This is a genomic window from Psychrobacillus sp. FSL W7-1457 (assembly GCF_038593405.1).
In the GTDB taxonomy this organism is placed as follows: Bacteria; Bacillota; Bacilli; order Bacillales_A; family Planococcaceae; genus Psychrobacillus.
In genome coordinates, this window is the sequence record NZ_CP151993.1 from 288,357 (window position 1) to 346,027 (window position 57,671).

General features: G+C 37.5%; 52 protein-coding genes and 5 tRNA genes. 41 read left to right on the forward strand and 16 right to left on the reverse strand.

Going from position 1 to position 57,671, the window contains the following annotated elements:
- Window positions 1-129: 129 nt before the first annotated feature.
- The 3 genes from NSQ95_RS01510 (at window position 130) to NSQ95_RS01520 (ending at window position 3,230) form a co-directional block, all read left to right on the forward strand.
- A complete protein-coding gene (locus NSQ95_RS01510) occupies window positions 130-1,422 on the forward strand; it encodes an extracellular solute-binding protein (protein WP_340886629.1) in 1,293 nt (430 codons plus the stop codon).
- Between the two features lie 94 nt (window positions 1,423-1,516).
- Window positions 1,517-2,395 carry a sugar ABC transporter permease gene (locus NSQ95_RS01515; RefSeq protein WP_340886633.1) on the forward strand — a complete coding sequence of 293 codons (879 nt, stop codon included), beginning with the start codon at window positions 1,517-1,519 and terminating at the stop codon, window positions 2,393-2,395.
- 13 nt (window positions 2,396-2,408) lie between these two features.
- Window positions 2,409-3,230: a carbohydrate ABC transporter permease gene (locus tag NSQ95_RS01520; RefSeq protein WP_251556428.1), complete on the forward strand. Its 822-nt coding sequence runs from the start codon at window positions 2,409-2,411 to the stop codon at window positions 3,228-3,230.
- Window positions 3,231-3,257: 27 nt separating this feature from the next.
- On the opposite strand, the gene NSQ95_RS01525 is transcribed toward NSQ95_RS01520, so the two are convergent.
- Window positions 3,258-3,890 carry a YesL family protein gene (locus NSQ95_RS01525; protein WP_340886636.1) on the reverse strand — a complete coding sequence of 211 codons (633 nt, stop codon included), beginning with the start codon at window positions 3,888-3,890 and terminating at the stop codon, window positions 3,258-3,260.
- Between the two features lie 152 nt (window positions 3,891-4,042).
- Here NSQ95_RS01525 and xylA point away from each other — a divergent pair, with 152 nt between their 5' ends.
- The 3 genes from xylA to NSQ95_RS01540 all read left to right on the forward strand — a co-directional run bounded on the left by xylA (window position 4,043) and on the right by NSQ95_RS01540 (window position 8,016).
- On the forward strand, window positions 4,043-5,362 hold the full coding sequence (gene xylA, locus NSQ95_RS01530) for a xylose isomerase (RefSeq protein ID WP_340886639.1): 1,320 nt from the start codon (window positions 4,043-4,045) through the stop codon (window positions 5,360-5,362).
- Window positions 5,363-5,393: 31 nt separating this feature from the next.
- Entirely contained in the window at window positions 5,394-6,893 is a 1,500-nt protein-coding gene (gene xylB / locus NSQ95_RS01535) for a xylulokinase (RefSeq protein ID WP_340886641.1), read from the forward strand.
- Between the two features lie 73 nt (window positions 6,894-6,966).
- Window positions 6,967-8,016, forward strand: coding sequence for an aldose epimerase family protein (locus NSQ95_RS01540; RefSeq protein ID WP_340886643.1), 1,050 nt, complete (start codon window positions 6,967-6,969; stop codon window positions 8,014-8,016).
- Between the two features lie 91 nt (window positions 8,017-8,107).
- Here NSQ95_RS01540 and NSQ95_RS01545 read toward each other — a convergent pair whose 3' ends face one another.
- The 6 genes from NSQ95_RS01545 to NSQ95_RS01570 all read right to left on the reverse strand — a co-directional run bounded on the left by NSQ95_RS01545 (window position 8,108) and on the right by NSQ95_RS01570 (window position 9,639).
- The gene (locus NSQ95_RS01545; RefSeq protein WP_340886646.1) at window positions 8,108-8,788 is read right to left on the reverse strand and encodes a hypothetical protein; all 681 of its coding nucleotides are present in this window, start codon (window positions 8,786-8,788) and stop codon (window positions 8,108-8,110) included.
- 137 nt (window positions 8,789-8,925) lie between these two features.
- Window positions 8,926-8,996 (reverse strand) — tRNA-Gly (locus tag NSQ95_RS01550).
- Between the two features lie 13 nt (window positions 8,997-9,009).
- Window positions 9,010-9,085: transfer RNA gene (locus NSQ95_RS01555), tRNA-Phe, on the reverse strand.
- Between the two features lie 110 nt (window positions 9,086-9,195).
- A tRNA-Asp gene (locus NSQ95_RS01560) sits at window positions 9,196-9,271 on the reverse strand.
- A 3-nt stretch (window positions 9,272-9,274) separates the two neighbouring features.
- A tRNA-Met gene (locus NSQ95_RS01565) sits at window positions 9,275-9,351 on the reverse strand.
- A 195-nt stretch (window positions 9,352-9,546) separates the two neighbouring features.
- A tRNA-Ser gene (locus NSQ95_RS01570) sits at window positions 9,547-9,639 on the reverse strand.
- A 176-nt stretch (window positions 9,640-9,815) separates the two neighbouring features.
- Between NSQ95_RS01570 and NSQ95_RS01575 the strand changes: the two genes are divergently transcribed.
- The 4 genes from NSQ95_RS01575 to NSQ95_RS01590 all read left to right on the forward strand — a co-directional run bounded on the left by NSQ95_RS01575 (window position 9,816) and on the right by NSQ95_RS01590 (window position 15,394).
- Window positions 9,816-11,246: a VWA domain-containing protein gene (locus tag NSQ95_RS01575; RefSeq protein ID WP_340886647.1), complete on the forward strand. Its 1,431-nt coding sequence runs from the start codon at window positions 9,816-9,818 to the stop codon at window positions 11,244-11,246.
- A gap of 15 nt (window positions 11,247-11,261) precedes the next feature.
- The gene (locus NSQ95_RS01580; protein ID WP_340886650.1) at window positions 11,262-12,944 is read left to right on the forward strand and encodes a hypothetical protein; all 1,683 of its coding nucleotides are present in this window, start codon (window positions 11,262-11,264) and stop codon (window positions 12,942-12,944) included.
- Between the two features lie 111 nt (window positions 12,945-13,055).
- Complete coding sequence (locus tag NSQ95_RS01585) at window positions 13,056-14,588, forward strand: SNF2-related protein (RefSeq protein ID WP_340886653.1); 1,533 nt, start codon at window positions 13,056-13,058, stop codon at window positions 14,586-14,588.
- Window positions 14,589-14,617: 29 nt separating this feature from the next.
- A complete protein-coding gene (locus NSQ95_RS01590; RefSeq protein WP_340886655.1) occupies window positions 14,618-15,394 on the forward strand; it encodes a YqhG family protein in 777 nt (258 codons plus the stop codon).
- Window positions 15,395-15,437: 43 nt separating this feature from the next.
- Here NSQ95_RS01590 and NSQ95_RS01595 read toward each other — a convergent pair whose 3' ends face one another.
- Window positions 15,438-16,556, reverse strand: coding sequence for an NADH-dependent flavin oxidoreductase (locus NSQ95_RS01595; RefSeq protein WP_340886657.1), 1,119 nt, complete (start codon window positions 16,554-16,556; stop codon window positions 15,438-15,440).
- A gap of 161 nt (window positions 16,557-16,717) precedes the next feature.
- On the opposite strand from NSQ95_RS01595, the gene NSQ95_RS01600 reads away from it, so the two are divergent.
- From NSQ95_RS01600 to NSQ95_RS01615, 4 genes are all read left to right on the forward strand, one after another.
- Complete coding sequence (locus NSQ95_RS01600) at window positions 16,718-17,407, forward strand: HAD family hydrolase (protein WP_340886658.1); 690 nt, start codon at window positions 16,718-16,720, stop codon at window positions 17,405-17,407.
- Entirely contained in the window at window positions 17,400-18,152 is a 753-nt protein-coding gene (locus NSQ95_RS01605; RefSeq protein ID WP_340886662.1) for a DUF2071 domain-containing protein, read from the forward strand. Before NSQ95_RS01600 ends, NSQ95_RS01605 begins: the two co-directional genes overlap by 8 nt.
- 21 nt (window positions 18,153-18,173) lie before the next feature.
- Window positions 18,174-19,124 (forward strand): MBL fold metallo-hydrolase, encoded by a 951-nt coding sequence (locus NSQ95_RS01610; protein WP_298472166.1) that lies wholly within the window; start codon window positions 18,174-18,176, stop codon window positions 19,122-19,124.
- A gap of 627 nt (window positions 19,125-19,751) precedes the next feature.
- Window positions 19,752-20,351: a hypothetical protein gene (locus tag NSQ95_RS01615; protein WP_340886666.1), complete on the forward strand. Its 600-nt coding sequence runs from the start codon at window positions 19,752-19,754 to the stop codon at window positions 20,349-20,351.
- Window positions 20,352-20,669: 318 nt separating this feature from the next.
- On the opposite strand, the gene NSQ95_RS01620 is transcribed toward NSQ95_RS01615, so the two are convergent.
- Complete coding sequence (locus NSQ95_RS01620; RefSeq protein WP_298472169.1) at window positions 20,670-21,047, reverse strand: SLAP domain-containing protein; 378 nt, start codon at window positions 21,045-21,047, stop codon at window positions 20,670-20,672.
- A gap of 120 nt (window positions 21,048-21,167) precedes the next feature.
- Between NSQ95_RS01620 and NSQ95_RS01625 the strand changes: the two genes are divergently transcribed.
- A complete protein-coding gene (locus NSQ95_RS01625) occupies window positions 21,168-22,142 on the forward strand; it encodes a macro domain-containing protein (RefSeq protein ID WP_298472171.1) in 975 nt (324 codons plus the stop codon).
- A 48-nt stretch (window positions 22,143-22,190) separates the two neighbouring features.
- Here the strand turns inward: NSQ95_RS01625 and NSQ95_RS01630 are convergent, their stop codons facing one another.
- Both NSQ95_RS01630 and NSQ95_RS01635 read right to left on the reverse strand, forming a co-directional pair.
- Window positions 22,191-22,415, reverse strand: a complete 225-nt coding sequence (locus tag NSQ95_RS01630) for a sulfurtransferase TusA family protein (protein WP_169360055.1) — start codon at window positions 22,413-22,415, stop codon at window positions 22,191-22,193.
- 18 nt (window positions 22,416-22,433) lie between these two features.
- Window positions 22,434-23,489 (reverse strand): YeeE/YedE family protein, encoded by a 1,056-nt coding sequence (locus NSQ95_RS01635; RefSeq protein WP_340886967.1) that lies wholly within the window; start codon window positions 23,487-23,489, stop codon window positions 22,434-22,436.
- 250 nt (window positions 23,490-23,739) lie between these two features.
- Between NSQ95_RS01635 and NSQ95_RS01640 the strand changes: the two genes are divergently transcribed.
- The 8 genes from NSQ95_RS01640 (at window position 23,740) to NSQ95_RS01675 (ending at window position 31,304) form a co-directional block, all read left to right on the forward strand.
- On the forward strand, window positions 23,740-24,387 hold the full coding sequence (locus tag NSQ95_RS01640) for a vWA domain-containing protein (RefSeq protein WP_340886670.1): 648 nt from the start codon (window positions 23,740-23,742) through the stop codon (window positions 24,385-24,387).
- An 89-nt stretch (window positions 24,388-24,476) separates the two neighbouring features.
- Window positions 24,477-25,391: a ferrochelatase gene (locus tag NSQ95_RS01645; RefSeq protein ID WP_340886673.1), complete on the forward strand. Its 915-nt coding sequence runs from the start codon at window positions 24,477-24,479 to the stop codon at window positions 25,389-25,391.
- A 322-nt stretch (window positions 25,392-25,713) separates the two neighbouring features.
- Window positions 25,714-26,388, forward strand: a complete 675-nt coding sequence (locus NSQ95_RS01650; RefSeq protein WP_340886676.1) for a GntR family transcriptional regulator — start codon at window positions 25,714-25,716, stop codon at window positions 26,386-26,388.
- 3 nt (window positions 26,389-26,391) lie between these two features.
- Window positions 26,392-27,591, forward strand: coding sequence for a CoA transferase (locus NSQ95_RS01655; protein WP_342560147.1), 1,200 nt, complete (start codon window positions 26,392-26,394; stop codon window positions 27,589-27,591).
- 1 nt (window position 27,592) lies between these two features.
- Window positions 27,593-28,501 carry a hydroxymethylglutaryl-CoA lyase gene (locus tag NSQ95_RS01660; protein ID WP_340886681.1) on the forward strand — a complete coding sequence of 303 codons (909 nt, stop codon included), beginning with the start codon at window positions 27,593-27,595 and terminating at the stop codon, window positions 28,499-28,501.
- Window positions 28,498-29,523, forward strand: coding sequence for a DctP family TRAP transporter solute-binding subunit (locus tag NSQ95_RS01665; protein ID WP_340886684.1), 1,026 nt, complete (start codon window positions 28,498-28,500; stop codon window positions 29,521-29,523). The genes NSQ95_RS01660 and NSQ95_RS01665 overlap by 4 nt, the downstream gene beginning before the upstream one ends.
- Before the next feature lie 12 nt (window positions 29,524-29,535).
- Window positions 29,536-30,033, forward strand: a complete 498-nt coding sequence (locus tag NSQ95_RS01670; RefSeq protein WP_298472185.1) for a TRAP transporter small permease — start codon at window positions 29,536-29,538, stop codon at window positions 30,031-30,033.
- Window positions 30,030-31,304 (forward strand): TRAP transporter large permease, encoded by a 1,275-nt coding sequence (locus tag NSQ95_RS01675; protein WP_298472187.1) that lies wholly within the window; start codon window positions 30,030-30,032, stop codon window positions 31,302-31,304. Before NSQ95_RS01670 ends, NSQ95_RS01675 begins: the two co-directional genes overlap by 4 nt.
- Window positions 31,305-31,382: 78 nt before the next feature.
- Here NSQ95_RS01675 and NSQ95_RS01680 read toward each other — a convergent pair whose 3' ends face one another.
- Entirely contained in the window at window positions 31,383-31,748 is a 366-nt protein-coding gene (locus NSQ95_RS01680) for a hypothetical protein (protein ID WP_342560148.1), read from the reverse strand.
- 166 nt (window positions 31,749-31,914) lie between these two features.
- Here NSQ95_RS01680 and NSQ95_RS01685 point away from each other — a divergent pair, with 166 nt between their 5' ends.
- The 13 genes from NSQ95_RS01685 to NSQ95_RS01745 all read left to right on the forward strand — a co-directional run bounded on the left by NSQ95_RS01685 (window position 31,915) and on the right by NSQ95_RS01745 (window position 48,674).
- Window positions 31,915-32,535, forward strand: coding sequence for a histidine phosphatase family protein (locus NSQ95_RS01685; protein WP_340886690.1), 621 nt, complete (start codon window positions 31,915-31,917; stop codon window positions 32,533-32,535).
- A complete protein-coding gene (locus NSQ95_RS01690; protein ID WP_342560149.1) occupies window positions 32,532-33,245 on the forward strand; it encodes an alpha/beta hydrolase in 714 nt (237 codons plus the stop codon). The genes NSQ95_RS01685 and NSQ95_RS01690 overlap by 4 nt, the downstream gene beginning before the upstream one ends.
- 72 nt (window positions 33,246-33,317) lie before the next feature.
- Entirely contained in the window at window positions 33,318-33,965 is a 648-nt protein-coding gene (locus NSQ95_RS01695; RefSeq protein WP_340886694.1) for an SIMPL domain-containing protein, read from the forward strand.
- 95 nt (window positions 33,966-34,060) lie between these two features.
- On the forward strand, window positions 34,061-35,263 hold the full coding sequence (locus NSQ95_RS01700) for an EAL-associated domain-containing protein (protein WP_342560150.1): 1,203 nt from the start codon (window positions 34,061-34,063) through the stop codon (window positions 35,261-35,263).
- A 216-nt stretch (window positions 35,264-35,479) separates the two neighbouring features.
- Window positions 35,480-36,691 carry a NupC/NupG family nucleoside CNT transporter gene (locus NSQ95_RS01705; protein WP_340886698.1) on the forward strand — a complete coding sequence of 404 codons (1,212 nt, stop codon included), beginning with the start codon at window positions 35,480-35,482 and terminating at the stop codon, window positions 36,689-36,691.
- A gap of 357 nt (window positions 36,692-37,048) precedes the next feature.
- Window positions 37,049-37,822: an ABC transporter ATP-binding protein gene (locus tag NSQ95_RS01710; protein ID WP_340886700.1), complete on the forward strand. Its 774-nt coding sequence runs from the start codon at window positions 37,049-37,051 to the stop codon at window positions 37,820-37,822.
- A 15-nt stretch (window positions 37,823-37,837) separates the two neighbouring features.
- Entirely contained in the window at window positions 37,838-39,715 is a 1,878-nt protein-coding gene (locus NSQ95_RS01715) for an AMP-binding protein (protein ID WP_342560151.1), read from the forward strand.
- Window positions 39,712-40,596 (forward strand): branched-chain amino acid ABC transporter permease, encoded by an 885-nt coding sequence (locus tag NSQ95_RS01720; protein ID WP_169360040.1) that lies wholly within the window; start codon window positions 39,712-39,714, stop codon window positions 40,594-40,596. Before NSQ95_RS01715 ends, NSQ95_RS01720 begins: the two co-directional genes overlap by 4 nt.
- A gap of 4 nt (window positions 40,597-40,600) precedes the next feature.
- Window positions 40,601-41,662 (forward strand): branched-chain amino acid ABC transporter permease, encoded by a 1,062-nt coding sequence (locus tag NSQ95_RS01725; protein WP_298472206.1) that lies wholly within the window; start codon window positions 40,601-40,603, stop codon window positions 41,660-41,662.
- Window positions 41,663-41,700: 38 nt separating this feature from the next.
- The gene (locus NSQ95_RS01730) at window positions 41,701-42,915 is read left to right on the forward strand and encodes an ABC transporter substrate-binding protein (protein WP_342560152.1); all 1,215 of its coding nucleotides are present in this window, start codon (window positions 41,701-41,703) and stop codon (window positions 42,913-42,915) included.
- Between the two features lie 20 nt (window positions 42,916-42,935).
- The gene (locus tag NSQ95_RS01735) at window positions 42,936-43,721 is read left to right on the forward strand and encodes an ABC transporter ATP-binding protein (RefSeq protein WP_342560153.1); all 786 of its coding nucleotides are present in this window, start codon (window positions 42,936-42,938) and stop codon (window positions 43,719-43,721) included.
- A gap of 562 nt (window positions 43,722-44,283) precedes the next feature.
- Window positions 44,284-47,025, forward strand: a complete 2,742-nt coding sequence (locus NSQ95_RS01740) for an EAL domain-containing protein (RefSeq protein WP_342560778.1) — start codon at window positions 44,284-44,286, stop codon at window positions 47,023-47,025.
- A gap of 14 nt (window positions 47,026-47,039) precedes the next feature.
- Window positions 47,040-48,674, forward strand: a complete 1,635-nt coding sequence (locus NSQ95_RS01745; RefSeq protein WP_342560154.1) for a thiamine pyrophosphate-binding protein — start codon at window positions 47,040-47,042, stop codon at window positions 48,672-48,674.
- An 83-nt stretch (window positions 48,675-48,757) separates the two neighbouring features.
- Here NSQ95_RS01745 and NSQ95_RS01750 read toward each other — a convergent pair whose 3' ends face one another.
- Window positions 48,758-49,462 (reverse strand): hypothetical protein, encoded by a 705-nt coding sequence (locus NSQ95_RS01750; RefSeq protein WP_342560155.1) that lies wholly within the window; start codon window positions 49,460-49,462, stop codon window positions 48,758-48,760.
- A 273-nt stretch (window positions 49,463-49,735) separates the two neighbouring features.
- On the opposite strand from NSQ95_RS01750, the gene nagA reads away from it, so the two are divergent.
- Window positions 49,736-50,908, forward strand: coding sequence for an N-acetylglucosamine-6-phosphate deacetylase (gene nagA / locus NSQ95_RS01755; RefSeq protein ID WP_342560156.1), 1,173 nt, complete (start codon window positions 49,736-49,738; stop codon window positions 50,906-50,908).
- 1 nt (window position 50,909) lies between these two features.
- A complete protein-coding gene (nagB, locus tag NSQ95_RS01760) occupies window positions 50,910-51,617 on the forward strand; it encodes a glucosamine-6-phosphate deaminase (RefSeq protein ID WP_342560779.1) in 708 nt (235 codons plus the stop codon).
- A 123-nt stretch (window positions 51,618-51,740) separates the two neighbouring features.
- Here nagB and NSQ95_RS01765 read toward each other — a convergent pair whose 3' ends face one another.
- Window positions 51,741-52,370 (reverse strand): dienelactone hydrolase family protein, encoded by a 630-nt coding sequence (locus NSQ95_RS01765; protein ID WP_342560157.1) that lies wholly within the window; start codon window positions 52,368-52,370, stop codon window positions 51,741-51,743.
- Between the two features lie 442 nt (window positions 52,371-52,812).
- On the opposite strand from NSQ95_RS01765, the gene NSQ95_RS01770 reads away from it, so the two are divergent.
- The gene (locus NSQ95_RS01770) at window positions 52,813-54,072 is read left to right on the forward strand and encodes a cytochrome P450 (protein WP_342560158.1); all 1,260 of its coding nucleotides are present in this window, start codon (window positions 52,813-52,815) and stop codon (window positions 54,070-54,072) included.
- Between the two features lie 10 nt (window positions 54,073-54,082).
- On the forward strand, window positions 54,083-54,313 hold the full coding sequence (locus NSQ95_RS01775) for a hypothetical protein (protein ID WP_340886725.1): 231 nt from the start codon (window positions 54,083-54,085) through the stop codon (window positions 54,311-54,313).
- Between the two features lie 26 nt (window positions 54,314-54,339).
- Here NSQ95_RS01775 and NSQ95_RS01780 read toward each other — a convergent pair whose 3' ends face one another.
- Window positions 54,340-55,257 (reverse strand): DMT family transporter, encoded by a 918-nt coding sequence (locus NSQ95_RS01780; RefSeq protein ID WP_342560159.1) that lies wholly within the window; start codon window positions 55,255-55,257, stop codon window positions 54,340-54,342.
- Between the two features lie 329 nt (window positions 55,258-55,586).
- Here NSQ95_RS01780 and NSQ95_RS01785 point away from each other — a divergent pair, with 329 nt between their 5' ends.
- Window positions 55,587-56,816, forward strand: coding sequence for a sugar ABC transporter substrate-binding protein (locus NSQ95_RS01785; protein ID WP_342560160.1), 1,230 nt, complete (start codon window positions 55,587-55,589; stop codon window positions 56,814-56,816).
- A 45-nt stretch (window positions 56,817-56,861) separates the two neighbouring features.
- Here the strand turns inward: NSQ95_RS01785 and NSQ95_RS01790 are convergent, their stop codons facing one another.
- Window positions 56,862-57,530, reverse strand: a complete 669-nt coding sequence (locus NSQ95_RS01790; protein WP_340886735.1) for a DUF624 domain-containing protein — start codon at window positions 57,528-57,530, stop codon at window positions 56,862-56,864.
- Window positions 57,531-57,671: the final 141 nt, after the last annotated feature.

The following is a 57,671-nucleotide window of genomic DNA, read 5'->3' on the forward strand; positions in this document are numbered from 1 at the left end:
CTAACATAAAACTGAAAAATAAAAAAACTTTGTTTATCCACTAGACTAACATAGTGTTATTTGCTACAATGAAAACGCATACAATATTCAGAATATTGTTGTAAAAACTTTGGGGTGGGGGAAATAAGAATGAAAATCAACAAAATGATTAAAATTCTATTATTTGCTTCTTTATTTTATTTATTAGCCGGTTGTTCAGACGCAGATGAAACATCTTCAAGTAAAAATGGGGACAAAGAAATTAAGTTTATGCATTTATGGCCAGAAGGAAGTTCCAAGCAACATTATGATGTTGTAAATGAAATTATTGCAGATTATGAAAAAGAGAATGATGGTGTCAAAGTGGATTTGGAAGTGTTAAGTAATGAACAATACAAAGATAAGTTAAGAGTATTATCCACCTCTAAAGAGCTTCCAGATGTAGGAATGACTTGGGCTGCAGGCTTCTTAGAGCCTTATGTTGGCGGAAATATGTTCGCTCCATTAGATGATGTTATTAAAGACCAGCTAAGTGATAGCTTTGTTCCGGGAACTGCAGAGGCATATGCCCTAGACGGGAAAACATATGGCTTACCGCTAGAGCTTAATATTGTCACACTATACTATAACAGTGCAATGTTTGAGGAATATAACTTAGAAGCACCAAAGACTTTTGAAGAATTAGAGAATGTGATAAAAGTATTTAAAGAAAATGGAATAGATCCAATTGCCTTAGGAAATAAGGATGCTTGGACAGGGTCACTTTGGTATATGTATTTAGCTGATCGTCTTGGAGGAGCAGAGGTTCTTAACAAGGCAATCGATCGTTCTGGTTCTTTTGAAGATCCTGCATTAGTGGAGGCAGCTCAAAAGGTTCAAGATCTTGTTGATATGGGTGCATTCGTCAAAGGATTTAATGGACTGGCGGATGAGGAAGCAAAAAGTATGTTCATGAGTGAGCAAGCTCCGATGTATTTAATCGCTACTTGGGATTTACCGAACTATACAACAAATGAAACGGTACCACAGGAATTTAGAGATTCAGTTCAATATTTGAAATTCCCAACTGTTAATGGAAACGGGGATATGGATAGCTTTGTTGGAGGACCGGGAGTTGGATTATTCGTAGCAGAGGACTCTGATGTAAAAGAAGAAGCGAAGGACTTTGCTGCTTACTTTGTTAAAGCATGGGGAGAAAAAGCTGTTACAAAAGCAGGGGTAATCCCAGCTACCAAAGTAGATGCAGGCTCGTTGGATCTTCCAGAGATGTATATTGATATTTTAAATGAGTTAAACGAGGCAAGTAATATTACGCTATTTGCAGATGTTCAGATGAGCCCTGATGTTGCACAAGTACATTTAGATTCGATTCAAGCGCTATTTGGAAAGGAAATGACTCCAGAAGAGTTTGGAAAAGCACATGAGGATGCTCTTTCCAAATAATAGATAATTAGCTAGAGGATTTGTCGATGGATGTAAGGGTTATTCCTATTACTGGGGTAACCCTTGTCTATCTGATAGGGAAGGAGTTACTTGTATGAACAAGGTAATGTCTAACAAACTGCTAATAGCATTGTATATTTCACCTGCACTTTTATTAGTCCTAGTGTTAATATTCATTCCGCTAATGTTGTCTGGATATTATGGCTTAATGCAATGGGATGGTATAGGAGAAAAAACGTTCATTGGCTTAGAGAATTATATAAAAGGTCTTCAGGATATGAAATTTTGGAGTAGTGCCTATCATTCCTTTTTGTTGGCAATATTCTCTACCTTGAGCTTAGCCATTTACTTAACCATCTCCTTTATATTGGCGTCCAAGATAAAAGGATCTGATTTATTAAGAAAAATATATTTGATACCGATGTTATTGTCCTCTGTAGCTATAGCCCAGCTTTGGATTAAAGTATATAATCCTTCGAATGGTATTTTAAATGTGTTTCTTAAGCAAATAGGAGTGGAAAATCCTCCAGCTTGGCTTGCAGAGCCATCAATTGTGTTGTTTGCAATTTTTATACCGATTTTGTGGCAGTATGCAGGGTTTTATATTTTGATTTACTATGCTGCGTTGAAGAATATTCCAGAGTCATTAATCGAAGCAGCAAGAATGGATGGGGCCTCTGCCTTCCAAATTGCTACAAAGATTAAGCTTCCGTTGATTAAAGAAGTGGTGAGTGTAACGATTGTATTAGCAATCATTGGATCGTTAAAGTATTTTGACTTAATCTATGTCATGACTTCTGGTGGACCGAATGGAGCGAGTGAAGTAATGGCTTCATACATGTATAAGCTTGCGTTTTCAAGCTATAACTTCGGATACGGAAGTGCGATTGGTTTCTTATTACTTATCATTACATTAATCGTTACCTTTATTGTTAGAAAGCTAACAGCGACAAAAGAGAGAATAGAATATTAAAAGGAGGTTGTATATGAGACGTGTTGGCTACTTTTTTCTGTATTTCAGTCTAATTGTTGTAGCATTGTTTCAAATCATCCCGCTAATATGGTTATTTATTTTCTCATTAAAAGATAATCGAGAAATATTTGCGGGCTCGCCCTTTGCGTTGCCATCAGAGTTTAGATGGGAAAACTATCTAAAAGTTTGGGATGGCGGTATTGGAGTTTATTTTTTTAACAGTGTGTGGATCACAGCACTTTCTATCGTATTAACTGTGCTTTTCGCAAGTATGGCTACTTTTGCAATTACTCGGATGAGATGGAAGCTAAGTGGAGCAGTACTCAGTCTGTTCATCATTGGTTTAATGATTCCCATTCATTCGGCGTTGATTCCACTCTATAGCATGTTTTTAAGCGTGAATTTAATAGATAACCCACTCGGAGTTGTTATTACATATACAGCCTATAACTTACCAATAACGATGATGATTTTACTTGGATTCTATTATACTTTGCCAAAAGAAATAGAGGAGGCAGCCATAATAGATGGTTGCTCCGTTAATCGAATGTTTTTTCAAGTGATTCTCCCGATGACAACGCCAGTAATGGCTACAACGGTAGTGATTAATATGATTTATAACTGGAATGAGTTTGTTTTCGTGAATACATTTATTAGCTCAGACAAATATAAAACATTAACGGTCGGAATACAAAACTTTATCGGTCAATATATGACAGACTGGGGAGCGATAGGGGCTACCCTGATTATAAGCGTATTGCCAATCATTATAGCTTTTATCTTCTTTAGCAATAAAGTAGTCGAAGGGATTTCTGCAAGCGCAGTAAAAGGTTAAGTAATGGCTTTCACTTAGGAGTGGCTATTACTGAGAAGATCCCAATGTTTCCTTCTTTTCATGCACTTTTTGAAAGGCATGCAGGCTAAATCGCATAGATATAAAAGCGTATACGCTCCCACCAAATATAAATCCGATAGCTGGAAGAATACTAATTAAGTAGATGAAAGGTATTAAGCAAAGAAAGATTAATAGGGTCGTCAACGGATTGATGAGCATGATAAAAAAGGCATTCTTAATTACCTGTCCTAACTTTGTGTCAAAGTGTACAAAGGATGGGAAAAGATAAAATAGAAACATAACAAACAATAGCATAAATGCAAATAGTGGTAGGTAAGTCCAGTGTAACAGGCTGCTTTCGGAAGACTGTATGTAAAAAATGTCTAAAGCAATAAAGACTATAAGGACGGCAACAAATACTCCTAACCTATTACTTTTTAAAAATTCATCTCGATAATGTTTCCAAAATGTACGAAATACGGATATATCAGTGTCACCTTTTAACCATGCCCTTACTACAGCGAACATGGAAATAGTAGAGGGGAACAGTCCTAAAAAGACACCACCCAGAAGTGTGAAAAGTATCCATAGCAAGTTTAAATAAGCAAATTTAGTGATCCATTCAGCTAAGTTATAAATAAAGCTACTGGTTGCATTCATAGGAATCCGCCTTTATCAATTTTATATTTTTGTAAAATTCGATATTTATTTATAGCATACACTCTATTTTTAAAGAATGGCACTATTTTTAAAACTTTGTTCAGATAATTAACAAACTAAAAAGTGAGAGTAAAAATCAGGAGGTATAAATAATGGTCTATTTCCAAAATGTACAGAAAGTTATGTTTGAAGGTGCTGCATCACAAAACCCTTATGCATTTAAGTTTTATAATCCACAAGAGAAAATTGGCGACAAAACGATGGAAGAGATTTTAAGATACGCGGTGTCTTACTGGCATACGTTTACGATGGACGGGTCAGACCCTTTTGGCGCAGGTAGCATGAACCGTCCTTGGGACAAACTAAGTGGATTGGACTTAGCAAAGGCACGGGTAGAAGCATCTTTCGAGTTCTACGAGAAGATGGATGTGCCGTTTTTCTGTTTCCATGATGTTGATATTGCTCCAGAGGGAAGTAACTTAAGGGAAAGCAATCAAAATTTAGACGTGATTGTCAGCATGATCAAGGACTATATGAAAACTAGTAAAGCAAAGCTACTTTGGAATACGGCAAATAACTTCACACATCCTCGCTTTGTTCATGGAGCAGCTACATCGAGTAATGCAGATGTGTTTGCTTACTCCGCTGCTAAGGTGAAAAAAGGATTAGAAATTGGTAAGGAGCTTGGGGCACAAAATTACGTGTTCTGGGGAGGGCGCGAGGGATACGATACGTTATTAAATACCAATATGAAACTAGAACTAGATAACTTGGCTCGTTTTTATCATATGGCTATAGATTTTGCGAAAGAGATTGGATTTGACGCACAGTTCTTAATTGAGCCTAAACCAAAGGAGCCGTCGACTCACCAATATGATTATGATGTAGCGACTGCCCATGCGTTTTTACAAAGCTATGGCCTAGAAAAATCGTTTAAATTTAATATTGAAGCGAACCATGCCACACTTGCTGGCCATACCTTTGAGCATGAGCTTCATTATGCACGGATTAATAATATGCTCGGTTCTGTTGATGCCAACCAAGGTAATCCACTTCTTGGCTGGGATACAGATGAATTCCCGACAGACCTATGGACTACAACCCTTGCGATGTATGAAATTTTACAAAATGGTGGTCTGGGTAAGGGCGGTTTAAACTTTGATGCAAAAGTAAGAAGAGCATCATTTGAACCGGAGGACTTGTTTCATGCACATATCGCTGGGATGGATGCCTTTGCTATAGGATTACGAGTGGCTCAAAATCTAATAGATGATAAAGTACTTGAAGATATAGTGCAGGACCGCTATAAAACGTATCAGGATGGCATTGGCTTAGATATAGTGGAAGGGAAAACAAATTTCCATAAGTTAGAAGAATATGCTTTGGGTCTTCAACATATTAAACAGACTTCCGGTCGCTTAGAGCAGATTAAAGCTACAATCAATCAGTATTTGTTACAGGCGTATAAATAATAACCCTGCAAATGGTAGGAGGGCTGAGGCTATGAAATATGTTATTGGAATAGATTTAGGAACAAGTGCGGTTAAAATACTACTCGTCGATAAGAATGGGTTAGTTGTTCAAAGTGTATCTAAATCGTATCCGTTAATACAAGAGAAAACGGGTTATAGCGAACAAAACCCTCAGCACTGGGTGGATCAGACACTGCTCGGATTAGAGGAGCTTTTGAAGAGCTTCTCCGGTGATGTCGATGACATAGAAGGAATCAGTTTTTCCGGTCAGATGCACGGGCTCGTTCTGTTAGATGAGGTTAACGAAGTATTGCGTCCTGCAATTCTATGGAATGATACTCGTACTACAGCACAATGTGAACAAATCTATGATTTGATTGGCGAGGAAAAGTTGCTTGAAATAACTAAAAACCCTGCATTAGAGGGCTTTACTCTTCCTAAAATATTATGGATTAAAGCTCATGAGCCAACCATCTATAAGAAAGCGAAGACGTTTTTGCTTCCGAAGGACTACCTAAGATATAAACTAACTGGTCAACTTCACATGGATTACTCAGATGCTGCGGGAACACTTCTCTTGGATGTAAGTAAGAAGGAATGGAGCTTGGAGATATGTGCCTTAATAGACTTAGATCCTAGCATGTGTCCGCCACTGGTGGAGTCATATCAGGAAGTTGGTACGGTATCCTTTGAGATAGCGAAGGCTACTGGTCTTTCCAACACTACTCGTGTTTTCGCGGGAGGAGCTGATAATGCCTGTGGAGCGATTGGTTCAGGGATATTAAAGGACGGTGAGACCCTTTGCAGTATAGGCACGTCTGGTGTTGTTTTATCCTACGAAGCCACACCGAACAAAGATTTTGCAGGAAAGGTTCATTACTTTAATCACGCTGCACCAGATGCCTTTTATACAATGGGTGTAACTCTTTCAGCTGGCCATAGCTTGAGTTGGTTTAAAGAGGTTTTTGCGAAGGGTGAAACGTTCGAAGAATTATTGTATGAGGTAGGTTCTGTTCCAGTTGGTTCTAATGGATTGTTATTTACCCCATACTTAGTTGGAGAAAGAACTCCTTATGCCGATGCAACTGTTCGTGCTAGTTTCATTGGGATGGACAGTTCACATGAACGTAAGGATTTTACCCGAGCTGTACTAGAGGGAATAACATTTTCGTTGCACGAATCCATTGAAATATTTCGCCGAAATGGGAAGTCCATAGATACTGTGGTGTCCATTGGTGGCGGTGCTCAAAATGATGATTGGCTTCAAATCCAAGCAGACATTTTTGATGCTAAGATTGTTCGGTTAACTAGTGAACAGGGTCCTGGAATGGGAGCTGCTATGTTGGCTGCTTATGGATGTGGATGGTTTAATTCGTTAAACGATTGTGCAGATAAGTTTTTGAAGGAGGATAAAGAGTTTACTCCTAATAAAGAAAATGTGGAAAAATATAAGAAATTATTTTCTATTTATCAAAAGGTTTATGTTCAAACGAAGGACCTGAATAGAGAGCTATTAGAGTTTCGCCCTTAAAGGATGTCATATCCCGAGTCTCAACTATCTAGTTGGGGCTCTTATAAATTATTGTGTGAAAGGGGATAAGGAATTGCTAGTCAAAGAGAGAAAATTTGGAGTTATAGATGACCAGCAAGTTACATTATTTACAGTAAAAAATAAAAATGGTTTTGAAGTGTCTTGTATGAATTATGGGTGTGTGATTACTGAAGTATTAGCGGCCGACAGGAGAGGCCAGTATGAAAATGTAGTATTAGGGTACGATTCCTTAGAAGAATACGGTCAGAATAGCAAATACTTAGGAGCTGTTGTCGGTCGAGCTGCTGGCCGTATTAAAGGAGGAGCCTTTCGCTTAGGGGGGAATGTCTATCATGTTACACCGAATGAAAAAAGCAATCACCTACATGGAGGACCTAAAGGGTTCAGTCATGTTTTATGGGATTCTACTGTGTTGGAAGGCGCAGAGGAAACAACAATTGAGTTTACTTACTTAAGCAAGGACGGGGAAGAAGGTTATCCTGGGAATTTGAACATGAAGGTAGTCTATACAATTTCTAATAATACAGACGAGTTATCTATTAGATATAGCGGTATTTCTGACAAGGATACTTTAGTAAATGTTACAAACCATTCGTATTTTAACCTAAGTGGTAATCTGAGAAGAGATGTTTTAAACCATGAATTAGCTATGGATAGTCTTACATACTTGGAGCTGAATGAAGAGTTTCTACCAACGGGAAAGTTAGTACCTGTAGATGATTCGGTATTTGATTTTCGAGAGAGCCGTAAAATTGCGGATGGAGTACATTCACGACACCCTCAAAATGTACTTGTTGGTTACGGATATGATCATCCATTTTTATTGGATGAAAATAAAAATAACATAATCGTTTTAACGGAAGAGAAAAGTGGTCGAAAGCTAACAGTGGATACAACGGAGTCGGCCGTCATCGTCTATACAGGAAATAATTTAGACAGCATGGAAAATATGAGGGGAAAGAGGTTAAGAAATCATTTAGGTGTATGCTTAGAAACACAAGGTCCCCCAGACTCAATCCATCACCCTCATTTGCATTCTGTAATTCTACAAGCAGGGGAAGAGTATACATCTAAAACTGTTTATTCCTTTGGGGTTATTTAGCAGACTAAAAGCTTTTGCCCAAGACTACATATCCTCAAAAAAATAAAACATCTTCAAATGGCAGTAGTCCAATTGAAGATGTATTTAAAACTTAGATATCTATAATGTCGTCGTACCCGACCATTTTATCCATATGACTGGCAATCATAGCTATAATAGTACTTGCCTCATCCTTAGTAAATGTAAAAGTGCTTTCATCTACTAGCTCTTGTTCAGTATCAGTCCAACTACGGTTTCTTCTACGAAGAACACCATCACCATTAGCACTGTCTATCCCAAACTGATACGTTACTTCCATTTTATCATCTATTAAAAATGCAGTGATTTCAGGAGTTTCCCATTCTACATCAATTTCCTCTAGCATAATTTCGTCATCATCGTCATCATCGTCATCATCGATAACGTAATCGTCAAGTCCATCTTCCTCATCCATGTAGATCCATTCAATATCACTATCGTCTTCCAGAAACTCGTGGAAGCTTTCATGAACTGCTTCTATTATATCGGTAATATCATCTAACATTATTCTGGTTGGCTGGTTCAACTCAACGTCAAAGCTTTCAACATAAAATTCTTCATTGTAAGGGTCAAAAAGTATAGTGCAAAAATAGTCTCGTTCTTCCTCATCCGTACTAGCAACAAAAAATTCAATTCTAGGATGCTTAGAGGCACGATTAATATTCATATGGCCGACTTGGTCATATTGCTCGCAGATCGAATTCAAATGATCCTGTAGTTCCTCTGTTACTCTGTCAAACCATTCTGTAGTCATAGTCATTACCGCCTCTCATCATTTTCTTCTACTATCTTATCCCAATCCGCTCTTTTTATTCCTAAGATGAATAGAGAATAAAAATGCGCAAAAAAAAGACCTATTGATCTTTGCATCAATAGGTCTTTTTCATATGAAGCGGGTGAAGAGAATCGAACTCTCATCATCAGCTTGGAAGGCTGAGGTTTTACCACTAAACTACACCCGCATATTAATATAAATGGTGGCTCAGGACGGAATCGAACCGCCGACACAAGGATTTTCAGTCCTTTGCTCTACCGACTGAGCTACTGAGCCTAAATCTCATTAAGTAAATCAAGCTTAGTGTCTCATAGTCAGTTAAGTATAACACAAATTATGTTTGTTATATCACTTAGTTGCATAGGAACTGCTTGCTTACAAAAAAATGGCGGTCCCGACCGGGATCGAACCGGCGATCTCCTGCGTGACAGGCAGGCATGTTAACCGCTACACCACGGGACCATTTGGTTGCGGGGACAGGATTTGAACCTGTGACCTTCGGGTTATGAGCCCGACGAGCTACCGAACTGCTCCACCCCGCGACAATAATAAACGTCTTAATATAAATTCTACGCTCGAAGAAAGTAAGACACCTGCTTCGGCTGCGCCTGCATCGGTGTTAATCGTCATCTACGTTTGACGATTTGCTCCACCCCGCGACAATAATAAAGTTGAAATTTAAATCAACTATTCTTATATTATACTACAAATTTTAGAAAAATAATATAAAAAATAAATGGAGGAGGAAGAGGGATTCGAACCCCCGCGCGGTATGACCCGCCTGTCGGTTTTCAAGACCGATCCCTTCAGCCGAACTTGGGTATTCCTCCGTAAAATGTTACTTCTAGAGCAACAAGACAAGATATAATATATCACGTATAAAGAAAAAATGCAACCACCTTTTTTAGGGAAAGAAGTCTGAAGATGAAATTGACTTGAAATGAAACATTTTTCCATACAGCAACGTATGAGATTTATCAGTAATTAGAAAATAAGGAGGATTTCTATGGGTCGCCAAGTTAACCTATTAATTTTAATGCTCTTATTACTACTTTCAGCATGCTCAGAAGAAACACAGGAAGGTACAGGAATTAACAAAATAAATGACGGTCAAATTATAGAAGAGTCAGTTGGTGGATCCGTGAAAGAGAATGATTCAGGAAACGAAAACCTTCAAGCTATTGAACAAATTATTATTCCAACTAGCTTAGAGGAATGGAAGGAATCAAAGCCTGGAATATTCGCATTAGACTATTCCTATGATCACGAGACATCAAGCTGGCCAAAGGACGCTAGAGAGTTAACTAGAAATGAATTAGAAGAGCTTAAACAAATGAGTGAAATGATAGCGGACGAGGATACGTTGTTTAAAATGCTTCTCTATTATTTCGGTAGCAATGTGTATGGTGATTTGTTAGATAAACAAATGAATTATTCTGCAGTTTTAAATGAACCGTATTTGCCGGAGCCTACTAAAGAAACCAGCTCAGTTATAGGCGACGAAGAAGCAACACCTAAGGCGATGTTATTACTCGACGCAAGTTCAAGTATGCTGTTGCCCGTAGATGGTAAACAAAAGATGGGAATTGCAAAAACTGCTATGAAGCGCTTTGCCAATACGATTGGAGCTTCTAGTGAGGTTTCTCTATATGTTTATGGTCATGCAGGCTCACAAGAGGAGAAAGACAAGGATCTTTCATGTACAAAAATAGACGAGGTTTATCCAATGCAACCATATAGCGCAGATCAATTTGACCCGGTTGTTGATGATGTAGTAGCAAATGGGTGGACTCCATTAGCTGCAGCTATAAAAACAGCGAATGAAGCTAGTAAAAATTATGAAGGGGCATTAACTATTTATATTGTGAGCGACGGTGCAGAGACATGCGATGGTGACCCTATAAAAGAAGCAGAAGAATTCGCTAAGAATAGTGATAATCGTAAAGTGAATATTATCGGCTTTAATGTTGATCAAAAAGGGGAGGATCAATTAAAGGCTGTAGCCGAGGCTGGGAATGGAGAATATATCTCTGCTGACAATAGTGACGAATTGAATAAAAGTATAGAAGAAAAGTGGGTTATTCCAAGTGTCTTAGATGTAGCTTATATTCAATTAAATGCACCTAATGGCTTCGCAATCTCTAATGCACAGTATGACATCAGTCAAATTTCGCTTGCCCTTTCATTTGCCATTTCCAATGAACGAAATCGAATGAGCCAAATGGTGAGTTTAATGGAATCAGAAAAAATAATTACAGCAGAACAAGCAGAAGCACTGCAAACGAAGGTGCAGGAACGAAAAGACACACTATCCAAGTGGAATGATAATTTAAGTGAATCGAAAAAACAAACGGTAGAAGAGGAATATAATCGCATTCACCAAAAAATTAAGGCTTGGACAGAGGAAGTAAATAGGCTTAGGTCAGAACAGTCTTAATAGGAGGGCTATTAGATGAGTACATTTTTCATTATCGCAATCGTGGTAGTTGCCATCATTTTTTATCATTTACTTACTAGAGAGAGAAAGAAGTTAAAGAACTTTCGGGAAGAATGGGCTTCTGGTATATTTTCCTCGCCAGAAGCAGATCTGAATTCCATATCCTCCTATTGGTTTAATAAGAAAAAACAATCTAAAGTTTATGATGGCGTGGATGAGCTGACGTGGGCTGACTTAGGTATGAATGAGGTTTTTAAAAAGCTAAATTACACTCAATCCTCTGTAGGGGAGGAATACTTATTTAATGAGCTTCGAGCAATCGACCCATTCAAGAAACAAAGCAATGAAGCATTGTATTCGCTACTTACAGAAAACGTAGGACTGAGAGAAAAAGTGCTTCTAATTCTTTCTGATCTTGGCAAAGAAAACTATACAAATTCATCTTCCTATTTCTTTGACTTAAAAGAGATTGAAATAAAAAATACTTATATGTATGTAATCCTTGCACTTTTGCCCATAGCTTCTCTACTTTTACTTTTTATCAGTATTAAATATGGAGTATTAAGTTTTATAGGCTCACTGATCTTAAATGGAATTATCTATTATAGAAACAAGACAAAGATAGAATATAACCTTCATTCGGTGGGATATGCTGCTGCTACTATATTTGCTGCTAAGCGAATATCATCTCTACAAGATTTAATGCTAATGCCACATATAGGTGGTCTAAAAAGTAGTATTCAGCCCTTAAAAAAGGTAGTTACCTTTAACAGGCTTGCAACCTTAGGAAGTGGAGGAAGCGGTGAGATTGACTTATTGTTAGAATACGTGCGTATCCTCTTTTTGTTAGATTTTATTTCTTATAATAAGATTTTCAAAACAATTTCTGCTCACCAAAAGGAATATGAAGAAGTTTGGACTTTAGTAGGAAAGCTTGATGCGGCAATAGCAGTCAGTTATTACCGTAATACATTAGATACATACTGTACACCTACATTTACAGATCATGAGTTACTTACATTTGAAAAAATGGGGCATCCTCTTCTAGTAAAGCCAGTTTTAAATTCTTCTCATTTAAGGAAGTGTACGCTTATCACAGGCTCTAATGCTTCTGGGAAGTCTACATATATTAAAGCTATTGCTATAAATGCCATCTTAGCACAAACTATCAATACAGTAATTGCAAAAAGCTGGACTATGAAGCCTAGTTATATCGTAACTTCTATGGCGGTTCAGGATAATGTGTTGAACGGTGACAGTTATTTTATTGCTGAGATAAAATCGTTACAGCGAATTATTCGCCTCATAACTGAAGGAAAGCCTTGTATTTCATTTATAGATGAAATTCTAAAAGGGACAAACACCATCGAACGAATAGCAGCGTCGGCCTCTATCATGGAGTGGTTATCTCTAAATAAAGGCATAAATTTGTTGGCAACCCATGACATCGAGCTGACCGAAATAGCGGAAAGTATATATGATAATTATCACTTTAGGGAAAAGGTTGAAGGCGGAGAAGTACAATTTGATTATAAAGTTCATGAGGGGCCTTCCATGTCAAGAAATGCTATAAAATTACTTGAAATACTTGGCTATCCAGATGAGATAACCAATAGATCTGTAGTTTTAGCTCAAAACTTTACAGTGAATAAAATATGGGATGGTCTAAAGGGAAAAACGATAGATAGTTTACTTTAAGAATGAATCTTCCATTTTGAAAGTTTTTACATATTATATTCACGAAAATAAATCATACACACCTCACATTTGGGCAATCTAAGAAAAATGATTTGCTGTGAGGTGTTTTTTATGTTGATAGAAAAGTCGTCTTCCTGGAAGGAAGGCTTTATAAAAAGATTAGAAAATGAAGAGCCATGGGATAATTGGAATCTTTATAATATGAGCTATGATATTGTAAAAACAAATTTAATAACAGATTTTAAGGGACTTCAGTCTCCAAAGTATTTACCAAACCTTCAAGCATTAAACCACCAATTAGAGGTGGCACAAAAAGTTATTGAGCGAATGAATGGGAAAGCTATATTAGCGGATGAGGTAGGTCTTGGGAAAACGATTGAAGCAGGCTTAATATTAAAGGAATATATGGTTCGCGGGCTTGTGAAAAAAGCTCTAATCCTTGCTCCTGCGTCCTTAATCAATCAATGGGTGGAAGAAATGAATTTTAAATTTCATATACCTGCCATCGCTTACAAAAAGAGTTATTCCCTTGACCACAATGACATCGTCATCATGAGCATGGATACAGCTAAAAAAAGTCCGCATAAAGAGCTTATATATGCTCAAAATTATGACATGATCATCATTGATGAGGCCCACAAGCTGAAAAACCATAAAACGAAAATATATGAATTCGTTCAGGGGTTAAAGAAAAAATTCTGCTTGTTATTAACCGCAACGCCAGTTCAAAATGATGTCTTTGAATTATTTTATCTCATTTCTTTATTGAAGCCAGGTCACTTAGGTAATTATGAGACATTTCAGGAGTCATTCTCTGCAAGTAAGCACAGCTTAGAGCATGATGAGTATCTGAGAGAGCTGGTCAACCAGGTAATGGTAAGAAATAGAAGGCAGGATACAGGGATTGAGTGGACATCTCGTCAGGTGAAAATAATTCCTATTGAATTTACAAAAGAGGAAAAAGAAGTGTATGAAATGATTTCCAATCTTAAAAACATTTCCTCTGTTTTTTCTGGTGCTTTTTCTATGATTACACTTCAAAAGGAAATGTGTAGTAGTAAGGAAGCGACTTGTTTAACGCTTAACAACATGGTAGAAAAATGTACGAACCAAGAAGAAATTGAGTATGTACAAACGGTAATGGAAAAGCTGATGTCGCTTGAAGTGAACTCGAAGGCAGAGAAAGCCTACGAAATTGTCGCTGAAGCAAAAGACAAAGTGATAATTTTTACAGAATACCGTGCTACTCAAATTTACCTGCAATGGTATTTGAGTACGAAGGGAATATCGAGTGTTTTGTTTAACGGTAAGTTCAATAAAAATAAGCGTGATTGGATGAAACACTTATTCAAGGAGCAAGCACAGGTGCTAATAGCGACAGAGTCAGGTGGAGAAGGGATAAACCTTCAGTTCTGTCATCACGTCATCAATTATGATCTCCCGTGGAATCCAATGAAACTAGAACAGCGAATCGGACGTGTGCATAGGTTAGGGCAGGAGCATGATGTGCACATCTATAATTTAGCTATTCAAGATACTATTGAGCAGCATATTTTAGATTTGCTTTACACGAAAATCGATGTATTTGAAAAAGTAGTCGGTGAATTGGACGATATTTTAACGACTTATAAAAAAACAATATAGTGCAGACAGGGTAGGGAAGGAGGGTATGCATGTACCCAGATCAGGTTCACGACTTTTTACTTCAATTTTTTAAAGAAAATAATTGCCCTATTCTAAGCAAGAGTGATCACTATGTGGTTGTCCAACTGACAGAAGAAATGGACAAAAAGCTGATGAACCGTCCGTATTATTGGCAATACGTCGAAGCTACAGGAACAGAGCCAAGTCCCATGCAGCTTACGTTTATAACGGACAAAACAAAGCTACAGGAAGATGTAAAGGGAGAGGTTATTCATTTTGGCTCTAACAGGCTGAAGCAAATGTTCAAGGCTGTGCAAGAGCTTGGATCCTTTGTTCACATGTATGAAAAAATTGTTAGCGATTCCCAGGTAATTTTTACTCCTTGGCTTGGGGTGAACTATAAGGTGACGTACTATAGTGATCAGACGAAGGAAACATTTTTTTCGCTAGGACTAAATCTTATGACGGGAATTGTTCGGGAAGATTTCCATGATTCCATTAAAGAGATCAGCTTTGATGTGGCGAAGCCGTACAATGTATTTAATCTTCCTTATATCATTAAGCCGTTGCGAGGCTTGGAACGTTTAGATGCAGTAATTGACGGTATAATTGCAAATGACGATCATACGTGGGCTGAAGAAGCAAAGGATCGGCTACAAAAGAGCCTTGAAGTATTGGAATACTTTTATGATGGTGTAGAGGACAAGCCTGAATGCTATGAGATGGAAAAAAAGGCTCTTGAGGAACAGTATGCAGCTCGTGTGGGAATAGAAATTATCAATGGTGGATTATTTTATATGAAATGAAAAATGGCTCCAGAGGAAAACCTCCGGAGCCATTTTTTAATTGTTAGTCAGCGACTTTAAACCAACCTTTAACTTGCATGATTTTATCCCATAATGGATCTGGAATATCGAGTTCTTCTTTCTTGCTTACATAAACAGCGGGAAGAATGGTGTCGTCCGCCCCTTTTTCCATCTTCGTGAACCATTCAGGATCTGTAACTAATGCTCGGCCAATTGCAACAAGAGGAGTTACGTCTAATGCTTTTTCAACATCCTCTCTCGTTTCCAGAGCACCAACACCAATCACAGGTACCTTGTCGCCAACCGCCTCCTGAATAAGTTCAATACGTGGTGTAGTATCACTTTCGTCTCTATTAGAAGATCCAAAGAAGTGCCCGAGAGACACGTGAAGATAATCAAGGTCTTTTTCAGCCAATACACGTAAAAGCTTTAATGTATCATCCATTGTGAATCCTGGATCCTGATATTCCTCTGGAGAAAAGCGATAGCCTATTATAAATGGCTCCTTTGTATACTGGTTAGCAGCAGTTTGAACCGCATCTACAATTGCCAACGGAAATGTCATACGCTTCTCTAGGTTCCCACCCCATTTGTCAGTTCTACGATTGGAATGTGGAGAGAAGAACTGGTGAATTAAGTAAGTGTTCGCCCCATGTATTTCTACTCCGTCGAAGCCTGCTTCAATGGCTCTACGGGTTGCTTCTTTAAAAGAGGCAATCGTTTTTTCAATCTCTTCCTCTGTCATTTCTCGTGGTACTTCTGCATTGTCGCGAGGTGCTGCAACAGCACTTGCAGATACTGGTTGCTCCCCTTTCAACACGTTAGAATTCGATTGTCTACCTGCATGGAAAATTTGCAAAATAGCCTTTGAGCCATTGTCTTTAATAGCGCTCGCCAATTTTTGCAGGCTAGGTATTCTCTCGTCAGATTCCGCGCCTATTGAGTATTGAAATCCCACCCCAAGTGGCTCTGCATACGCACATGCCGTAATGACTGCACCAATTCCACTTTTAGCACGACGTGCATAATAGATGAGTTCATCCTCAGAAATATCTCCATTTTTCTCCGAAGAATAAGTAGTCATGGGAGCCATTAAAATTCGATTTTTTAATGTAACTCCTGATGGTAATGTGTATGAATCGAACATGGAATTATTACCCATTAAATAACATCTCCCTTATTATTAAGTCACTTCTCTATATACCCTAAATGAATGCTCTTCAAAATAAAAATAATTGGCTTGAAATCTCAATCTAGGAAGGTTTTTACTCATTAATTATAGAAGCTTTTCTATAACCGATAAAAAGGTAGGGGGGGAGCTGTTTGATTCAAGCGGTAATTTTTGATTTGTATGAGACGCTTATTACAGAATGGGAAAAGGGGAGTAAGAAAGCAAGTTATTCTGTAGAATTGCTAGGTATAGAAGAAGCGCTCTACAGACACGAATGGCATGCGCGAGTTAATGACAGAATGGATGGAACTTATGCCGATCATCCCAGCGTGTTAAAAGAGATTTTAACTGAAAATGGTTTGCCGATTGATGAAAAAGTTATCCAAGTAATACACGCACAAAGAGTATATGTGAAGTCTGTTGCTTTTGAGCATATTGATGACTCGATTATAAAAATGCTAGAAAACCTTAAAGCTAAAAATATTAAAATAGGACTCATTAGTAACTGTACATCTGAGGAAATAGAAGGATGGTATACCAGCTTATTGCCACCATTTTTTGATGATATCGTTTTCTCTTATGAAGTAAAAGAGCGTAAGCCAAATCCAGGCATCTACTTAACTGCTTGCAAGCGATTGGGTGTAGAGCCTGCGCATTGTTTATATATAGGAGACGGAGGGTCCGATGAGCTAATGGGTGCAAGTAAGGTTGGAATGAACCCATACCAGGCGACTTGGTTTTTGCAATCTCGAGAGCACAACATAGTTTTTGACTTTCCGAGGCTTGGACTACCAAGGGAAGTATTAGATTTAGTGAAGGAAGAGGAGAAAAGTTATGAATAGCAAAAAAGATAAATGGGATGCTAGTCATCGTTCATGGCCATTGCCTAAGTTACCATGGACAATGACTCAGACATGGAATGACTTGTTGTTTGCGCATTACCCCATCGACATAAACGTATTACGACAGCTTGTGCCTAATGGACTCGCTTTAGATACGTTTAATGGGAAAGGGTGGATTGGTGTTGTTCCTTTTCATATGACCAATATTAGACTACGTGGAACGCCAAGAGTTCCGGGAACTGATAGCTTTGCAGAGTTAAATGTCCGGACGTATGTAACAGTAAATGGAAAACCAGGTGTGTTTTTCTTCAGCTTAGATGCAGAAAACTTATTGGCAGTGAAGGTGGCTCAAACGATTTACCATTTACCATATATGCATGCCGATATGAAGGTAGAAAAAAGGGATTCGTTTATAGAATATACAAGTAAGCGACGGCACGGTGTGAATGCCAGATTTGAATGTAGCTACCGTCCTATCTCCGATTCCTTCTATGCAAAAGAAGGGAGCTTTGAAGAATGGCTTACAGAGCGCTATTGCCTATATACATTAAGTAAAAAAGGGGAGCCGCTGCGTTGTGACATCCTTCATGAGAGATGGCTATTACAGCAGGCTGAGGCAGATATTCGTTTAAACACTATGTTGTCTGAGCAAGGGATTCAGGTGGAAGGAGATGAACCAGTCCTGCACTATTCTAGAAGTATGGAGGTTAGGATGTGGCCGCTAGTTTCTGCATTAAACAATTAAATTCTAAAGGAGGAATTTTATATGGAGAGTTACCCGCTACCATTGAATGAAAGGATTTCTTTAATTGACATTCTAGATATGGGCTTTACAGAAAGAACAGGTACATATGTTATTAAGGAAGATGAGCTAACTATAGTAGAAACTGGTCCAAGCTCCTCGGTAAAGCATGTGAAAGAAGGTATTCAGAATTTAGGCTACTCCTTAGAGGATGTGAAATATATCATCGTGACCCATATTCACCTTGACCATGCTGGAGGCACTGGCCTACTATTACAGTCGTGCCCTAACGCTAAAGTAGTGGTGCATCCAAAAGGTGCAAGACATTTAGCAAATCCTGAGCGTCTTATTGCCAGTGCAAGAGCAGTATATGGAACTAAGTTCGATGAATTCTTTAATCCGATTGTACCGATACCAGAAGATCGATTACTAATTAAGGCAGAGGGAGAAACGTTACAAATGGGCTCCAACTGTACCCTGACATTCTTAGATACCCCTGGCCACGCCAATCATCATTTTAGTATTTTTGACCCAATCAGTAACGGCATGTTTGTAGGTGATACAGTTGGAGTGAGATACGAGCAGCTAGCTAAAGATGGTGTAGACTTGGTACTGCCTTCCACATCACCAAATCAATTCAATCCCGAGGCGATGCAAAATGCAATAGAGCGATTCCAAAGTATGAATCTAAGCTATATTTACTATGGTCACTTTGGGATGACGACTGATGCAGCAGCAGGGTTGGCACAGGTTTCCGAGTGGCTTCCACTTTTTGTAGAAACTGCGAAAGATGTTCAAAGAGAAAATAAAGACCATGAGGAGCTAGCAAAGAGACTTCAGGCATTAGTGAAGGATCATTTAAGAGGACAAGAAATTCCAGATGACCATGAAGTATATGAGATCATTCAAATTGATACCGAGGTATGTTCGATGGGATTGATGGATTTCTTGGGAAAACAAAACTTAAATAGTTAAGTAACAGGAGTAAAAAATGTAAACGTGATAGATTAAAAGAGATTTTTGGGGGAGTAAACATGTTTAAGCTATTTTCAACAAAATGTTCTATTTGCCATAGAAAAGCAGGTCCATATCGTTTCTTTAAAAGTCCTGAAGGGAAGAAGCTAAAACTTTGTTATGGTTGTTCCGAATATGCAGAAAGACGAGCATATAAAAAAATGTCATAATAATCTTTAAAGTTGTGAATAAGGTGGAGAGGCTTGAGGATTTATTGTGTCCATTTCAATACCAACCAATAAAGGATAGGCAGGTCGTACAAGTTAGCTACTACTGGTGGTGAAAAATCGTTAATATGCAGGAATTCAGTGGTGGTTCAGGCAGCCATAATGAATATGCTGATAACCCAATTAAACGTCATTGACTACTAGGGACTTATCACAACTTTCGCTTACCTTTCAAAACTAAGGAAGGTCAAAACAACCGTCAAAACTCCCGCACAGTGATTAGGTATAACAGACAAAGAACTGTATTTGAAAAATATTATATATCTAAGATAGTTCACTTGAAGAAAGTGGACTATCTTTTTGGATGTAAATCTAACGGGGCAGGATGATTGAAGAAATAAAATGGCAAAAGGGTGATAATATGAACAAACCGAAATTAAAAAAGTTATTAAATAGATTTCTTATTGTGATAGTTGGAGTCTTTGTTATATACAGTATTTATGTTCAGTTAGAGTATAAGCACTATGTTAATCAGAGTGTAGATAGAAATTATGAAAGTTTATCAATTATAACCGTTCAAGGTAGTAATTTGGCTAAGAGGCTAGGGGAGTTTGTTGATTTAACTACCGAAAAAGAGGAAAACAATGAAGTGAAAAATGATTTGTACAACAGTTGGAGCATTGTTATCGCAGAGAATAGAAGCATTCATTCCTACTTGTTTGCTATCTCAACCATACATATGGGCGACACATCATCCGATTGGGATTTACTACAATATAGCTTATTTCGTGTTGATGAATTTATTTCTGGTATGACAAATAAGTTTCTTAAAAATCATTCTTATGCGATAAGTAGTGAAGAAAAAGAGAAGATGGACGCCGTTATTACAGTTTTTAGTACGATTAGTGAAGAAAAAGGCAATGAATTAGTTAATATAGAAGGCATCTTACAGTCTATAAAGGAACCGATGCTCATTATTGACGACAATTATTCAGATACACTTGAACGAATTGGTAGATGATTGGCTTATTTAGCTAACGAGGACTTTAATTGAAGAAGGTGACATTTAAAGTCAAAGGAAAAAGGAGCTGGATTATCCAAGGTCCTTTTTTATTGTGTTATTTTTACTGTTAATTTATATGCCATTTCCAGTGTTAGTTCCTAACCATTTAAGTAGCTATTTCCATTGTTTTTTGCTGTTTTATACTCCAAAACCGAACCCGTTAGATTTCAGTGACCTGCTTTTTTATTTTGGCTAAATCAATTGGCTATGTAAAATGCCAATGTTTAATTATGATGCAAATAAAATCAGACCAGAAAAAAGCCTTGCCTTTTCATGTTATTCTAAACGTATGAATCCCGATGGGGAAGGTCTTTGTTCTACTAGGCTGTGTACCGGAAATATAAAGGTCCAAGGCATACTCGTTTTAGATGGAACGACAAGAGTTGGGATAGTGAAATCGTTTTTAGCTATTGTGTCCTCTTCAATCAGATAGAAGATACGTGTTTTGTGAAAAGAAAGAGAGCGCTCCGTGAAGTTATGGACTAGTACGGTAACTAATAGCTCGTTTTTATGATTAATAGCTTCTTTTATGGGTGAAAAAACAATGTTGTTAGACAATGACTCCTTTGTTTCCTCGAAAACTTTTTCGATATACAAACGATCCCGTTTAGCTATTGCTTTATCCCAGGATGCTTCGAATTTTAGCTTTTGCATATTAGTAACCTCCTCTAGAACGCAAGTTTAGCATAAATAGTTATGTCTTGCTGTTCAATTAGTCGCGTTTTGTTTAATATTTAAGCTAATAGAAATGAGCTTGAGAGGAAGGAGTAGAGTATGCCATTAGAGATTGTCCGAAATGATATTACAAAGATGCAAGTAGATGCAATTGTAAATGCTGCAAATCAAAATCTTCAAATAGGAGGCGGTGTCTGCGGGGCTATTTTCCATGAGGCGGGGGCCAAGGAACTACAAAAAGCCTGTAATCATATTGGGCATTGTCAAACTGGCGAAGCAGTTATAACGGACGCCTTTCGACTAGATGCTCAATATATTATTCATGCAGTAGGGCCTGTATGGAAAGGGGGTTCTAACGGAGAAAAAGACCTACTAACTGCCTGCTATAATAACTCGCTAAAATTAGCGTTATCTCATGGCTGTGAGTCAGTAGCGTTTCCATTAATCTCTTCTGGTATTTATGGATATCCAAAGGAGCAAGCTCTACAGGTAGCTATTTCTACGATAAGCTCGTTCCTCTTGAATCATGAAATGCTTGTTTATATTGTTGTTTATGATAAAAAAGCCTTTAAACTAAGTGAGAAACTGTTCAGGTCTATTGAGGAATTTATTGATGAGCACTATGTCGAGGAAATGGACATAAGCTTCGGCAGAATTAGAAGAGAAGTATATGAGCTAGAGGATTCGATGGTGTTGCAATCTAGCCAGGATTTACAGGAAATAATAGAGCATTTGGATGAATCATTCTCCGAAAGGCTTCTACGCTTTATAGATGAAAAGGGAATGACCGATGTTTCTGTCTACAAAAATGCAAACATTGACCGACGCCTGTTTTCGAAAATAAGAAATAACAAGGACTATACTCCATTAAAGAAAACAGTAGTCGCCTTTGCCATATCCCTTCGATTAAACCTTGAAGAAACGAATAGCCTATTAGAAAAGGCTGGGTACACATTATCTAGAAGCCATAAATTTGATGTGATTATTGAATATTTTATCCAACAGGAAAACTATAATATATTCGAGATTAATGAAGCTCTGTTTAGTTTCGACCAAGCATTATTAGGTGCATAAAACAAGAAAAGGACGACCCTGACTGATGTCTGGATCGTCCTCATTTTATTATTTCTTTTGAACAGTAATTGTCCAAGCAGCATCACTTAGCTGCTCATAGTTAGTAATTGTGTGACCCTCTTCTGCTGCCCAACGAGGGATGCTTTCAGTTGCTTGCGTACAGTCAAATTCAATTACAAGCTCGTCACCTGAGCTCATTTCTGCGATAGCCTCTTTTGCTTCTACTAAAGGGAATGGACAAACCATACCCATAACTTCTAATACTTGTTTCATTTGAAATTCTCTCCTTTTTTAAGCTGTTTTTACACTTGCTTTCATCGCTTTGTTTTTTCTGCGTCCGCGGACAAAAACAAAGTATACTGCTGTCCATGTACCTAAAATCATAAATGCTAGAGCAATCCAGCCCTGCCAAGTCATCATGGCAGTCATTACTAAGCCATTTCCAATAGAGCACCCGCCTGCTAAACTAGCACCGAAGCCCATTAAATTACCACCAACAAAGCTATTAATACCAGTTTTAACATCTGGCATTCTGAAACGGAACTCACGGCTAGCTTTTGCTGCGATAAATGATCCAATGAAAATACCAAGGACTAAAAATACTCCCCAATTGATAAATGCTGTGTCCCCTGTTGTTAAATATTGAAGAATATTAGCTGACGGAGTTGTAATTCCTAGGCCACCAATACGTCCAGTAGCAACACTTAACGGCCAAGCTAACACTGCGATAGCCCCGATTAAAACGGCAGTTATAAATGGGTGCCAGCGTTTTTCAAATAATATATGTGCCAATCCAGTTCTTTTTGGCTTTAAAGATGGGATAAAAACTTTTGGTTTTGTAACTTCTTTATAGACGATCCATCCTACTACTGCTACTAGAATACCTATTAAAATCCACACGTTGATGCCAAGTGTTTCTGAAATGGAGTTAGATGGTAGCTGAGATGAACTTATTTTATTGTTTAAAGGTACTAATACCCCAGTTTTCATAATAGCAGCCATTAGCATATATCCTGCTAAGGCAATCCAGCTCCCGATTAAGCCTTCACCAGCACGGTACCAAGTTCCCGTCGCACAACCACCAGCTAACACAATACCAATACCAAAAATGAATGATCCTATAATTATTGCAACTAACGGTAGAGTACCAGCATTAAATTCAAACACGCCTAACTCTATTAATGTATATACACCGACACTTTGTACGGCAATTGCTATTAATAACGCATAAAACATGCGATTGTCTTTTGTTAAGTACATATCACGGAAACCGCCAGTCAAACAAAATCTTCCTCGTTGCATGACGAATCCTAATAACGCCCCACAAAATAAACCTGTAATGAGCATTTGTATCACGTTTATCCCGCCTTCTCTTTAATTCTTACTAAACTGATAGGATTATAATACATTGGAAAAGTAAATATGACAATGATTTTGCTCAAATAAATATCTTCCAATTCGTGGAGGTTGAAAGAGGTATTTTGACAGTTACACTTCTAAACTTACACTTGCTATAGAAGTCGCCTTGCAAGCGACCTTTCCCATTATAGAAATTGATACTCTTTTTATATAAATAAAAACCAATGGAGGCTATATGATGAAAAACAATTTAACAGAGCTAGTTTTTATATTAGATAAAAGTGGTTCAATGACCGGACTAGAAGCAGATACGATCGGTGGCTTTAATGCCATGCTTGCTAAACAAAAGAAAGAGGAAGGAGAGGCAATCGTAACGACAGTACTATTTAATGATGACTATGAATTACTACATGACCGGATAAATGTTAAAGGCGTTTCACCTATAACTGAAAGAGACTACCAGGTAGGGGGAATGACCGCATTACTGGATGCGATAGGATCCACCATACAGAAAATAGGAAACATACAAAAGAGAACAAGCTCTGAGGAACGAGCTAGCAAAGTCCTATTTGTTATTACGACGGATGGGATGGAAAACTCTAGCTGTGAGTATAATTACGAAAAAATTAAAATGATGATTTCACGTCAGAAGGAGACATACGGCTGGGAATTTATATTTTTAGGAGCCAATATAGACGCCATTGCTACTGCTGCCAACTTTGGGATTTCGGAGGAATTTGCCGTCAAATATCATGCTGATAAGGAAGGAACACGTTTAAACTATGAATCGGTTAGTAACGTAGTTTCATCTTACCGTAAAGGGTCCAAAATAGACCGCTCTTGGAAGATGGGGATAGAAAAGGATTTTACTAGCCGTAAGCACTAGGGAGAATAAACATATAATAAGGTCAGTCAAAAGTGACTGACCTTTTTCCATGGAAGCTTTACCTAGAATAGAAAGGAGTTTAAAGTACGTTGATTGGTATTGTTTTTTATGCATATGCAGCACCACAGTCAAAAGATGATCTCCCTGAATTTTTCACCCACCTCATTGGTGGAACCGAAGTAACACCAATGGTAGTGGAGGACTTTATGAGAAGATACAGGGAGTTTGGCTCCAATGACCCATTAGGCGCCCATACCCAACGAATAGCCAGGGGGTTGGAGAAACTTTTAAAACCTAAGATAAAAGAAGTGAAAGTGTATAACGCTTACAAACATACAACTCCCTTTTTAGAGGATACACTTCAGAAAATGCTGGAGGATGGTGTGGAAACCTTTGTCACGTTTTCTGTTAACCCTATATTTTCTCCGACAGGAGCTGGTATATATCAGAAAGAGGTAGAAGATTTTCTAGCTAAATCAGGACAAAAACGAGAGCTAATTCATATAAAAAACTGGAACACCCATCCTGCCATTATCTCTGTGTATGGTGATCGCTTGAAGCGAGCGGTTAAGTGGCTACCTGCTCATGTAAGGGAGGATGCCTTTGTGTTATTTACTGTGCATAGCCAGCCGCTGAACCCAGCGAGTAATAATGAATATATTGGCCAATATCAAGCGATGGCTCAAGCAGTTGCTATAGAAGCAGATGTAGAAAATTGGATGATGACCTACCGTAGTGCAAGTAGCAAGGAAAGATGGCTTAGTCCAGATGTAAAGGACGCGATGAGGTCTTTAAGTGCAGAGGGATCCCGAGGCTTTGTGACATGTGAGCTGTTATCTATCGTGGCAGATATGGAATCATTCTTTGAAATAGGTAGAGATGCGCAAGCGGTTAGCGATGACCTGAAGGTAGAGTTTGTTCGTACTGAATTTCCAGGAGATTCATTTGACACAGTTAATGCCTTAGCGGAAGTAGTGGAAGAGCAGCTGATAAAGGGAAAATAACGAAATGAGGAGGGTTAGTGGCTCTAATCTTATTAGAAGGATAATAAAAACTCTTCTAAACAAACTTGTTTCTTTAGGATTTGAAATAAGCAAATAAATGTCTTTTGGTATCTTATTAGTTTATTTAAACAAATAAATCTTTATTTATAGTTACACTAAGATAAGGTTATGATTATTATTTCGCTATTTATTTTAACTAAAATAGGTAGCGGAATATAATAATTAAGAAATGCACTAAAAATATATTGACTATTTAAAGTTTTTTGATTATTCTTTAAAATATAAAAGTTGTATACAGTCTACAATTTTGGGAGGGGTATTATTGTCAACAAGTGTAAAAAAAAATCCAAATTTAAAGACTCAAGTTTATAACTACTTGAAAAATCAAATTATGACAGGAAAGTTAAGACCGGGGGAAAGATTAATAGAAGAGAAAATATCAAACGATTTAGAAGTCAGTAGGAGCCCAATTAGAGAATCCATTAGAATGCTTGAAAAAGATGGACTTCTGAAAGTAAAAAAAACAGGGGGGGTTACAGTAGTAAAACCCACTATGGAAGATTTTCAACATATGTATGAATGCCGTGTAGAAATGGAACCGCTTTCATCTTTTTATGCTGCTAAAAGAAGGTCACCTGAACAATTAGAGTTGATGAGAGCTGCCTTACTAAAAGGTAAAAACTATTCAAGTGACAACAGCTTAGCTAGTAAAAAAGATAATGAAGTTTTAAGTTTTCACGAGGCAGTTGTACAAGCTAGTAATAACCAATGGTTGATTAGTATGGTTTCTCATTTAAGAGGCATTAATGGGTTTTATAGACAGTCCATAATAGAAGAAAATCCCTTTCATGTCGAACAAGCCTTTAATGAACATCAAAAAATTTTCCAGGCTATTGTAGATCAAGATAGTGAAAGTGCCAGGAACTTTATGAGACAGCATATTGAAAGCGATTACAATTTGTTTATGGAACTATGTAGAAAAAAAGAGGTGAAATAAGTCTTGTCAAAAAAACCATTAGAAGGAATTAAAGTATTGGAATTAGGAAATTTAGTGGCTGCTCCGTTTGCTGGAAAATTATTTGCAGAGTTTGGTGCAGAAGTAATAAAGGTGGAGGAACCTAAAAATGGTGATCCTTTAAGAAGTTGGAGGGTGATGCATGAGGACACGTCCGTTTGGTGGTATGTGCAATCAAGAAATAAAAAGTCAATTACTATTAATTTACGTGAGTCAGAGGGACAGGAAATAGTTAGGGAACTCGTGGGCAAAGTAGATGTGGTTCTTGAGAACTTTAAGCCGGGTACTCTAGAGAGATGGGGTCTAGGATATGAAGATTTAAAGGAAGTTAATAATTCAATTATTATGACACGAATATCTGGTTATGGTCAGACGGGGCCATATAAAGAAAAGGCTGGATTTGGAAGTGTGGCTGAAGCTATTGGAGGCCTAAGATACTTAACCGGTTATCCAGATTTACCTCCAGTCAGAGTAGGCATAGCTATAGGAGACTTAATAGCTGGATTATATGCGGTAATCGGAACCCTGATGTCGCTAAGAGCTAGGGATAATCATCCTTCAAAGACTGGACAACTAGTGGACGTAGCACTTTATGAGTCTGTTTTTAGTTTGCTCGAGGGGATCTTACCGGAATACGATTTAACAGGGATAGTTAGGGAGAGAACAGGGAGTACTCTTCCTGGAATAGCACCATCTAACACATATGTGTGCAAGGATGGCAAACACATAGTTATAGGGGGAAATGGAGATAAGATATTTCAGAGATTAATGATTGCAATAGGAAGAGAAGATTTAGCTGCTGACCCGTTGTACTCAACTAATCAAGGGCGTGCGGATAATGTGGAATATATTGATGGGGCTATTGAGGACTGGACAAAACAATATCCATTGAAAGATGTGCAAAATATACTTGATGAAGCATCTGTTCCAGTTGGACCCATTTATGGAATAAAGGAAATTATTGAAGATGAGCAATACATAGCTCGGGATATGCTTCAAAAAATAGAAATACAAAATGGTGCGAAGGTTTTAATGCCTGGAATTGTACCCAAGCTCTCTGAAACTCCTGGGAAAATTGAATGGAGCGGACCTAAACTAGGAGAGCATAACGAAGAAATTTATACTGAATTTTTAAATATGTCAGTGGAAGAGTTCAAAATATTTAAAGAAAAGGGAGTGATTTAATATGGCCGATGTGAAAATTATTGACGTCAGTCCTCGTGATGGACTACAGAACGACTCTAAAATTATATCGGTTGAAGAAAAAGTTGAGTTGATTAATAGATTACTAAAAGCAAGGGTTAGCTCTATTGAAATTACTTCATTTGTTCATCCTAAAAAAGTTCCCCAGATGGCGGATGCAGAAGAGGTTGTCCAAGAATCAGCAAAACTAGGAAGTTTTGACGCAATTGCATTGGTCCCGAACTATAAGGGATTTCAACGACTTAAAAAATTCAATCTCTCAGAAATAAACTGGGTCAGTTCAGCAACAGAGACATTTAATCAAAAAAATATTGGCTTCACGATTGAAGAGAGTCTGAAGCAATTTAAATTAATTAAACAGGAAGCTAAACACGCTGGGATTAAGACTAATTTTTCAATTGCTGTTAGTTTTGGATGTCCTTATGAAGGAGATGTGGATAAATCAAAGGTTGTGGAATTAGTGGAAAGAGTAAAGGGGATAGGGGTAGATCGGATTACTATTGCAGATACGATAGGTATTGCAACACCTAACCAGGTAAAAGCCCTAAGTGAGGAAGTTTTAGGTATTGTAGGTAATACACCTGTAGCAATTCATTTACACGACACAAGGGGTCTTGGACTGGCAAATGCCTACAGTGCTTATGAAGCGGGTATTCGCATTTTTGAAACAGCGGTTTCTGGAATTGGTGGATGTCCCTTTGCCCCAGGCGCTGCAGGTAATTTAGCAACAGAAGATTTAGTTTACTTATTTCATCGAATGAACATTAGCACAGGCTTAGATTTAAATGAATTAATAAATGCAGCAGATTTTGCTGCAAGTTTATCTTCGAAGAACCCATTGGGACGTATTAGGCATATCGAGAGAAATATTATTAGGGAGGAAATAAAATGAAAAAACTGTGGAAAACTCTTTCTTTTATCACTATAGTAACTTTACTATTATCGGCATGTAGTTCTAGTGATGGAGAAACTAAGGCAGTCAGTTCAGATGTAAAAGGATTTGAAGAAACTACAATTCGTTTAGCCTATAATTTGCCTGCAGATCATCATGTGGCAATAGGTATTGAACAATTTGCAAAAGATGTTATGGAAAAATCAGGTGGTGCTATAAAAATGCAAGTATATCCATCTGGTCAGTTATTAACTGATAAAGAGATGAACCAGTCTATATTAACTGGTGGTGTAGAGATGGGAGTAAATTCTTCAACTCTTTGGGCAAGTACAGTACCTGTAATGGGAGTATTTGACGTGCCTTATATCTTTAATGACTATGAAAAAACAGGAGAGGCTCTAAATGGTGAATTTGGGGACAAGCTTCGTACTGCTATGGAAGATAAAGGTGCAAAGGTGCTCATGTTTGCTGACTATGGATTTGCTCAATTTGCAAATAATAAACGTCCTTTAAAATCTCCAGAAGATTTTAAAGGGCTAAAAATTAGAAGCATAGGGGATATTCCTTCTGAAATGATAAAGGCTTATGGCGCTTCGCCGGTATTTATGGGTGGGGGAGAAGTGTACATGGCCTTACAACGTAACACAGTTGACGGAGCAACGTCTGGCACAACTGCCATGGTTCAAAGAAAATATGACGAGGTAACAAAATACTTAACTATTAACAATTACGCCTATCTTGAATTTATTCTAGCTGTTAATAAAAAGTTTTGGGACGACCTTCCTGTAGAAACGCAAAACTTACTAACTGAAACTGCTCAGGAAACTGAAAAATGGATTCGTGATAAAGCGAAATCTGAAGATGAAAAAACAGCTAAGGAACTTGAAGACAGAGGCATGGAGGTATATAAAGTTCCCGAAGAAGACTTAGAGAAGTGGAAAGAAGCAGCTAAACCTGCTTGGGATGCATTTTTAAACAATACTGGTGAAGCAGGTAATGAACTTTTAGACTTGGTTCAATAAGGGGGGGAACTTATGAAAGCAATTTATGAACTCTCCGATAAGCTGATAAAGATAGGGGCATATACGGCAGGTTTGTTAATAGTGTTAACAACATTTATGACATTCTATGAAGTTATTTCTCGATGGTTATTTAATAGTCCTACCATTTGGGCAACTGAACTATCCACATATTCTATTATTGGAAGTTGTTTCTTAGCGAGCGCTTATGCAGTGAGAACTTATTCTCACATTACTGTAGACCTCTTGATTAATAATGTTAACGATAAGTTTAAGAAAGTACTTGCTTATCTATCGAATGCTATGGGATTAGTATTTAGTATTATATTTACTTATTATGGATTCCATCATGTGCTGAATACTTTTGAATTAGGGATTACCTCTTCATCTTTGTTAAGGATACCAATGTACCTGCCGGAGTTGTTTTTACCTGTGGGAGGTGCCTTAATGTGCATAGCCTTTATCTTGCAGATAATAGATGGTGACATTCACAGGGGAGGGGAACATATTTGAACATTTTCTTTATTGGTGGACTAGGAACATTTTTACTCTTGGGCTTACCTGTAGCATTTGCTCTTTCATTACTCGCTGTAGTGGGAATGTATATATTTAATGGTGGCACTTTTGCATTTATGCAAGTGCCAATTATCTCTTACAAGGCTCTCGATGATTTTTCCTTAACTGCTTTGCCGATGTATGTATTAATGAGTCAAGTTTTGCTAGTAAGTGGCGTAGGTAGAGACTTATATGAAATGGCCAGCAGATGGTTTCGTCACTTACCGGGAGGACTTGCAATTGCTACACTCTTTTGTTGTGCAATTTTTGCAGCTATATCAGGTTCGAGTGTTGCCACTGCAGTAACGGTAGGCTCGGTAGCTTTACCTGAAATGGTAAAGAGAGGATATAATAAGAGACACGTACTTGGTATGCTAGCTGCTGGTGGTACTCTGGGAATTTTAATACCACCCAGTGTTCCGATGATTATTTATGGCTCAGTAACTGGTGAGTCAATTGGTAAGCTGTTTATAGCTGGAATTGTCCCGGGTATAATACTAACTATATCTTTTATGATTTTTGCTTCATATCAAACACGTCATATCAAAGATAAACCAGCTACTTGGGCCGAAAGAATGGAAGGTACTAAAACTGCTATTTGGGGCTTGTTATTACCAGCAATTGTAATAGGGGGAATTTACACTGGTATTTTTACTCCTACGGAAGCTGCAGCGGTAGGTGTAATGGTTAGTTTTGCAATTTCGTTGTTTATCTATAAAAATCTAACGCTTGCCAATTTCAAAAAAATAATAATTGAAACTGTGAAAACTAATGCAATGATTCTATTTATCATTGTTGGAGCTATGTTACTTGGCTACATAATGACAATTTTAAATATTCCTCAAACCATTACAAATTATGCTACAAGCCAAGAGATTTCGCCATGGATTATATTTATATTAATCAACATAGTTTTGCTAATATTAGGCATGTTTTTGGAGACAATTTCTATTTTGGTAATCACTTTGCCTATCTTATATCCAATAATTATGGCATTAGGTTTTGACCCAATTTGGTTTGCTATTATTATGGTTATTAACATGGAGCTTGCTCTTATTTCTCCTCCTGTAGGTTTGAATTTATTTGTGTTAAAGGGAATAGATCGAACTAATAGGATAGATGAAATTGTTAAAGGGGTAATACCATACGCAATAATTATGATTTTATTAATAGTCGTATTATCCGTTTTTCCTGAAATATCCACTTTTTTAATTAGTGATATAGAATAATATCCTTTTAAATTATAGTAATACAGGAATGATAGACAAAAAGAACTTCAGGTACTTGAAGTTCTTTTTGTCTTCTTCCTACTCATATAAAGTACTATCTAAATCCCCATCTTCCTGATATATAGAAAGAATTCCATTGTGATCATTGACGTATGGCTTAGCCTTTTCAAGCAAAGCATCCTTTGTACCCTCAGAGAAAATGGCTCTTTCTCCGTTTTCTTTTAGCAGTACCCAATCTTCTTCCCGAGCCTTTACCTCATATCTTGGGCGGTCATTATCGTCCCCATTCACTGCCTTTCTTGCCTGGGCTGTTGCAATAGCGATTGCTCTTCCTTCATCAGTATCGTCTCTTAATAATGCATTCGCAATTTCAATCGCTTTTTCCCGAACATCTGGCTCAAGATTTTTCATTGAAGCTGGATAATCATTTTTACTCCACGGCATATCTATCGCCTCCTTGCTAAGAAATTCCCGAAATTAAATCAAAATAAACATCACGTACTGAAATAGTAAATTATTTTCAAGGAAAATCTTATTATTCTTTTCTGGAAGATCTTCATTCGAGTATAATTATTAATTAATATACTTTCCAATATTTGGGGTGATTTGAATGGAGTTATTAATTATTAGACATGGAGAATCGGAAGCTGATCTGTTAGGTGTGCATGAAGGTAGAGCGAACTTTCCTTTAACTGAGTTAGGTATTGAACAAGCTAGTAAGATGGCTACATACGTGAAGGGTCATTTTCCACCAAACGTTATATTGTGTAGTCCTCTAAGTCGTGCAAAGAGTACTGCGACTATTCTACAAAGTAATATAGGCTGTGAGATGTATGAGGAGTCTGACTTAATGGAGTTTAATAACGGAGTACTAGCGGGTTTACCTCGAGAAGAAGCAGCTATAAAGTACCCTCTACCTAAAGAAGGAAGACCGATTTATATACCAATTGAAGCTGGAGAATCAGAGTTAGCGTTTCGTTACAGAGCAGAATACATACTTCATAAAATAATAGAAGAATACAAGGATTATCAAAGAGTGGCAATTGTGTCACACGGTGGCTTGATCTCCAACCTTATTAAGGCGTTTCTTCAATTGCCAGTTACCAGTGACTATATTTTCCCTACGGGAGACACAGGTATGCATTTACTGACCATTGAAAAGGACAAGCGTATGATCAAGTTCTTAAATAGACTGGAGCATATAAATAACGAAGAAGAGGTGATTAAATGATTTTACATACATCCATTCAGGGGAGCGGTGAACCACTCTTATTTTTGCATACAGGCTTACAAACTGGAAATACAGACTTTCAATATCAGCAGAACTTTTTCAAAGATAGCTATAAAGTATTTGCCCCGGATTTAAGGGGACATGGGCAGTCGCCTTCAGAGGAAATTGAAAATTTCTTTTTGGATTCTGCGCAAGATTTATTGGAAACCATCAATCATTATCAGCTGAAAAAGATTCATTTGGTTGGATGCTCACTGGGTGCAATTGTAGCGGTACAATTTGCTAGACTTTTTCCGGAGCGAATTCAAACACTCACTGTTTCAGGCATGATGCCAGTTAAGCCGGATAACTGGCTGGATTTGCACATGCAGGATGTAAAAACTCAGGAACAGATTTTATGGAACGACGATTTCATAAACTATTTTGATAAACTACATTCATCTGGTTGGAGAAGGTTTATTCACTTGGGGAAAAAAGAGGACTGGTATCCTTTTGAAGATATGTTAGCTATGTATCACTTGGAGTTCCCTGTCTTATACATAGTTGGGGAAATGAATGCACATGAAACTGTAGGAGCAACGATTTACCCGAAAGAAAACAAACATATTCACGTTGCTGTTATCCCTTTTGCAGGGCATTTAGTACATGAAGACCAGCCTGCTATTTACACCGATATAGTAATAACCTTTTTAGAGTGCTCCCAAGGTTAAATTATTATTTTAAACAAGTTTTTTGGCCGGCAAGCATATGCTATCTATATATGTAATATGGAAGGGGATCTTATGTATTTAAACGCGTTACATCCTTGTCCTCTCATTCGGACGATCACTGTTAATGGAGAAGGCTCAATTACTGTTCCACCGAATTATGCGTTGCTACAAATCGAAGTTACCACGGAAGGCAGCGAGGTGGAGGAAGCCCAGCAAAGAAATGCAGCAATTATGAATCAGGTCATTCAATCCATACTAGAGCTTGGTATACCAAGAGAAAATATACAAACTGCTGCATACAATATTTTTCCGCGTTACGATTTTGTAGATGGAAAACAGGTTTTCAGGGGATATGAAGTGACTAATGCCATTTCGGTAAAAATACCTGATGTAAGCATGGTAGGAAAAGTGATTGATACAGCCGTTAGTAATGGGGCAAATCGAATTTCTTCTCTTGAATTCAGATTAGAAAACGAAGATGCCTATTATCAAAGAGCTCTTAGTAAGGCTTTAATGAATGCACAATTAAAGTCAAATACAATAGCAGAAACAATGAGGCTTTCAGTTTCACCACAAGTTATAGAGGTAGTGGAGGAAAAAGAAGGAAGTCCGATCGTACCATATAGAGCGATGTTAATAGAATCATCTACAGGAGCAACCCCAATAGAACAAGGTGTAATTACGATAATAGCTAGAGTTACAGTTAAGTTTCAATACTAATAAATAATTAATATTGTGTATAAAAATACGTAATATCCATTTGCATAATACCTTTTTACAACTTATCATGTATATATAGGTAAGGAGGGTTCAGGATGGATGCAATTGATATTCTAACGAACTTGGATAACTTGCAAGCATATTTTCAACCTATTTTTAGTGCAGACGAACATATAGTAGTCGCATACGAGGTTTCTGGAAAATTGCTGCATGATAAGCTAATAAACTTAAATGCGTTTGCTTTTGATGAAGAGGTGCCAGAGGAATATAGAGTTGAGGTCGAACAAAGAATTCTTCATATTGCTTTAGGGCAGCTTGTAGACCAGCCAAAAAACTTTGATATATATCTTCCATGCAACGCCAATTTACTAGTGCTAGATTATGGCGAAGGGTTTTTTGATATTATAAAACAATATATCCCAGAGGAAGAACTTTCTCGAATTGTTATAGTAATTTCCGAGCATAACTTTAAAGGGGATTTTCATCAGTTAAATAATATAGTACGTTACTTTAAAACCTATGGAATAAAAATAGCGATTAACCAATTAGGCTCAGAGAGTCATCTCGATTATATACAAATGCTAGCACCTAATATCCTTAAGGTAAATATAGAGCAGCTAAGCTATGAATCCTGGGGTGCACAGAATGACCTTTTTACATCACTTAGTTCATCTGCGCGTAAAATTGGAGCAAATATGCTTTTTGAGGGTATTGATACAGTTCACCAGCTTCAATTTGCCTGGAAAAATAGTGGCCGATACTATCAAGGGAAATATTTAGCTGAAGCGGGCACTGGACTAATCCCACGAAATCAATTAAAGAAAAGCTTTAAGGATAGGTGTCGACAATTTATTGCAACAGAAAAACGTATATTAGAAGAGAATTACAAGGCATTGAAGGAATTACAAGTTAATCTAGAGAAAAAAGTTCAAGCTATCAAATCTTCTAGCGAAGAAGTAGAAGATTTATTGAAACTAGCTGAAGAGCTAAGTGAATACTCGTTCCGTCTTTATATTTGTGACGAGGAGGGCTTCCAGACCTCGCCTAATATTGTTCGAACTGATTCGCATTGGGAGGTTGAAGAAGACGCCATTAACAAAAACTGGAGCTGGCGCCCATACTTTCTAAAAACAATTATTAAGATGAGAAATGATCAAAGTGGTGTGTTCTCTGATATTTATAGCGATATTCAAACAGGCGAAATGATAAGAACCTTCTCTGTCCCAATCAACGAGAATGAATATATGTTTATTGATATTTCCTATGATTATTTATTTAAAAAGAATATCTTCAGATGAAGCCTACTTTAATTTAAAAAAGTATGTAAGGGTGCCTTACTATCTAAGTAAATAAAATCCATCGATCGAAATCTTACCTAAGATTTCGATTTTTTTTGTATATTTATTGCCCAGATTAGTGCTATATTTTTCCGTTTCTTTCAAGGATATTAGGGAATAGCTACAATATGTCTGATTTTAAAAGGCGAATTATACATAAAAAGAAGGTGTTTTGACATGAATATACTTTGGGGAATTGGTGGAGTTATTGTTGTGATCGGGATTGCTTTTCTCCTTTCCAATGCTAAAAAGTCGATAAATTTACGAACCATACTGATTGGTTTAGCTATACAGATTGCATTTGCATTTATGGTATTGAAGTGGGATTTGGGACGCTGGGCATTACTAAAGCTTTCCAAAGGAGTTCAAAATTTAACTGGGTATGCCAATGAGGGGATATCTTTCTTATTTGGCTCATTGTCTGATGTGGATGAGTTTGGGAGCATCTTTGTTATACAGGTGTTAACTATCATCATTTTCTTCTCAGCTTTAATTTCAGTTTTGTATTATTTGGGCATCATGCAGTTCTTTATAAAGATTATTGGAGGAGGACTATCCAAGCTTTTAGGAACTAGTAGGGCAGAGTCTGTATCTGCTGCAGCAAACATTTTTGTGGGGCAAACAGAGGCTCCTCTAGTTGTTCGCCCCTTTATTGCAAAGATGACTAACTCAGAGCTTTTTGCTGTGATGACAGGTGGACTTGCATCGGTTTCAGGATCCATTTTAGTAGGATATTCTTTGTTAGGGGTGCCACTGGAATATTTGCTTGCCGCTAGCTTCATGGCTGCGCCAGCAGGTTTGATCATGGCTAAGCTAATGTTTCCTGAGACGGAAACTGTGGAAGACACCGATTTCAAGATGGAAAAAGATGATTCAAACGTCAATGTAATTGATGCTGCTGCAAGAGGGGCCGCAGACGGGATGAAGCTTGCAGTCAATGTAGGAGCTATGTTATTAGCATTCATCGCCTTAATTGCTCTTTTGAATGGTTTAATTGGAGGGATTGGAGGACTCTTTGGCTATGGTGAGATAACGATAGAAGGGATATTAGGCTTCATATTCTCTCCATTGGCTTTTGTAATAGGAGTACCTTGGTCAGAAGCAGTGGCGGCGGGATCCTTCATTGGTCAAAAGCTAGTTTTGAATGAATTTGTTGCTTATAAGGCTTTTACCGATGATATGGGGAACCTTTCTGCTAAAACCAATCTTGTCGTAAGTTTTGCTCTATGTGGCTTTGCAAATTTAAGCTCAATGGCAATATTGTTAGGTGGATTAGGTTCCCTAGCTCCAAACCGGAGACCAGACATTGCAAGATTAGGGTTTAAGGCAGTTATTGCAGGAGCGCTTGCATCATTACTTAGTGCTGCAATAGCAGGAATGTTTTTATAAACAGTGATCTTCATAAAAGATTAAACGAGAATACTTTCTGTTTATTAATTGTAGCTACAGGCTCTGGCGAAAAGTGTGAGGCAGATATGACATCACAAAATGTCCATCAAAAAATAAATATTATTTGTCGAATAATGAATTTAATACAACCTCCTATGGAACTAGTCATAGGAGGTTTTCTTTTTGGAAGATAAAATAGTAGCGCTATATAGACTTTAGATTTCAACATTTTCAAACATTTAACGACAAAATATTAGGAAAAAAGTCGCATAAAATTCGTTGACAAAATTATTGTTTGTAAAGTAATATTCAACAAAAGCTTACTTGTAAACGCTTAACTTAAAGGGGGTATCCATATTGGATCCTATATTAGAGATAAAAAACCTCTCTTTACAATTTGGAGGGGTAAAGGCACTAGAAGATGTAAGCTACCATATTAACAAAGGAGAGATTTTTTCGTTAATAGGTCCAAATGGAGCTGGAAAAACTAGTATGCTGAATTGTATTAGTGGTCTCTATCAACCGACTGGTGGCTCCATTTTGTATAAAGGTCATGAAATCATAAATATGAAACCTTATAATCGCACAGCTTTAGGGATTGCTCGTGCATTCCAAAATATAGCGTTATTTGCCCATATGTCTGTGCTAGACAACCTAAAGCTTGGAAGACATACATTGATGAATTCCGGACCGATTAGCGGAGGAATGTACGTTGGAAAGGCTGCAAAAGAAGAAATTGCTCACAGACAGAAGGTAGAAGAAGTAATTGAATTTTTAGAGCTTCAAGATATCCGTCATACTCCTGTCGGTACGCTGCCTTACGGTTTACAGAAGAGAGTCGAGGTGGGAAGGGCACTTGCATTAAACCCTGACCTTATCTTATTAGATGAACCAATGGCTGGGATGAACAAAGCGGAAAAAGATGAAATGTCACATTTTATAGTTGAGATGCATGAGACGATGAATATGACGGTAGTCTTGATCGAGCACGACTTAGGGGTTGTTATGAATTTATCGGAACATATAGCTGTATTAGATTTTGGTAGACTTATTGGTTTTGGAACCCCAGCAGAAATTCAAGAAAATCCAGCTGTTATAAAGGCCTATATTGGGGAAGAAGCCGTTATTTAGGAAGGGGAAATTAAAATGGATCACAAAACATTACCCACTCTTTTAGCGGAAAGGTCTGCTAATCATGAGCAAGAGGTTGCTCTCAGGCAAAAACAGCTAGGGATTTGGCATGAGGTTACTTGGGGGGAATACAGTAAAAAGGTAAATCAATTATCTATTATATTATCTGAATATTTCGATTTTTATAAAGGGGAAAGGCTAGCAATTATAGCAGATAATCGGCAAGAGTGGGTTTATACTCAACTTGCTGCACAAAGTTTAGGTGGTGTAACGGTAGGGATCTATCCAGAATCATTACCTGAACAAATTATTTTTTATCTAAATGACTGTAAGGCCAGAATCGTATTAGTTGATAATCAAGAGCAGGTAGATAAATTATTGGGGATTGAAGAACAAATACCATTAGTTGAGCAAATCATATTTTTTAACAAGCAAGGAATGAGGCATTATAAGCATCCAAAACTAGTAGACTTTGAGGATTTACTATCAGACGGCATATTATTGTTGCAAGATAAGGCAAAGTTCCTTGTTGATCCACCTGAAGAGGTTTTGGAAAATGACCCTGCAATTATTGCCTATAGTGCAGCTACATCAGGGATGCCAAAGGGTGTCATTTTAACGCATGCTAACCTAATTGATGCAGCTGAAGGTCTACTAGCTATTGATAACGTGAAAACAAAGGATGATTATTTTTCTTTTTTACCTTTCGCTTGGATTCATGAGCAAATTTTAGGGATAGTAACTCCTTTAATTAAAGGCGTGGTTGTTAACTTCCCCGAACGCCCACATACGGTTTTAGGGGATCTTCGGGAGATAGGTCCACATACATTGCTGGCTCCACCAAGAGTTTATCAATCTATCATGTCTAGTTTTACGAACAGGATAGAGGGAGCAAGTAAGTTTAAAAAAACAATTTACAATTTTTTCAAGAAATTTGGGGACAAGGCTGCCCGTGCAGAATTGAACAAAGAGCCAATCAATTTCGTAGACAAAGCAATGTATATATTAGGAGATATTATCGTTTTTAGTGCTATTCGTGATCATTTAGGTTTAGCGAGAGTTAAAAGGGCTTATGTTGCAGGAGCTGCTTTGCATCCGGAAGCTTTTTACTTTTACCACAGTATTGGAGTAAATCTAAAACAAACCTATGGGGGGACTGAGGTTGCTGGTATAGCTTTTGTTCAAAGAGACAAAGACGTAAGAGCCGGAAGCTCAGGAAAAGCATTACCAAATACGCTAGCTAAGATTGGAGAAGATGGAGCAGTATACATTAAAAATTCAGCTGTTGCTACAAATTATATAGGTGGAGAAAGTACGCATGGTGGGGATGGATGGATTTCCTTAGGTGATTGTGGTCACTTGGAGGATGACGGCCATCTTTACGTGCTAGATAGATTAGAGGATATTATTATTGCCGAAAATGGCCAAGTTATTTATCCGAGACTGATAGAAAACAAGTTAAAATCGAACCCTTACATTTTAGAGGCAGTTTGCTTTGGTCAAAATAAGCCATATGTAACTGCAATGATCAATATGAACTGGAACAGTATGGGGAGATGGGCAGACAAACAAAGAATTGCCTACACAGATTACGGAGAGCTGGCTAAAAACAATCAAGTGATAGAGTTTTTGGAACAACAGGTGTCATTGTTAATGAAAGATTTACCTTCCTTTGCAAGGGTAGAGAAATTCACACTGTTACACAGACCATTTTCAATAGAAGAAGGAGAGCTCACCAGAACCTATAAAATAAGAAGAAATTTCATAGAAGATCGTTACAGAGTGTTGATTGACGGGATGTATACAGAAAGAGAAAGTATCCCTATGGGTACGAGTGAAGCAGATAGCTTGCGAGTGATCCAACTAAATAGAGGACAGGAGGTGACGTTATGACATTCTTTCTTCAAATGCTCGTCACGGGAGTGGTAGTCGGTAGTATCTATGGTCTAGTGGCATTAGGGTTTGTACTAATTTATCGGGCAAGTGGTGCACTAAATTTGGCAAATGGAGAGTTTGTTATCGTTGGCCCCTATATTTGTTTAGTTTTGATGACCGCTTACCGCATCCCTTTCTTTATTGCCTTGTTAATTACCCTTATATTCAGTGCCATTTTGGGGTTAATCGTGGAAAGATTGGTTATCCGTCCTATTCAAAATGCTCCAGTAGTATCTGTTATTATGGCGACAATTGGACTTTCTAGCTTACTAGGGGGAGCCGTTCATATGATTTGGGGTCACCAAACAAGGATGTTTCCTAAAATATTCCCAACAACTCCTATAAATATATCAGGGATTATTATTAGTCCTGTATATCTTTGGTCATTTGTAATTGTCATAACACTGCTAACCATATTCTTGTTGCTGTTCAAGTTTTCAAAAATGGGGATTGCTATGCGAGCAGTGGCGGATGATCGTCAGGCTGCGATGTCCATGGGGATCAGTGTGAAGTATGTGTATGCAGCAACTTGGACTATTGCTGCTGTTGTTGCAGCGGTAGGTGGGATATTGCTAGGGAATATCAACGGCTTAAGTCCTACTATGTCTGCAATTGGTTTGACCGTACTGCCGGTCGTAATTTTAGGTGGATTGGATAGTGTTCTTGGAGCAATCGTAGGTGGATTTATAATTGGTATTCTCCAAAACATGGCAGGGGGATATATAGATCCACTTGTAGGAGGAGGCTTAAAGGAGGTTGTTCCATTCATAGTGGTTTTACTCATCTTAATGTTAAAACCATACGGACTATTTGGTAGTAGAACAATTGAGAGGGTGTGAACCTATGAGGAATCTGTTTGTTAGAGAAAGTGGTAATTATAAGATCTCTTATTTAGATGATGCAAAAATGTTTGGAACAACCTCTGGCAAGATTAAAGGTTTGTTAATAGTAGCCATGGTCCTCTTGCTGCCATTAGTTACTACTAATTATTGGATTGGTCTTCTTACTCTCTGTTCTATTTCAGCGATTGGGGCAATCGGACTTAATATACTGACGGGCTTCACTGGGCAAATATCGATTGGAGTAGGCGCCTTTTTAGGTGTAGGTGGATATACGTCAGCAATTCTTACTTCCACCTATGGATTAAGCTTCTGGATTTCTTTACCGTTGGCTGGAATCGTTACAGCTTTAATAGGGGGCTTGTTCGGTGTTCCTTCCCTCAGACTAAAGGGTTTGTACTTGGCTATTGCTACTTTAGCTGCGCAAGTTATCATTTTATTTGTTATTAGTCGCTGGGATAGTTTAACAGGTGGTACTGCTGGAATGGTATTGAACCGTCCAAAGGTTGGGGACGTTTCTTTAACGAGTAATACACAATATTATTATTTATGTGTCATCATTTTGTTACTTACCGTCTTGTATGCTACTAATCTATTGAGAACAAGAACTGGAAGAGCCTTTTTGGCTGTCCGAGACAGAGATATAGCTGCACAAATAATGGGGATCAATTTATTTAAATATAAGGTAATGGCATTTGTTATTAGCTCGTTCTTTGTCGGTATATCTGGAGCTTTACTCGCACATTACACAATGATTGTGAGTCCAGAACTATACAACTTTCATGTGTCTATAGAATACCTGGCAATGATTTTGATAGGTGGCTTAGGAAGTGTATTTGGTTCTATTCTAGGAGCAGCTTTTATAACATTGTTACCTGTACTGCTAGGTTCCTTCGTAGATGTTTTGGCAGCTTTTATGCCAGACTTCTATCAGTTGTTTTCAGCTTTTAAGGATTTTGTTTTTGGAGCTGTCATTATTTTATTTTTAATCTTTGAACCAGGAGGACTCGCACATATTTGGCTCAATTTTAAGAAATACTTTAAGCTTTGGCCATTTTCTTATTAGCTAGTTTTCGTTTTCTATTAGAAACAAGGGGAGTGTTGATGAAGTTGAGAAAAAATAAATTTGTATACAAAATATTGGGGATTCTTTTCGTGTTATTACTAGGGGCTTGTTCAGAGGAAGGTACATCTGAAAGCAGTGATGGCGCGAGAAAAGTAGTTGTTGGTGGACTATATGATATTACTGGTGGTACTGGAGACGTTGGAACCCCTTACGCAGAGGGAGAAAAAGCGTATTTCAAATATGCTAAAGATAAAGGAGAAATAGAAGGCGTAGATTTGGTTTTGAATGGGAAGGACTATGCTTATTCTATTCCAGAAGCCCAAAAAATTTACCAAGAGCTGCGAGATAAAGAAAAAGTTTCTGCTGTACTTGGCTGGGGAACGGGAGACACAGAGGCATTACGTCAACAAGTGGCTAGCGACAAGCTTCCTTTCTTCTCTGCATCTTATTCTGAGAACCTAAAAAACTTAGAGGAGAGTCCTTATAACTTCTTGGTGGCTGCTTCATACTCTGATCAAGGGAGAACTGTATTAAAGTGGATTAAGGATAACCATAAAGGCTCTGAACCAACGGTAGCATTATTGTATAACGATACAGCGTTTGGGCGTTCTCCAATCGAGGATATTAAAGCGTACGCGGCTGAAATTGGTATAAAGATTGTAGATGAACAAATTGTTGATGTACAAGCTACCGAAGCACAATCTCAGTTATTGAATATGGAGAAGAAAAATCCAGATTATGCAATTATCCAAGAAACCTGGGGCGCAACAGCTACAATTCTTAGAGATGCTAATACACTGAACATAGATACCCAATTTATAGGGTTAAACTGGGCCTCTGGTGAAGGAGTTATTACAATAGTAGGGGAAGATGTAGCGGAGGGCTATATTGGTATTCTATCTCATGCTTTACCATACGAGGATCAACCAGGGATGGCAGAGGTAGAGGAATATTTAAAAGGTGAGGGAAAAACACTAGAAGATATCAATCAGAAATTTATCCAAGGGTGGTCGGCTGCTAAAATTATGGTTGCTGGTATAGAAGAAGCGGCTAAAAAACATCCGGATGGCGATATTACAGGAGAAGAGATTAGATCAGGTCTTGAGTCTTTAAATAACTTTGACCTTGGCGGACTTGGAGCACCGGTAAGCTTCAGTGCGGACAATCATACAGGCACGGAGCAGACTCGTCTAGGCATAGTGAAGGGCGGCAAATGGGAGCCTTTAACAGATTACTTTAGCTATAAGGACTAAAGTGGAAATGAGGAGCTGGCATGCTAAAGGTAAATAATGTAGAAGCAGTATACTCAAAAATTATTTTAGCTTTAAAGGGAACGACTCTTAATGTTCCGAATGGAGACATCGTAGCTCTTTTAGGCAGTAACGGTGCAGGGAAATCTACGACGCTTAAAGCGATTTCAGGTTTACTTTATGCGGAAGATGGACAGCTAACTGATGGAACGATTGAATTTGAAGGCAAGTCATTGAAGGGACTAACTACTGATGTGATTGTAAGGAAAGGCATTTTCTTATGCATGGAGGGTAGACGAGTTTTTAAGGACTTGACGGTCGAGGAGAATCTAACAGCTGGGGCATTCACTCGAAAGGATCGTTCTAATATAAAAAAAGATATAGAGAAAATCTATGGGTATTTTCCAAAGCTAAAACCTTTAGCTTCCCGTAAAGCGGGTTTCCTTTCGGGGGGAGAACAGCAAATGCTCGCAATAGGAAGAGGAATCATGGCAAAGCCAAAGTTACTGCTATTAGATGAACCATCGTTAGGAATAGCACCCTTATTGGTCAAGGAAATATTTCAAAACATAAAACAAATAAATGAAGAGGAAGGTACTTCCATCTTAGTTGTGGAACAGAATGCCAATGTTGCTCTATCGATAGCTGACTACGGATATATAATGGAAAATGGTAGAGTAGTTTTACAGGGTGATGCTGCGAGTCTACTATCAAACACAGAAGTTAAGGAACATTATTTAGGCATTGGCAAAGAGAAAAATTATAGAGATAATAAAGGAGCTGGACGTAAACAGCGAATGGTTTGGTAAACTAGCTCACTATAAGGCTGGGACATTACTAGTCAATCAATTAAAAGACGTGAAATCAGAAATTTGATTTCACGTTTTTACTTTTTTGAAGGTAACTGATTTCTAATAATAAATTCTCTATTCTCGTTGATTGGAGAGGAAGTCGCGGCTCCTGAGTGAACAGTCCAAGCTAAAGCCTAAGTGAAGCAAAGCAATTAGGAGGTTGAGGCTGTGCCCGGAAAGTGCGCGCTGTAGCGGAAAACAAATACATTCTATTTCGAGGAGACTTTTGTCCAAGCCATGCACTTGTTTCGCCATTTCATTGGAAGAAAAAACGGCATATAAAAATATTTTAACGAAATAGGCATTAAGTGCTATATTTTTAGTTTATATTTAATGAAAAAAGGGAAAGTATTAATAGGTAAATCTATCTCTTTGATAAAAAAGATATAAAAATGATTATTTTTTGTTTATTATATAAACATATCAAAAATACTAGATTTATTTACAAAAAAAGGTGTTAATATAGATATTAATTAATCTATATTAAAGATTTATAGATTATTAAAAATGGAGGTACTTTATTGTGAGAGAGCAAACGAGATATTCTCGTCTAGCCCATATAACTAAGCTAATCAATACAAAGCTAGATCTTAGAGAGGTATTGGAGCAAGTCGTCAAGGCTATATCTGAGGAAATTGTTCAATGTGATTCTGTAGGGATTTATTTGCCACAGCAGGATGGACAATTTAGGGGCTTCGTAGGGAAACCCGAATATATTAATGGTTTTACGTTAGATATGCATTTAATTGAGACGGAATATGACTTGCTTGCTAAAGAAGTAATAGAAACACAAAAAACTATATATATACCAGATACCTCTAAGGATACTAGACCAGATCCAAGGAATGTTAAAGCTTTTCAGATAAAATCTTTACTAGCTCTTCCTATCTCTTTTGAAAACGAGCTTTTTGGACTAGTTTTCTTGTTTGATTACGGCACGCCGATGAACCTGACGGAGGATGAAATTCAAACCGTAGAGGCTTATGTGAATATGGCTGGGGTTGCTATTCAAAATGCTACCAACCTTACTAGAAAAGAGAACCTAATAGCTGAGAAGCAATTGCTTCTAGACCATACTCGAGAGCTTTCTATGTGTTCCACCATGCAGGAAGTAATCGATCGTTGCTTCTTCTATGTAGGGAAAGTACTGGGCAACTACAATATTGGCGTTCATTTATTGGATCCTATGGCTGATAAGAATATTAAGCCAGCAAGTCTCAGTCAAAATAGTGATTGGACTGAAGAAGAATGGATGAAAACACATAAAAAATTAAATGTAGATGAAAATGACCTTGTGTTTCAGGACGTCATTCAAACTAAAAAAGCAATTATGATACCTGATGTTTTTGCAGATGAGCGACCTAATCATGATGCATGTAGAACATTTGGGATAACAGGAATGTATCTGCTTCCATTAGTAACAATGGGCGAAGTATTAGGGGTAATTGCTGTTGTAAATCTAGATGAAGAAGACTTAAAGTATTCTGAGTCTGATATACTTCTAGCTCAATCCATTGTAGATGCAACTGCAGCTAGTCTTTCTAATATGCTTTTCATGGACAAGCAGGAAACGATCATAGAAGAGAGAACCTCTGAAATACGTGTAAAAAATACGGAGCTGGAAAGAGTTGTTCATGAGCTTCAGCATCTTAGCAATGAAAAAGAATTAATATTAAACTCTGCAGGTGAAGGAATCTTTGGAATAGATTTGTGCGGAAGAATTACGTTTTGTAATCCAGCTAGTGAAAAGATGCTAGGTTATGAAAAGGGAGAGCTGATCGGTACTCTATCTTCTAGTATCATTTGCGAAGAGCCTGAACATTCATCCTTTGGAGAAACTGGGCAAATGTTTTGTAAGAAAGATAAAACAAAATTAGCTGTAGAATACGTTCTCTCCTCGATTGTAGAAGATGGCAATGTTATTGGGCAAGTAGTAACGTTCAAAGACATTACTGAAAGAAAGAAAATGGAGGAAGAGATCAGATACTTGGCTTATTACGATAGTTTGACAGATCTTCCAAACAGGGTCTTGCTGAATGATAAGTTAAAAAAAATACTAGAAGATAAGGAACAACAAGGAGCAGTTTTATACTTAGATCTAGATCGCTTTAAATTAGTAAATGATAGTTTAGGACATAGCTATGGAGACTTATTACTTAGAGAAGTGGCAAACCGTCTTCAAATAGTAATCCCGACAGATGCGATTGCATCTCGACAAGGGGGAGACGAATTTACGGTTGTCTTGCCTAATATTCAATCTAAAAAAGATGTACTCGAAGCAGTTGAGCGGATTTCAGACATATTCTCGCAACCTTTTTCATTAATGGGAAATGAAATTTATATTAAGACGAGCATAGGGATAAGTATGTTTCCAAAAGATGGCGTGGATGTGGAAGTACTGATAAAAAATGCAGATGCGGCCATGTACAAATCCAAGGAAAAATCTGGTACAGGATTCCACTTCTTTGAACAGGAGATGAATACCAGGTCATTAGAAAGCATTAAGCTAGAAAATGCTCTATATAAGGCGCTTGATCGGAACGAATTAGATGTGTATTATCAACCACAAATTGATAGTAGGACGAACGATATAATAGGAGTGGAAGCTCTTTTAAGATGGATACACCCAACAAAAGGGATGATTTCTCCTGCAGATTTTATACCAATTGCAGAGGATACAGGGCTAATTGTGCCGATTGGAGAATGGGTACTGGAGAATGCCTGTAAGCAGTTGAAAGAGTGGCATAAAGAAGGAAATGACTTTATGAGTGTTTCGGTAAACTTATCCAGCAGACAATTTGAAGAAAATGATTTAGTAGAAATGGTGCAGAGAGTTTTATCTGACGTAGACCTAGCACCAGAATTCTTGCACTTAGAATTGACGGAAAATCAAATCATAAAAAATAAAGATTTGACTGTTGAAATGATGGAGCAACTTAAAGAGATTGGTGTAAAGATAGCGATAGATGATTTTGGAACAGGATATTCTTCGCTAGGCTATCTTAAAAACTTTCCAATTGATGCTTTGAAAATAGACAAATCTTTTATTCAAGATATTAGAGAAGATGATGATAGTAATTCAGCTATTACTAATACAATCATTACATTAGCAGAAAATCTCAAGCTCAATGTAATCGCTGAAGGTGTCGAAACAAGGGAACAATTAGATTTTCTTTTATCAAAGGGCTGCTATTTAATGCAAGGTTATTACTTTAGTGTTCCTTTAAAAGCAGGTGCATTGAAAGATAAATATTTAATTTAATAGGGGGAAATGGGATGAAAGCTGTTCGTTCTGTGTTGGAATATTTAAAGGGGATTGGAGTACAACACGTTTTTGGAATACCTGCAGGCTCTGTAAATGCATTTTTTGATGAATTATATGATATGCCGGAGATTACTCCCATAATTACTAAGCATGAGGGTGCTGCCTCATATATGGCTGCAGCCTATGCGAAATACTCGAATCAGCTGAGTGTATGTATTGGAAGTAGCGGTCCTGGAGGTACTAATTTAGTCACCGGTGCAGCTAATGCAATGAGAGAGCACTTGCCAATTTTATTTTTAACGGGAGCTGTGCCAGTAAGTACAGAAGGCTTGAATGCATCGCAGGAGCTTGATGCGGATCCGATTTATCATTCTGTCACGAAGTATAGTGTAACAGTGAGAGACTCAAAGGATTTATTAAAGGAAATTATGAAGGCTACCAAAATAGCAGTTTCAGGTGTTCCTGGTCCAGTACATATAGCTATGCCTATTGATGTTCAACAAGGTCCGTGTGGTAACGAAGAGATTCCTACTATTTTGGTAAGGGAAGAAGTTCTACCGAATCTCGACATGATTAAACAGGCAGCTAAGGAGTTAGTCGAAAGAAAAAGCGGTTATATATTTGTAGGTCAAGGGGTTAGAAATTCAGTCGACCTATTATTTGAATTGGCAGAGATGCTCGAGTGGCCGATTATGACAACACCGGTCGCAAAGGGCTTTGTTCGTCAAGATCATCCATTGTCTGCAGGGGTATTTGGATTTGCTGCTACAGAACAAGCTACAAGTCTTATAAATGACGGAGATGGAAAATCTCTATTAATCATCGGTTCCAGTCTTGGAGAAACAGCTACTAATAACTATAATGGTAGCCTGACAGATGGGCGATTTACGGTCCAAATGGATTTTGATGAAACCGTCTTTAATCGCAAGTACCCGATTGATATTCCTATCCTAGGTGATATTCAATTGAGCCTTTCTGCATTAATAGAAGAGCTCAAAACTCTTGGAATAACAAGGAAAGAAATGGCCTTTAATAGAAAAGATAATGTCCAAAGTCATGAAGATTATACTACCAAGAATGTGTTACTTCAGTTACAGTCGTACCTTCCTTCATCTACCCGATACACAATAGATATTGGAGAATTTATGGCTTACGTTATACATGACATGGATGTCCTTGAATACAGTACATTTGATATAAATGTCCATTTTGGAGCTATGGGTAGTGGTATAGGTTCTGCAATAGGAGCTAAGCTTGCTGAACCAGATCGTCCTACAGTAGCCATTACCGGTGATGGGTGTTTCTTTATGCATGGAATGGAAATATTGACTGCTAAGGAATACAATATCCCTGTGCTATTTGTTGTGATGAACAATGCTCGCTTAGGCATGGTTTACCACGGGCACAATCTGCAATACAAAAGGGTTCATCCAACCTTTGCGCAAGAGCCGATTAACATTGCAGCGATGGCAGCGGCTATGAACATACCTAGTGTTCGTATAGAAGAAATGAGAGACTTGAATGAGGAAGTCATAAACAGTCTCCTGCAGATGAATGGCCCAGCTGTATTAGAGATTTCATTGGTAGATAATAGTATCCCTCCAATGGGCGATCGAGTTAAATTTCTATCATCCTTTGGAAAATAATTAATATAAAAACTCCTATCTCAGTGTTTGCGAGATAGGAGTTTTTTTATATTTGCCTTATCATACTGCAAAGCACTTGTATTTTATAAATCATTATATGTCGTGCGGGCTACTTCTATCAAACTATTTAGGACCTGGCCTTTAAATGAATCTTCAACTGATTGTCCGTCTTCTGTGCAGAAATAATAGCACATTTTTTCTTGATTATAACTGAATCCAAGCTCGTTTAGCTTTTCGTGTAAATTCTCTGGTAAGCCATCTAATCCAGTTTTTTGTTTAAAATAATCAGTTGCTAAAATGTAAACGTCTATATCTTTTACCCCAGTAGAAACAATAAACAAATCATGGTCCTGTTTTAGAATCCATTGCTTTTTAGAATATAAAGAGATTTTCTTATTTTCTAAAAATGCAAGCCCGTTTGTATTTATACCAAATAGTTTTTTTAGGAGAATGCGAATTTGCTCTCCAGTCCAATCGTGCTGTTGATTTTCCAGGAACCATGTAATGGCTGCCTTTGGAGTAGGCTCTTTCAGGTTTTCAGCAGTATCTATGTCTAACAAGTATGCTTTGTCTAAATCTATGTAAAAAGCATGGGATATAAAATGAGCGATAGATTCGGTAGTTACCTCTACTGCTTTGGAACTAAAATACCGATCCATAGCTTCTATTTTAGACATTTCTACTAACTTGTCTTCAATTAATTCATTTTCAACGCCTTCACTTTTTAAGGTTTGGATGATTACTTCATCTATAGACGGATGGTATTTTGGAGAGTGTAAGAATGGCATAATATTCCTCCTTATTTTTAATTATCATACAATAAAAGTGGATGGGGTGCTTACATTATTTAAAGAATAATGTTAAAAGCCTCATTTTTGAAGCTGTAATTCCTGCTGATTTTAAAAGTTTTGAAAGAATCAACTTAAGAAATACCCCTTTGTAGGAATCGTTAATCAATTTCATAGAATTTAAGTATATAATTTTATACGTTTATATTATATGATTATTTAGAAATATTAAATTTATTTAAAAGTAAATATATTTTATAGGAAGGTGTGCCTATGAGTAATTATCTTATTCAAAATGTTCAAATGTGCTTAGAGGATGGCCAATTAATCGATGGGGAGATTTTAATTGTTGATGGAAAGATAGCATCTATATCTGAAGGTACAATGGAAGAGTTTAATGGAGAAGTCATTGATGGTAAGGGATATGTTGCAATGCCTGGTTTTATAGATATCCATATTCATGGCGCTGCGGGGGCTGATTTTATGGATGGAGATCTCAAGGCTACGAAAGAGATTGCCGAATATTTGCCTCAAGAAGGAACAACATCTTTTTTAGCAACAACTATTACTCACTCATCAGAGAGAATTAAACAATCGATAGAAGTAAACACTCAATTCCTGAAGGAGAGTATAGAAAATCAGGGAGCAGAGATGCTTGGCTTTCATTTGGAGGGGCCATTTATACATCCAGAGCAGGCGGGGGCCCAGCCGGTTCAGCATATACAAAAGCCTTCGGTTGATAGATTACAAAATTGGTTTGGAGAACAACTAACCCATTTGAAGGTGGTTACATTGGCTCCTGAGCTTGACGAAGATTTTGTGATGATTCAGTATTTAAAAGAAAAAGGAGTTATTTCTTCCGCAGGTCATTCGAAGGCGTCCTATCAAGACATTAATAATGCAGTAAAGAATGGGTTAACACATCTAACGCATTTTACTAATGCGATGACAGGTGTTCATCATCGAGAAATTGGGATGGTTGGAGCAGGATTCATGAATGAAATGCTTTTCTGTGAAGTGATTGCGGATGGGATACATTTATCAGACAATATGCTTCGATTAGTGTTTAAGGTGATTGGGCCGGATAGAGTCATTCTCATTACGGATTCTATGCGAGCGAAAGGACTTCCGGATGGAAACTATTCACTTGGCGATCAGGAGGTCAAGGTGGTTGGTCGAACTGCTACCTTAAAATCGGGTACATTAGCTGGAAGTGTGCTAAAAATGAATGAGGGTGTACGGAAAATCCGAGACTTAACTGATTTACCGCTTCATGAGTTAGTGAAAATAACCTCAACAAATGCAGCGAAAAGATTAGGAGTAGACGATCGAAAAGGGAGTTTAGCAGTTGGGAAGGATGCCGACATTGTATTGCTAAATAACTCCTTTGAAGTACAATATACTTTTTGTAGAGGAAGGCTGAGTTATTCTAATGAGCAAAGGTAATATAACATGGTTGGAAGTTAAAACTTACGAAGAAATGAGTAAAATGGCAGCTACTATTTTTGAAAAGCAATTAATAGAAAAGCCATCTAGTGTATTAGGATTAGCAACAGGAGGAACTCCGATAGGCTTTTATAAAGAATTAGTGCAATGCTACATAAAAGGTGATATTTCTTTTGAAAAAGCAAGTACGTTTAACTTGGATGAATATGTAGGGATCGGGCCGGAGGAAGCTACAAGCTACCATAAATATATGCAGGAGCATCTATTTAAACATGTAAACATTCCAAGAGAAAATGTTTATCTTCCAAATGGCTTAGCAACGAATTTAGAGAAGGAATGTGCCCGTTATGAGCATCAGATTGAACAAAAAGGCGGAATTGATCTTCAATTACTAGGGATTGGTGTTAATGGACACATTGGATTTAATGAGCCAGGTACGTCTTTTCAATCAAGAACACATGTTGTCGAGCTTGCAGATAAAACAAAACAGGATAATGCTAAATACTTTCCAGAAGGAAAATCAGTCCCAGAGCTAGCCATTACAATGGGTATTGAAACAATTATGATGGCAAAGCAGATTGTGTTATTGGCATTTGGTGAAAATAAAATAGAGACTTTGAATCGCATTAAGGAACAAGGCATCTCCGAGGATTTTCCGGCAAGCTGTTTAAAGATGCATCCTCATGTAACAATTATTTATGGAAGTTAAACATATATAGTATTAAAAAAATGTTTGAGGAAGATGTTGTATCTCCTCAAACATTTTAAATAAGAATAAATTTCATTCTTCTCTTTCAATTGAGATTGATATATGTGCAAAAAAACGATTATTCTACAATTGTTTTAGGAAATTAACTAAATCAAGCTGGTTTTCTGGAACAACTCCATGGCCGTCCTCATATGTTTTATATGTAACATTAGCTCCAAGTTCCTCAAAATAATTTTTACTTTCTAATCCCCAATGAGATGGAATTACGTAATCGTATTCCCCATGCGAAATGAACATAGTCAAATGATCGACAGGGTGCTTTCTATATTCCTCTTTCACAAAATCAGGTAAATAACCGCTTAAGGCAGCTACTCCTTTTATTACATCTCCCATAGTGAGAGCTATTGTTTGTGCCAATACAGCACCCTGACTAAAGCCAACTAAACTTATTTTACTTTGATCTAAGCCGTATTCCTGCACGGCCTCTGCAATAAATTGGTGTAGATAAGTTACTACCTTATCAAAAACTTGTCTTTCTGGTCTTCCTTCTTCCTCAATCGTGAAAAATGCATATCCAGGGTTAAATACAATTGGTCCACGCAAACTAAATATATGGTGGCTACCTTCTAATTCGCTTACAAGCTGGAGCAAATCCTCTTCGTTACTGCCCATGCCATGAAATAAGAAAAGAGATGGCTGGTCATTTCCTTTAGTGGTCGGTGCTATATATTTATATGTAAAAGGGGACTTCATATTTAGCTACTTCCTTCCTTCTTGTAGTAAATACATTCTATCATATGCTTTATTTAATGATAAAAGATAAGTGCAAAGACTTTTCTTGTTGTTTAGGAAATTATAAAGTTCTGAACCTGGGGATAAATTGATGTCTAGCTCCATCGCCTTGCCCCTCGGGGTCAAATGGATAAAAGCTCCGGTGGCTGAGGACCTGCCTCCTCACTTTTCTCCATTTGCCTGTCGGGGCAGTGACAGGCGATTACGCTTTTCTTGATGTCTAGCTCCACCGCCTTGCCCCTCGGGGTCACATGGATAAAAGCTCCGGTGGCTGAGGACCTACCTCCTCTCTTTTCTCCATTTGCCTGTCGGGGCAGTGACAGGCGATTATGCTTTTCTTGTTTTAACCAGATTAAAAAGGGAAAAGTAAACAAACAATAGAAGCAAATAAGGAGATGGTTAAATGACTAATTCAAGGCAGATGCCAAAGGAAGAGGGTCTAGATCATAGTCTCACATTGTTACGTGAGGGGTATATGTTTTTAGCGAATAGACGTAAAAGCTTTGCATCTAATATCTTTGAAACAAGACTGCTGGGGCAGAAGGCAATCTGTATGGGTGGCGAAGAGGCAGCTAAGCTTTTCTATGATAACGATAAGTTCATAAGAACGGGTGCAGCTCCAAAAAGACTTCAAAAGACACTATTTGGAGTAGGCGGAGTTCAAGGATTGGACGAGGAAGAGCATAGAAATAGAAAAGGGATGTTCATGTCTATCATGACGCCAAATCATCTAGAGCGTTTAAACCATCTTACTCAAAAATATTGGGATATCAAAAGTAAAGAATGGGAACAGAAAGACCAAGTCGTTCTATATGATGAATCCAGAGAATTATTATGCAAGCTGGCGTGTGAATGGGCAGGTGTCCCATTGAATGATGACGAAGTAAAAAAACGGACAGAGCAGCTGACTAAATTATTTGAGTCTGCTTCTGCGCTGGGACCTGAACATTGGATGGGAAGACACGCTAGAAAAGAATTAGAGGATTGGATTGGAGAGCTGGTGGAACAAGTAAGAAATAGCCAGCTACAGCCGCCAGACGGAACTGCTCTCAACAGTTTTTCTTTTCATAAGGACATAGATGGCAAACTGTTAGATAAAGAAATAGTTGCTGTAGAAGTGCTGAATATTATTAGACCGATCGTAGCAATCTCGGTTTATATTACCTTCACCGGATTGGCCGTTCATCAATATCCTGAAAATAAACCGAAACTTTTAAAAGAGGACGAATTCCTTCAAATGTTTGTACAGGAGGTCAGACGATTTTATCCTTTTTTTCCTGCGACAATAGCTAGAGTGAAAAAAGACTTTATCTGGAACGATTTTCAATTTGAAGAAGGAACTTTAACCTTATTAGACTTGTATGGAACCAACCATGATCCTCATCTATGGGACAACCCAGAAATTTTCAATCCCGATCGTTTTGCACAGTGGGACGAAAGCCCGTTTAGCTTTATACCTCAAGGCGGTGGAGATTTCAATATGGGCCATCGCTGTGCAGGAGAGTGGGTAACTATTGAAGTAATGAAGGTGAGCCTTCAATATCTTGCAAATAAGCTAGCTTACGACCTTCCAAATCAGGATTTAAGCTATAGCATGGTAAGTATCCCAAGTCTTCCACATAGTAAGGTTATAATGGCCAATGTAAAAAGCAAGCAACAATAGGAGACTAAATATGAAAGAATTTAAAATTACTTACTTCTTTGATGAAAACCATTATATAAGAAGGTTTATTCACTTGGAATCATCGGAGGAAGCGGAGAGTCTGATTCGAAATGAAAGAGATCAGTTTATTTCCTTTTGGGACAGTAGAGGCATCTACCATGAATTGAATACGAAGAACGTCCGTATAATCCAACTGTCTGAATACCATCGCATAGATAAAAGTAAAAAGGTACCCAAATGAAGCATAGTCTTCATGGGTACCTTTTTTCATATGTGATTTTTGGCTGTATTTTCTTGCTTTAAGGTCAGCCGCTGTTTATTTCCATACAAGTTAACGAGTAACAAGCTGCTTATTGCAATGGTCCCACCAACAATAGAAAGTGGAGAAGGAAGCTCATGAAGCCAAATCCAAGTAATAATTATAGCAACAACTGGCTCCGCGTATAATGTATTGGAAATAGAGCTGGCATCGCTCTTAGATAACGCTATTGCCCAAGTGAGGTAGGCTAATGCTGTAGGAAATATACCAATGTAAATCGCAGATAGATTTGCTTCTACAGTTGCGTTTTGAAGAGTATCGAATAGTCCAGGTGAAAAAAAGAGAAATGGTACAGTACCAGCCCAAGTAAAATAAGCAGTAAGCTCAATAGCGCTATATTTCTTAAATAAAGGCTTTTGATATACGAAAAAAATAGACGTGGCAAAAGCTGCAATTAGAACTAGGAATACTCCTGGAGAGATATCAAAGGATGAATCCCCAGTCCCTAAAGCAATAAGTATTATTCCAACAAAGCCAAACCCTAATCCTACCCATCCTACTTTTCCTAATCGTTCATTTAATATAACTACAGCCATCACTGTGGTAACAATTGGTGCAGAACCGATAAGCATACCTGCAGTCCCTGCAGAAATGGTCATTTGTCCAAATGTCACGCAAACATGGTAGAGGCTAATACCAATCCACCCTAAAATTAATATTTTCCATAGGTCACTTTTCTCAGGAAGTTTAAATTTACTTCCTGGCCAGAATGCTACAACAGCAAAAATAAGTGAGGCTATCAAAAATCTATATAAAGATAAGTGACCCGGAGGAAAGCCTCCATTTAAGCTTGCACTAATAGCTGCAAAAGAAGATCCCCAGATAGCTACAGTCATAATTGCGAGAAAAAAAGCTTTTGTATTCATCTATCATTCACCGAGCCTTATGTAGTAAGATTCTTTATTTTAATATAACTAATGAATCTTACAACATATATGCAATTTAAACAACATGACGTCAACTATTTGTCACACGAAATGAAAAGAAAATTTAGCTGTCATGAAAAAAATAAGAGACTATATTAGGACATTGTCTCTTTCATATCGGTCATATACTATTAAGAAACAAAATGTTTTATATTTTTACATACTTGGAAAAAAATACTTTATTATTTTAAGGTAATTTGAAAGGGGTGAACTAGAAGCAGAATCGAAAAGAGAAGAGCAGCTAGAATACAAATCGAAGGGGTAGGTCAATGAAAAAGTTATTATTTTTATTGCTGGTAAGTGGGTTACTGATGGTTGGTTGTAGTGACGAGACTGGAACAACGGATTCTCAAAGTAAAGGGGAAATAACTGTATGGGCTCATCCGTACACGGACAATCAGGAAAAGGAAGGGGAAATGTGGAAGGAGTTAATCGCTTCTTATGAAGATGCTTCTGGTGTGAAGGTTAACTTCCAACAAATCCCGTGGGCTAATCGCGATCAAAAAATATTGACTGCACTTGCAGCAAATAATGGTCCAGATGTATTTTATGCCATCCCTGACCAAATGCCTCAATATGCTGAAGCTGGGATGCTAGTTGACCTTAGCCCTTACATGGAAAACAACGATATGGACGATTTTGTGGAAAGCTCACTGGTTCCAACTAAGTGGAAGGGAAAAATGTATGGTGTGCCGATTTTACAATCAGTCGAAACCTTTATGTACAACGTTGAAGTTGTGAAAGCAATTGGGGAAGACCCTTCCAAGCTTCCAGCTACGTGGGAAGAGTTTGAAGAATGGGCAGCTAAAGCTAAAGAAAAGGGTTACTATGCTTCTAGCTTCCAAGGCGGAGGCTCGATGAATGGTACTCTCTATCCTTATTTATGGCAGGCTGGCGGTGAAATATTAACTGAAGACAATAAAGTAATGATTAATAACGAAAATGGCGTAGAGGCATTTGAATTTATTAACAAATTATATAGTAATGGTTGGATTCCGCAGGATTCGATTACTGCCTTAGACCATGATGCCTTATGGGATAGTGGAAAACTGTTATCTATTCAAGGAGCAGGTAAATCAGTAAGTAGAATGCTAGAAAAAGAGACTTTTGAGTTTGTAATCGCTCCTCCGTTAAAGAATAAAAAACAAGCTACCTATGGTACCACTGGCATGTTTGTTGTGCCGGTAAATTCAGATAACAAAGATGCAGCAGCAGAGTTTATTAAAGTAATTACTAATGCTGAAAACCAACGGAAGTTTAATAGAGAAACTCAATTCATCCCTACTAGAGAGTCAGCAAAAGATATATATGATGATCAAAAATATCTTGCCCAATTAGCTTCTTACACGGAGTTTACACAGTCAGGAGTCATTCATCCAGAAGGCCGTAACATTATGCCGTTAATACAGGCGGAGCTTCAAACCATGCTAGAAGGTAAGAAAACTCCTAAAGAAGCTGCAGATGCAACAGCCAAAGCTATTGAAGGAAAGCTAAAGTAATAAGAAAAGAGAGCGTGATCTAAAGAATAGATCCAGCTCTCTTTTTTAAGATTTCAGTTCCTCAACCAATAAGTCTTTACTATTTAATGGTTTTTCTTGTTGTACTTTTTGTTTTTGCTCAATTCTTCTAAAGGCTCTAAAACTTAACACAGTTATTGCATAGGCTAGAAGGCTTCCTGAGAAAAGTGGTATGGCTCCAGGTAAAAATGTAAGAAAAAAGTACATAGCTAATGTGCTTGCTAAGATGCCAAAAAGCTCTAAGGGAGACGTAATAGCAATAAGAAACGACTGTTTTATGTATTGAAAGTATTTTAGTTCAAAATGAACATAAACAGGAAAGAAAAATAGTAGTGTAAGAATACTAGAGATTAAAATGAAAAATAGAGCAGGTAATAAAAAATTAAATTGGCCATTACTTAATTGAACAAATTGAAAATCAAATATTAGAAAATAACAAACAAAAGTAAATAATAATCCAAAACTGTTTGCTCTCCAAAAGTCTTTTTTAAAGATTCTCCAAAAAGATTGAAAGAATTTAAATGGTTCTTGGCCTTCTTTCATGACCATCAATCTTACAACCCCAAATAATGCGACAGTGGAAGGGAATAGACCTAATATTCCTAATCCTAAAACTGTGAAAATAATCCACAATAAATTTAAGTAAATTAGCGACAACATCCAATATGCAACTTTATTAAAATTATCCCAATTCACCTTCATTTTCTCCTCTCAAACAGAAGTCTATTAATTAAAGACTATTTATAGACATTGTCTCTTTATTGTTAATCATATAAGATAAATAAAAGTTAACTTATTATTTTGTAATTTCAGTATATTTTAGGCTATTAAGAAAGT

Coding starts and splice junctions, on each gene's coding strand:
- NSQ95_RS01715 (WP_342560151.1), top strand. CDS start 37,838: ATGGATCACAAAACATTACCCACTCTTTTAGCGGAAAGGTCTGCTAAT.
- NSQ95_RS01725 (WP_298472206.1), top strand. CDS start 40,601: ATGAGGAATCTGTTTGTTAGAGAAAGTGGTAATTATAAGATCTCTTAT.
- xylB (WP_340886641.1), top strand. CDS start 5,394: ATGAAATATGTTATTGGAATAGATTTAGGAACAAGTGCGGTTAAAATA.
- NSQ95_RS01765 (WP_342560157.1), bottom strand. CDS start 52,370: ATGAAGTCCCCTTTTACATATAAATATATAGCACCGACCACTAAAGGA.
- NSQ95_RS01580 (WP_340886650.1), top strand. CDS start 11,262: ATGAGTACATTTTTCATTATCGCAATCGTGGTAGTTGCCATCATTTTT.
- NSQ95_RS01515 (WP_340886633.1), top strand. CDS start 1,517: ATGAACAAGGTAATGTCTAACAAACTGCTAATAGCATTGTATATTTCA.
- NSQ95_RS01520 (WP_251556428.1), top strand. CDS start 2,409: ATGAGACGTGTTGGCTACTTTTTTCTGTATTTCAGTCTAATTGTTGTA.
- NSQ95_RS01770 (WP_342560158.1), top strand. CDS start 52,813: ATGACTAATTCAAGGCAGATGCCAAAGGAAGAGGGTCTAGATCATAGT.
- NSQ95_RS01750 (WP_342560155.1), bottom strand. CDS start 49,462: ATGCCATTCTTACACTCTCCAAAATACCATCCGTCTATAGATGAAGTA.
- NSQ95_RS01525 (WP_340886636.1), bottom strand. CDS start 3,890: ATGAATGCAACCAGTAGCTTTATTTATAACTTAGCTGAATGGATCACT.
- NSQ95_RS01620 (WP_298472169.1), bottom strand. CDS start 21,047: ATGCAAAAGCTAAAATTCGAAGCATCCTGGGATAAAGCAATAGCTAAA.
- NSQ95_RS01705 (WP_340886698.1), top strand. CDS start 35,480: ATGAATATACTTTGGGGAATTGGTGGAGTTATTGTTGTGATCGGGATT.
- NSQ95_RS01605 (WP_340886662.1), top strand. CDS start 17,400: ATGAATAGCAAAAAAGATAAATGGGATGCTAGTCATCGTTCATGGCCA.
- NSQ95_RS01670 (WP_298472185.1), top strand. CDS start 29,536: ATGAAAGCAATTTATGAACTCTCCGATAAGCTGATAAAGATAGGGGCA.
- NSQ95_RS01635 (WP_340886967.1), bottom strand. CDS start 23,489: ATGCTCATTACAGGTTTATTTTGTGGGGCGTTATTAGGATTCGTCATG.
- NSQ95_RS01720 (WP_169360040.1), top strand. CDS start 39,712: ATGACATTCTTTCTTCAAATGCTCGTCACGGGAGTGGTAGTCGGTAGT.
- NSQ95_RS01685 (WP_340886690.1), top strand. CDS start 31,915: ATGGAGTTATTAATTATTAGACATGGAGAATCGGAAGCTGATCTGTTA.
- NSQ95_RS01665 (WP_340886684.1), top strand. CDS start 28,498: ATGAAAAAACTGTGGAAAACTCTTTCTTTTATCACTATAGTAACTTTA.
- NSQ95_RS01775 (WP_340886725.1), top strand. CDS start 54,083: ATGAAAGAATTTAAAATTACTTACTTCTTTGATGAAAACCATTATATA.
- NSQ95_RS01630 (WP_169360055.1), bottom strand. CDS start 22,415: ATGAAACAAGTATTAGAAGTTATGGGTATGGTTTGTCCATTCCCTTTA.
- NSQ95_RS01625 (WP_298472171.1), top strand. CDS start 21,168: ATGCCATTAGAGATTGTCCGAAATGATATTACAAAGATGCAAGTAGAT.
- NSQ95_RS01680 (WP_342560148.1), bottom strand. CDS start 31,748: ATGCCGTGGAGTAAAAATGATTATCCAGCTTCAATGAAAAATCTTGAG.
- NSQ95_RS01730 (WP_342560152.1), top strand. CDS start 41,701: ATGAAGTTGAGAAAAAATAAATTTGTATACAAAATATTGGGGATTCTT.
- xylA (WP_340886639.1), top strand. CDS start 4,043: ATGGTCTATTTCCAAAATGTACAGAAAGTTATGTTTGAAGGTGCTGCA.
- NSQ95_RS01575 (WP_340886647.1), top strand. CDS start 9,816: ATGGGTCGCCAAGTTAACCTATTAATTTTAATGCTCTTATTACTACTT.
- NSQ95_RS01785 (WP_342560160.1), top strand. CDS start 55,587: ATGAAAAAGTTATTATTTTTATTGCTGGTAAGTGGGTTACTGATGGTT.
- NSQ95_RS01695 (WP_340886694.1), top strand. CDS start 33,318: ATGTATTTAAACGCGTTACATCCTTGTCCTCTCATTCGGACGATCACT.
- NSQ95_RS01610 (WP_298472166.1), top strand. CDS start 18,174: ATGGAGAGTTACCCGCTACCATTGAATGAAAGGATTTCTTTAATTGAC.
- NSQ95_RS01660 (WP_340886681.1), top strand. CDS start 27,593: ATGGCCGATGTGAAAATTATTGACGTCAGTCCTCGTGATGGACTACAG.
- NSQ95_RS01690 (WP_342560149.1), top strand. CDS start 32,532: ATGATTTTACATACATCCATTCAGGGGAGCGGTGAACCACTCTTATTT.
- NSQ95_RS01590 (WP_340886655.1), top strand. CDS start 14,618: ATGTACCCAGATCAGGTTCACGACTTTTTACTTCAATTTTTTAAAGAA.
- NSQ95_RS01745 (WP_342560154.1), top strand. CDS start 47,040: ATGAAAGCTGTTCGTTCTGTGTTGGAATATTTAAAGGGGATTGGAGTA.
- nagA (WP_342560156.1), top strand. CDS start 49,736: ATGAGTAATTATCTTATTCAAAATGTTCAAATGTGCTTAGAGGATGGC.
- NSQ95_RS01700 (WP_342560150.1), top strand. CDS start 34,061: ATGGATGCAATTGATATTCTAACGAACTTGGATAACTTGCAAGCATAT.
- NSQ95_RS01545 (WP_340886646.1), bottom strand. CDS start 8,788: ATGACTACAGAATGGTTTGACAGAGTAACAGAGGAACTACAGGATCAT.
- NSQ95_RS01780 (WP_342560159.1), bottom strand. CDS start 55,257: ATGAATACAAAAGCTTTTTTTCTCGCAATTATGACTGTAGCTATCTGG.
- NSQ95_RS01735 (WP_342560153.1), top strand. CDS start 42,936: ATGCTAAAGGTAAATAATGTAGAAGCAGTATACTCAAAAATTATTTTA.
- NSQ95_RS01510 (WP_340886629.1), top strand. CDS start 130: ATGAAAATCAACAAAATGATTAAAATTCTATTATTTGCTTCTTTATTT.
- NSQ95_RS01615 (WP_340886666.1), top strand. CDS start 19,752: ATGAACAAACCGAAATTAAAAAAGTTATTAAATAGATTTCTTATTGTG.
- NSQ95_RS01640 (WP_340886670.1), top strand. CDS start 23,740: ATGAAAAACAATTTAACAGAGCTAGTTTTTATATTAGATAAAAGTGGT.
- NSQ95_RS01595 (WP_340886657.1), bottom strand. CDS start 16,556: ATGGGTAATAATTCCATGTTCGATTCATACACATTACCATCAGGAGTT.
- NSQ95_RS01585 (WP_340886653.1), top strand. CDS start 13,056: ATGTTGATAGAAAAGTCGTCTTCCTGGAAGGAAGGCTTTATAAAAAGA.